The organism is Clostridium sp. 1001271st1 H5, assembly GCF_005845215.1.
Taxonomy (GTDB): Bacteria; Bacillota; Clostridia; order Lachnospirales; family Lachnospiraceae; genus Enterocloster.
On sequence record NZ_SPHO01000002.1, the window covers coordinates 1 to 57,671 of the forward strand.

Consider the following 57,671-nt stretch of genomic DNA (forward strand, 5'->3'; position numbering starts at 1 on the left):
TAACCGCAAACTGTACATACCCATTTCTTCATAATCAATATTCTCCTTTTCCTTTTTATAATGATGGTCAGGAGCCGTACAACGGATGTCCGGCATCCCGACAAGTTGTCGATATCAATAATAGTAATTGTTACTGATATCAATATAAATCATTTAGGCTGGTTTGTCAATGGTTTTATCAACTTTTTTTTGTAAACAGCTGTTGCACCGTCCGTAGAACAATACGTAGTGGCTGTCAATGATGCCTGGCGCATGTTCCTGGGCTTCCTTATTCAGGTCCTCCATGGCGCCTAATTCCATGTCGTAAACCTGGTTGCACTCGCTGCATACAAAATGGTAATGCTGACGGGTATCTCCATCAAAATGAACAGCACCGTCCCCGCAGGTCAGTTTTCGTATCTCGCCGGTGTCAGCCAGCAGATTCAGGTTACGGTAAACCGTTCCCAGACTGATATTGGGAAATTCTTCGCGGATGCTGGCGTATAGGGCGTCTGCCGTAGGATGGTCGTGGCGATTCATCAGACAGGCTTTGATGGATTCCCTCTGACGGCTATACTTTAGAGCTTTCATCGCATCTCCTTCTCTTATAAAGATAATAATAATAGTTACTGTTTATATTTTAGCAGAAGATGGATACCCTGTCAAGAGCTGAAAATACCCTGCATCCATCTTATGAGGGAGGCAGGGTATCTAATGCATACATATGGTGCAAAACGCAGGTATCAGGCATTATTTTTAGGAGCGTAGTCCAGCCGTTCCTTGGCGATGCGTATGAACTCGTGGGCGGCCCTGGACATGTAGCGGCCCTTGTGATAGCCGATGCCCAGGACGCCGTGGGCCCGGGTGTAGTTCAGGGAGTACAGGTTCAGGCGGCTCTGTTCCAGGACCGCGCTGCGGTAGGAAGGGGAGGCAGGGTCCGGGGACATGAACATTTTGGGATAAAATGTGATTCCCATGCCTTTGCCGCTGAGGGCCAGCACGGTTTCTATGTTTTCCGTTTCCAGCACGATGCGGGGACTCATCTGGGCGTCCTCAAAAATTTCATCGGCTATGGTGCGCACACGGTTTCCTTTTTTTAACAATACAAAGGGGCAGTGCTCCAGCAGGCGGATGTCCGGGGCAGCGCGGAGCTTTTCCTTTATTTCCTCCACCTGGCCCGGATATGCTTTGCCCAGCGTTTCATCCGGCACCACCATGAGAATCTCTTCATTGCAGATGGGGACTGTCTCCACATTCTCTGCTGTAAAGGGCAGCAGGTCAATCATCAGGTCGATGCTGCCATGGAGAAGGTCTGAGGCAAGCTGGCTGGAATTTCCCTCCGCCAGGTGAAGCTCAATGCCCGGAAACTGGGACTGGTAGGTGGGCAGGATTTCCGGCAGGATGACCCGGCCGCGGGTGTGGGACACTCCGATGGAAAGCTGTCCCGTGGAAAAATCCTTTATGTCGGAGATTTCCTTGTAGGTTTCGTCCCTCAGGTCCAGAAGCTCCCTGGCTCTGGTTTTTAAAGCCCTTCCCGCATAGGTAAGGGTCAGCGGAGACGTGCGGTTAAAGAGAATCACGTCAAATTCCTTTTCCAGATTGGATATATGGTTGCTCAGGGACTGCTGGGAGATGTAGAGCTTCCTGGCTGCCCGGGTAAAGTTGAGCTCTTCGGCAGCCACCAGGAAATATTCCAGGTTCAGGAAATTAATCATCACTCATTTCCTCCCGGCGCCTTCCCTTTTGCGGCTGTCCTGGGACGGTACAGGTGTCCGCACCGTTCGTCTTCCTGCTGGGCCAGAATGGCGGCTGCTTTGGGAAGGTAGCTGCACAGCAGGTCAAGAGAGGTGTTGACCACCAGTTCCTGGGGGAAGTCCACCTCCTCCAGAAGGGCGTGGGCATAGGCGTGGCTGCCTGCGTCCGCTTCGCAGTGGGCGTCGCTGTTTATGATGATGCTGGTGCGGTAGCGTCTGCAGAGCTCCAGCATTTTTATATAATTATCCCTGGCTCCCACGCGGAAGCTTAAGGGATTTAAGGAGCTGTTGTTTACCTCCAGAAGCTTATGGTGTTCCCCGGCCGCAGCCACCAGTGTGTCATAGTCAATGGGAAAACGGCTGTCGTCCGGGTGGCCGATAATCTGAATCAGGGGATTCTTAAGCGCTCCCAGATAGGCGTTGGTATTCTGGAGCGCCGTACCGCTGTCGATACAGGGCTGGTGCAGGCTGGCTATGGCGTAGTCAAGGGGCTCCAGGACGCTCTGTTCCAGGTCCACGGCGCCCTCATAATCCATAATATTCAGTTCCACGCCCATCATCAGCCTGACGCCGAAAAGGGTTCTTGGCAGAACCTTGAAATTGATGAAGTGGAAGGAGTGGCAGCTGCCGGGCATGGCAGGGGCATGGTCGGAACATCCAAACAGGGATAATCCTTTGGCTGAAGCAGCCTGCACCATCTCATAAAGGGAATTATAGGCATGGCCGCTGGCCGTTGTATGTGTGTGCAGGTCCAGTAAATCTATCATGGAATGCAGGTCCTTTCTAGGGCGTGTTAAGATATTTTAGCCGCTGAATGCATCATATCATATTTTCAGGACAGTGAAAAGGCGTAAAAAGACGATAAAAAATAAAAAAAGGTATAATTTTCGTCATAAAACTATAGAAATATTAGGTGGGTTGTTGTTATAATGGTAAGGAATATATTTTGGTAAAATGTACAGAAGGCGAGGAGAGTAATTATGAGTGAAGAACTGAACAAAGAGCTGGAGAATGAAGTGACGGAAGAGGTAAAGGAGGCTGCACCCGTGGAGACCATGGAGGATTATGCAGCTGAATTGGAGGCTTCCTACAAGACTCTGAACCAGAGACACATCCAGATTGCTGAGGAGGAGAGCGGCGATGGGGCGAAGTGGGCCCAGTTTGCTCAGATGATGGAGGACAGGACCGTTGTAAAGGTTAAGATTTCCGAGGCGGTAAAGGGCGGCGTGGTCACATCCCTGGAGGAAGTACGGGCATTTATCCCGGCATCCCAGCTGTCCACAGAGTATGTGGAGAAACTGGAAGACTGGCAGGGCAAGTATGTGGAAGCCATTATCATTACAGTTGACCCGGAGAAGAAGAGACTGGTGCTTTCCGGCCGTGAGGTGGAGAAGGAGAAAAAGGATGCGTTAAAAAAGGAGCGCATGGCCCAGTTCAAGGCAGGGGATATCGTGGAGGGCACTGTGGACAGCATCAAGCCTTACGGCGCATTCATCAAGCTGGATGACGGCGTGGACGGACTGCTTCACATTTCCCAAATCAGCACCCAGAGAATCAAGCATCCCAGCGCTGTTCTGACCGAGGGACAGACCGTGAAGGTAAAGATTCTTTCCGCACAGGACGGCAAGCTGAGCCTGAGCATGAAGGTTCTGGCAGAACAGCAGGCAGACAAAGAAGAGCATGAGACATTTGACTACAAGGAGACCGGTTCGGTATCCACAGGGTTAGGCGACCTGTTAAAGGGGCTTAAACTCTAGGCTTAAGGTAAGGAGGGATAGGAATGACCAATATCCCCAAAGCGGACGACCAGGTTGACCAATGGCGTTCAGTGATGTTTCTGTATGATTCGGCACTAAAAAAGGTCGGTACAAAGATTGAAATATTGAACAACGAGTTTGCCAACCGTTATGATTATAACCCCATTGAGCATATCAAATCCAGACTGAAGTCAGCGGAAAGCATTGTGATGAAGCTGAAAAAGGATGGGTATGAGGTCACTATTGAGAATATGATGGAGTGCCTCAGTGATATTGCGGGTATCAGGATTATATGTTCGTTTACGTCGGATATCTATCAGATAGCCGATATGATAGCGGCTCAGGGGGATGTGACCGTCCTTCATGTAAAGGACTATATCAAGAACCCAAAGCCTAACGGATACAAAAGTTATCATATGGTAGTGACTGTGCCGGTCTATCTTACGGATGGACCGGTGGAGACCAAGGTGGAGATTCAAATCCGTTCCGTTGCAATGGATTTCTGGGCCAGCCTGGAACATAAGATTGCATATAAGTTTGAAGGCAATGCCCCGGAGAACCTGCTGAAGGAACTAAAGGCCTGCGCCGACATGGTGGATATGCTGGATGCCAAGATGTTTTCACTGAACGAGGCCATCACGGCATTTGCCAGGGAGCAGAAAGAAAGGTCGGAAGAATCTTAAGTGAACCGATTGATAAAAGAGACAGACCAGGTAATTAAACTGAACCTGCGCCAGCTGGTAATTTTCGAGGTATTGCTCCGGCTGGTTGCAGGTACATTCTATATCAGGCTGGTAAACCAGCTCCTCAGGTTCTCGTTGCGCATGGCAGGATACAGCTATCTGACCATGAGTAATATGGGGGCCTTTCTTCTGCGCCCGGCAACCATTGTCTGCGCCCTGGTGGCAGCGGTGCTGGGAATGGTGTTCATGGTGGTGGAAATAGGGGGCCTTATCACAGCCTACCAGGCTGCGGCCTATTCCATGAGGGTGGATTCCGTATATATATTCAGGGGAGCGCTGGGTAAGGCCTGGGATGCATGTAAGGGCAGGAACTGGAAACTTCTGCCCCTGGCCCTGGCCGATTATGTGATGATGAACAGCTATCTGCTGCTGCGGATTCTCACTAAGATAAAGCCCCTTAATTTTGTCATGTACGAAATCCTGCACGCCCCTGCCGCCCGGCTGGGCCTGGTGGTGCTGGTGACGGCCCTGGTGCTTATCGGGATTCCCACCATGCTGGTGTTTTTTGCCTGCATGATTGAACAGAAGCAGTTTAACGACGGCTTCAGAAGAAGCATGGAGCTTCTAAAGGGACGCAGCCTCAGGGCAGTAATCCTGCTGCTGGTTGTGAATCTGGGGCTGGCAGCGGGCCTGGTACTCATGTATGTGGTCATTGTTGTGGTATCCGCTGTTATAGTCACCCTGTTTGTGGACAGCTATGCGGCCATGGCCGTGCTGGCAGCTGTGTGCGCCAGACTGGAACTGGTGGTGCTGTTCATAGGGGGGATATTGGCTCCCCTGGTGGACTTTGGAGCCCTGACCGTGGTATATTACCAGTACGGCATGAAAAATGCCCATGAGGCGCCCTGGGATTTTTCCATGCCTTATGAACTGCATTTCAAGAGAAAATGGATACTGACCATAACGGGAGCCCTGGCCGGTGCCAGCCTGTTTCTTATATTTGATATGGTTTACAACGGCACGTCCCCGGACTGGGATGTACTGGGACGGACAGAAGTCACGGCCCACCGGGGAAGCTCCCGCATGGCCCCGGAGAACACCATGGCAGCCCTTGAGGCAGCCATGGAAGAGATGGCGGATTACAGTGAGATTGACGTGCAGACCACGGCGGACGGCATTGTAGTGGTATGCCATGACCTGAACCTGAAGCGGGTGGCGGGTGTGGACCGGCGGCTGGGAACCATGACCTATGACCAGGTAAGCCGGCTGGACGTGGGTAGCCATTTCAGCCCCCGGTTTGCAGGAGAGCGTATACCAACCCTGGAAGAGGTGCTGGAAGCCTGCAAGGGCCGCATGAAGCTGAATATTGAGCTTAAGAACATTGGAAATGATTCCAGCCTCCCTGAACAGGTGGCTGCCCTGGTCCGGGAATATGGGATGGAGGACCAGTGCGTCATTACATCGGTTAAACTGGGATATCTGGAGCGGGTGAAGGAAATGGCTCCGGAGCTGAGGACAGGCTACATCCTGGCTGCTGCCTACGGAACCTATTACGACAATGAATACATTGATTTTATCAGCATCCGTTCCAGCTTTGCGGGCAGAAGGCTGGTGGAGGCTGCCCATGAAAAGGGCAAGGCGGTCCATGTGTGGACCGTGAACAGCAAGACTGAGATGGAGCAAATGAAACTATTAGGCGTGGACAATATCATCACGGATTATCCGGTGCGGGCCAGGGAAATACTCTACAGGGAGGAAACCACGGAAACCCTTATGGAATATCTGAAAATGATGCTGAGATAAAAAGGAGATAAAAGCATATGAGAGCAGTGGTACAGCGGGTAACGCAGGCCAGCGTGACCGTGGACGGAGAATTGTTGGGGAGAATCGGAAAGGGCTTTCTCATCCTTCTGGGGGTTGCGGACGGAGACACCAGGCAGATGGCCGAGAAGATGGCTGATAAGATTTGCCGCCTGCGGATATTTGAGGACGAAAATGGAAAAACTAACCTCTCATTGGAAGATGTGGAGGGAGAGCTTCTGGTGGTGAGCCAGTTTACCCTGTATGCGGACTGCCGCAAGGGTAACAGGCCCAGCTTTATCAAGGCGGGCGCTCCCCAGATGGCGGAGTCCCTGTATAAGCACTTTATGGAACGGTGCAGAACCCATGTGGATGTGGTGGAAAAGGGACGGTTTGGAGCAGACATGAAGGTGGAGCTTCTCAATGACGGGCCTTTTACCCTGATGCTTGACAGCCAGGAGCTGTTTGGCCAGTAGGCGCAGGGAGAAGGAAATGCCGGGATTGGGGGGCGGACAGGCCCTGTTGAAAGGAGATGGCAGAACATGGCAAAGATGATGGAGACAGTGCTGTACTATAATCCGGGCAGACCGGAGACAATGAAGCATGTGGCCATGATGAAGAGCGTACTGGTCCGCATGGGCGTGCGCATAAAGAATATAGGACCGGAACAGGTTCTGGAAAAGGTGGGATACCTGGCCGGGATGGAAGGCTTTGAGGCAGCGGAAACTGGGACAGCGGAAATCAAAGCCGGACCGGATGAGCTCCCGGTCATACCGGAGGAGGTCATGGTATTAAAACAGTTTTCAAGCCAGAGACTGGACATGCTGCTGGCCGGACTGCGCAGGGCCGGCGTGCCCAGGATTGCCCTTAAGGCAGTGCTGACAGAGCATAACAGCGAGTGGACCTTTTACCATCTGTACCAGGAATTAAAGGAAGAGCATGCGACCATGACAGCAGGGCGGCAGTCATGACAGACCCTGTCAGGAAACGGCAGCTGGAGGAGCTGGACCAGGTTACCCTGTGTACCAGGATTCTCTACCAGGCCAGAAGCGAGCTGTATGTGAATATGAAGTTTCTGGACGTGTCCCTCAGCAGCCTGGGCTTTGAGGCTGACTGGGGACGGGACGGCCTGGGGACGGACGGGCATCTGATTTACTACGGGCCGGATTATCTGCTGGGGCTGTACAAAAGGGGGAGGACGCTGGTGAACCGGGGTTACCTCCATATGCTGTTCCACTGCCTGTTCTGCCATATGTATACGCGAAGGGACAGGGATAAGGGATACTGGGACCTGTCCTGCGATATTGCCATGGAGTACGTCATTGACGGACTATACCAGAAATGTGTCCATGTGCCAAGGAGTGCCCTGAGGCGGGAAATGTATCTCAGGCTGGAGAAGGCCCTGGCGGAAAAAAGCAGGGCGGGAAAGAAGGGCGGCGGCGGGCGGGCTGTGACGCCGGTACTGACTGCGGAGCGGGTTTACAGGGTTCTTTTGGAGATGGAGCTTCCTGAACGCCGTCTGGATATGCTGCGAGCTGAATTTTTCGTGGACAGCCATGACCTGTGGGAACAGGAGAGCCGTCCGAAAATCGCCCGGTCCAGGCAGAACCAGTGGAATGATAACCGGGATAGGATGCAGACAGAACTGGAAACAGGCTCAAAGGACGCATCGGAGGACAACCGGAGCCTGCTGGAGGAAGTGCGGGTGGAGAACCGGGAGCGGTACGACTACAGCCGGTTCCTTCGGAAGTTTGCGGTTCTGAAGGAAGAGATGCAGGTGGACCCGGACTCCTTTGACTATGCGTTTTACACCTACGGCCTTTCCCTCTACGGCAACATGCCTCTGATTGAGCCGCTGGAGTCCAGGGAGATTTACCGGGTAGAAGATTTTGCCATTGTCATCGACACCTCCATGTCCTGCTCCGGAGAACTGGTGAAGCGGTTTCTGGAAGAGACTTACGATGTGCTGTCGGAGACTGAGAGTTATTTTAAGAAGGTCCATATACACATCATACAGTGCGATGACGCGGTGCAGTCCGATGTGCTGGTAACCAGTCAGGATGAGCTGAAGGCATATATGGATGATTTTGCGATTGCAGGAAGCGGCGGAACGGATTTCAGACCGGCATTTGAGTATGTGAACGGGCTTAAGAAAAGCCGTCAGGCAGCCTCCCTTAAGGGGCTTATTTATTTCACGGACGGCAAGGGAATCTATCCGGTGCAGGCCCCCGCCTATGACGCGGCCTTTGTGTTTATCGAAAACATGTTTTCCGATGAGTCCGTGCCGCCCTGGGCCATGAAGGTGGTGCTGGAGGAGGAACAGCTCATGGAGTACAGGCCGGGAAAACAGAACAGGGATGCATTTTAGTATCCCGCAGAGCAGGAGAACAGGACATGAATATTAAGCGGGCTAAGGAAGAGATAAAGGATACCATAGAAGCATACCTGTTAAAGGATGAGAATGGGGAGTATGTCATACCGTCCATCCGGCAGAGGCCGGTGCTGCTCATCGGTCCGCCCGGAGTGGGAAAGACACAGATTATGGAACAGATATCCAGGGAATGCCGGATTGGGCTGGTATCCTATACCATCACCCATCACACCAGACAGAGTGCGGTGGGCCTTCCCTTTATTGAAAAAAAGACCTATGGCCAAAAAGAGTATGCGGTGACGGAGTACACCATGAGCGAAATTGTGGCTTCCATCTATGACCGGATGGAAGAAACCGGACTGGAGGAAGGGATTCTCTTTATCGATGAAATCAACTGTGTATCCGAGACCCTGGCTCCCACCATGCTGCAATTCCTCCAGTGCAAGACCTTTGGAAACCATAAGATACCGGAGGGATGGATAATCGCTGCTGCGGGCAATCCCCCGGAATATAACAAGTCGGTGAGGGAATTTGATGTGGTCACCCTGGACCGGATTAAGCGGATTGACGTGGAGCCGGATTTGGGGGTGTGGAAGGAGTATGCGTACCGGGAGAACATCCACCCGGCCATTATCTCCTACCTCAGCATCAAGGGGCAGAATTTCTGCCGGATTGAGACAACGGTGGACGGAAAGCTGTTCGCCACGCCAAGGGGCTGGGAAGATTTGTCCCAGCTGATTCTGGTATATGAAAGCCTGGACAAAAGGGCTGACCGGGATGTGGTCAGCCAGTACATCCAGCATCCCCAAATCGCAAAGGATTTCGCAAATTACCTGGAGCTGTATTATAAATACCAGAATGAGTATCAGGTGGATGAGATTTTACAGGGCACCATACGACAGGAGCTGTGTGACCGGGTGGCCAGAGCGCCCTTTGATGAACGCCTCAGTGTTGCGGGCCTGCTTTTATCTAAACTGACGCAAGGGTTTAAGAAGCTGTGGGAGAAGAATGAAACCATGGAACTTCTGATGGAGCAGCTTAAGAGATACCGCCAGGAGATGATGGGCGGGACAGGGAAGTCTGCAGATGGCGCAGCGCCTGACGGAATTCTTGGGTGTCTGGCCCGGGAACTGGAAAGGGAGCGCCTCCGCAGGAAGAAAAGCGGGCTCGCAGGAAGGCGGGAGGACCGCCTGTGCCTGGGCGTGCGTATCACGCTGGAGGAATATGCCCGGCAGATGAGAATGGAATCCGTGGAGAACAGGGAGCAGGCCTGGGAATGGGTGCGCAAAAAATTTATGGAGCAGAGCGACGGCTATGAGACAATGAAGGAGGACTGCGGCAGCTGCCTGGAACACGCCTTTGACTTTATGGAGGCGGCCTTTGGAAATGGCCAGGAAATGGTTATATTTGTCACGGAACTGAATACCAGCGAGGCGTGTGTGCGGTTCCTGGATGAATATGAGTGCGAACGCTATTACCAGTATAATAAGGATTTGCTCTTTGACGAACAGGAACAGGCCATAAGAGAAAGATTGATGTAACTGAACATGCAAATAAGCCCCAAATATACAGAAGCGTGCCTGCAGCTTCACTCCCCGTCCATGCAGTATGGCGGGGAGTGAGCTTCAGACACGCGTTTTGTTTTATCTTATTTGCAGCAGATGATTAAGCATTAATACTGAACTGTTTTTACCTCATTAAACACATCCCTGTCCAGGTCCCCCAGCTTGCTGGATACAAGCATGCCTACCATGACATCGACATCAACATTCATAAGCGTTCTGAACATTCCGGAGAACCAGTCAATGCCAATGAGGATAGCAATACTTTCCAGCGGCAGTCCCAGGGAGGATGCAAGGAAGGTATATACGATGACGGAACCGCCCGGCACAACGATGGTCCCCATGCACATCAGACATGACAGCAGAATTGCCATTCCCATCTGATAGGTGGTCAGCTGGATACCGGTGGACTGCGCCATGAAGAAGATAGCAGCCACATAACACAGCGCTGCGCCGCAGCTGTTCATGGACATGGTAATGGGTCCGGTAAAATCAGCGACTTTACGGCTTACGCCGAACTTTACAACCGCATCCTCCATCTTGGTTGGAAGGCAGATTGCGCCGGAGGTGGTTGTCACGGCCATCATGGACATTTTAGCGAATTTCTTAGGCATCTTAGCCGGATTTACCTTGCAGAGCGCGGCTGTCAGCGGGCCATAAATAAGGAACTGGATTGCGTCGCCTATGAGCAGTACTCCCAGGAACTTAATCATGGGAATGATGACCTTAAAACCAGTGGAGCCAGCCACATTTGCCAGCAGGCAGAAGATTCCGATTGGCGCGACATGCATGACTGCCTTAATGATATTGGTGATAATGGTATTAAAACCAGTTACCCACTCAACCATGTTCCGGTTGCCGCTCTGGCGTGTATAGGTACCCATGCCTGTGCCGAAGAACAATGCGAAAACGATGCATGGAACCATGGCGCTGTCAGCCATGGAGCCAATGATATTTGTGGATACAAAGCCTAACAGTGTGTCCTGAAGAGAGGCTGTTTCCGCTGTTGCATTGGCAATGGCCTCAGCGTTGGCAATCTCAATACCAAGGCCGGGCTTAATGACTGTGGACAGTACAACGCCCAGTCCCGCGGATAATATGGTGAAAAAGATAATCCACTTAAAGGTGTGAAATCCCATCTTTCCCACATCCTGCCCGTCGCCGCTTCCGACTGCGCCTGCAACCGCGGTCATTACCAGAAGTACGACCGACATCTGGATAAGCCGGATGAAAATATCGCCGATAAATTTTAAATTTGAAGCCCATGGCCCAATCAAAGACCCGAAGACAATACCGCCTGCCGTGGCAATCAGTATCTGTGTTGTTAGAGATAATCCTTTTTTCTTCCCCTCCATTGTTTTCCCCTTTTCTTTTACTAACATTTCGTTTCACGTTCCCATGTCTTGTATGCTTGTATTTTAATTCACAATGCCTTCTGAAACAATGACGGCAAATTGGGAAGATTTTTTGGTTTTTTTATCTAAAGTGTATAATGCGGAGGGGGAAATAACTGGAACGGCGTTGTGTTATAGGCCAATAAAATTGGCGGCCATACAAAAACTATCTGACAAAATAACAAATCACTGCCCAGGCGCTCTTTCCCGCCGCCAGGTTCCTGCAATTAACAGGACCGTGTAATATAAGACGGTAAAGAGGGGAAAGATAAACCCAACACATAATTACTGCATGATTGGAGGAACTGTTTTGGCAGATAAAGGGCAGAAAAAAGGCGTTGTTTTAAACGCTCTGGATACCGTGGAGCGGGTGGGGAACAGGCTGCCTGACCCGGCAGTGATATTCCTGATACTGACAGGGCTTGTAATCCTTTTGTCCGCCCTGTGCGGATTCCTGGGATTGTCCGTCACATACGATTTTCTGGACCGCACAAACGGAGAGATTACAGAGAAGACAGTGGAGGCGGTGAGCCTTCTGGCACCGGACAGCATCCGGTATATGGTCACCGCGGTGGTGTCTAACTTTACAGGCTTTTTTGCACTGGGAACTGTTTTTACCATCATGATTGGGGTGGGGGTGGCAGACGGTACCGGGTTTATGTCCGCCCTGCTGCGCAGGGTAGCTGCCTCCACGCCAAAACCCCTTGCTACTGCGGTGGTTGTGTTTCTGGGTATCATGTCCAACATTGCTTCATCCACCGGGTATGTGGTCCTGGTCCCCCTGGGGGCAGTGCTTTTTATGGCCTTTGGCCGCCATCCCGCGGCCGGGCTGGCGGCGGCATTTGCAGGCGTGTCAGGCGGATGGAGCGCCAATCTTCTGATTGGCACCAATGACCCCATGTTTGCAGGAATGTCCACCCAGGCAGCCCGCATGATTGACCCCGTGTATACAGTACTTCCTGTCTGCAACTGGTATTTCATGGTGGCATCCACAGTCCTAATCACGGTTCTGGGTACCCTTGTGACGGACAGGCTGGTGGAGCCACGGCTGGGTCCATGGGTGCCTGAAGAGACAGGAAACGTGGAAGATATCGGGGAAAATGAGAAGAGAGGCATGGCCTGGGCCGGCATCACGGCCCTGGTGTATGGGGTTTTCATAGCTGTCCTGGCGGTGCCGTCCGGCGGACTGCTTAGGGACCCCGTAAACCATTCCTTCCTCAACTCCCCCTTTATGGACAGCATTATTTTTTTCATGATGCTCCTGTTCCTGCTTCCCGGTCTGGCATACGGCATTGGAGCCGGCACCGTGAAGAACAGCAGGGATGCGGTGGCCCTTATGAATCATTCCATAAGCGGCCTGGCCGGTTTCATGGTGCTGATTTTCTTTGCGTCGCAGTTTACAGCCTGCTTTAATTATTCCAACCTGGGTACCATTATTTCCGTCAAAGGGGCTGGCTTCCTCCAGTCAGTGGGATTTACAGGACTTCCCCTGGTAATCTGCTTCATTGTGCTGACAGCAGGCATCAATATCTTTATAGCAGTGGATTCAGCTAAATGGGCCATTATGGCGCCTGTCTTTGTCCCCATGTTCATGCGCCTGGGTCTTTCGCCGGAGCTGACCCAGGCCGCATACCGGATAGGGGATTCCAGCACCAATATCATTGCGCCCCTGATGCCCTTTTTCGTGCTGACAGTTGCATTTTTCCAAAAATACGATAAGGAGGCAGGCATCGGAAGCGTCATTTCCACCATGCTGCCCTATTCAGGGGCCTTTCTCCTGGGATGGATTGCGATGTTTTCTGTCTGGTATATGTCCGGACTGCCTCTGGGGCCGGGCTCACCCTTGTTTTACGGGCTGTAGTTTTACGGAAATTGCCGGATTTGTGGAAAGCGGACGGGGAGGCCATTTGATTGCCCCATATTTTTGGGTAAATTACAGATTGACGGGAAATGGCGGTTGGAGTAGGCTTTTTTAAGAAAGCATCCCGCGGATTATTCAGGAAAAAAAGCGGGACACAAAGGATGGTATGCTGCTGATGGAACAAAATGAAGCCGGAGCCCGGATGTTCTCCAACCAAGATTTAAAACGGCTGATACTGCCCCTTATTGTGGAGCAGATACTGGCTGTATCCGTAGGAATGGTGGATACCATGATGGTATCCAGCGCAGGGGAGGCCGCTACCTCCGGAGTATCCCTGGTGGACATGGTCAACACCCTGTTTATCAATATATTTGCAGCTGTGGCAACCGGCGGCGCCGTGGTATCCTCCCAGTATCTGGGGCAGAGGCGGAGGGACAGGGCCTGTCAGTCAGCAAATCAGCTGATTTTAATAACCGGAACCTTATCTCTTATCATCATGGGACTCTGCATTTTGCTGCGCAGGGGCGTGCTGGTGCTGCTCTACGGCGGGGTGGCGGAGGATGTGATGGCCAATGCGCTGGTTTATCTGACCATATCCGCATTGTCTTACCCCTTCCTGGCTGTTTATAATTCCTGTGCAGCCCTGTTCCGGTCCATGGGGAATTCCAAGATATCCATGCAGGCGTCCATTATTATGAACATTATCAATGTTATTGGGGATTCCCTGTTCATTTTTGTGTTCCATTGGGGCGTGGCAGGCGCTGCTGCTGCTTCCCTGATTTCCCGTATGACTGCCTGCTTCATCCTTCTGGTGCGGCTGGGCAGCCAGAATCTGGATATCTTTATCGGAGGAAAATGGAAATTTAATTTCAGGATGGTAAAGCAGATACTGGGCATAGGCATACCCAATGGGATTGAGAACAGCATCTTCCAGCTGGGCAGGGTTCTGGTGGTGGGAATCATTGCCATGTTCGGCACCACCCAGATAGCTGCCAACGCCATTGCCAATAACCTGGACGGAATGGGCGTGCTGCCGGGCCAGGCCATGAATCTGGCCATGATTACGGTGGTGGGACGCTGTGTGGGAGCAGGCGATTTTGACCAGGCCGGATACTATGCAAAGAAAATGATGAAAATTACATATATCGTCAACGGGCTTTGCTGTATAGCCGTTATATTGACTATGCCGCTTTCTCTCAGCCTATATGGACTGTCCAGAGAAGCATTGGAGCTGGGAGCCGTGCTGGTGCTGATTCATGACGGCTGCGCCGTATTTTTATGGCCCTCCTCCTTCTGCCTGGCCAATGTGCTGAGGGCGGCCAGCGATGTGAAGTTTCCCATGTGCGTGTCCATCCTGTCCATGGTTATATTCCGTATCGGGTTCAGCTATGTGCTGGCAGTGGGGCTCGGCATGGGGGCTGTGGGCGTGTGGTGGGCCATGATTGCGGACTGGACGGTCCGTTCCGCCCTGTTTGGGCGGAGGTTTGCCAGCGGTAAATGGAAGACCTTTTACCATGCAGTGTAACTAAAAGAATGCAGGGATGCGTTGTCCGGCGGGCAGCGCCCGGCTGGTTCATGATAACCGGCGGGTGCTGCCTGTTTCTGTATATAAATGGAAAACCGGATAAAATAACTATACGGGAATTGCGGTTTATGTTACTATTAAACATATTAGAAGGGATGGGAGATGACCGATATGAAAATAACTTATATCCATCACAGCAGTTTTATGGCGGAGCTTGACCATGCCGTACTTCTGTTTGACTATTTTGAGGGCAGTATTCCGGAGACGGACAGGGAAAAGCCGCTGTTTGTGTTTGCCAGCCACCGGCATGGGGACCATTTTTCCCGTTCCATATTTGATTTGGAGGAAAGCCGCGGGAACGTGACCTATGTGCTGTCTGACGATATCTGGACCAGGCAGGTGCCGGAGGACCTCCTGGGCAGGACCGTATTCCTGGGACCGGGGGAGGAAGTGAGCCTGAAGGACAAAGCCGGACATCCGGTGGACATCCAGGCGTTTAAGTCCACGGATGAAGGGGTTGCGTTTCTGGTCAGCCTGGAGGGCAGGACCCTTTACCACGCAGGGGATTTAAACAACTGGGTATGGGAGGGGGAACCGGAGGCCGACAATATCAGGATGAGCCAGCGGTTCCACCGGGAAATGGACCGGCTGGCCGGCCGCCATATTGATGTGGCCTTTATGCTTATTGACCCCAGGCAGGAAAAGGATTTCTTTCTGGGGATGGATGACTTCATGAGAATGGTGGGGGCGGACGTGGTGTTTCCCATGCATTTCTGGGAGGATTATCAGGCGGCGGCCAGGTTCAGGGCCCTGCCCTGCGCCGGGGCTTACAAGGACAGGATACGTGAGATACACAGGCGGGGAGAGGAATTCCTGGTGTAGCAGGCAGTACCCGTAAATGATTGGAATAAAGAGAGGGAAAGATTATGATTTTGATTCGCGCAGGACGGGTTATGGGACCCGCAGAAGGGCTGGATATAAAGGCGGATGTGGTTTTGGACGGAGACAGGATAGCAGGGATATTTCCGGCTGACCAGGGCGGGGCAGCCAAAGCAGCGGGTTTTGGCCCCGGGGAACGGGATTACGAGCAGGTGATTGAGGCGGAGGGCCTGGTGGTGGCGCCTGGCCTGGTGGATGTCCATGTGCATTTCCGGGATCCCGGTCCCACGTACAAGGAGGACATCCATACCGGGGCAAGGGCGGCTGCAAAGGGCGGTTTTACCACGGTGGTGTGCATGGCCAACACCAATCCCATTGTGGACAACAGGGAGACGCTGCGCTATGTGCTGGAAGAGGGGAAGAAGACAGGCATCCATGTGTTAAGCTGCGCCGCTGTGTCAAAGGGATTTGCAGGCAGGGAGCTGACCGATATGGAAGGGCTTCTGGCAGCCGGGGCAGCGGGATTTACGGACGACGGAATTCCCCTGATGGAGGGAACCTTTGTCAGAGCCGCTATGGAGGAGGCGGCCAGATTGGATACGGTTCTCAGTTTCCATGAGGAGGACAAGCATTTCATCAGGGAAAACGGAATCAACCACGGACGGATTTCCGAAGAGCTGGGTATCTACGGCTCACCGGCCCTGGCAGAGGACTCCCTGGTGGCCAGGGACTGTATGATTGCCCTGGATACAGGCGCCACCGTGGACATCCAGCACATCAGCTCAGGACATTCCGTGGAGATGGTACGCCTGGCCAAGAAGCTGGGGGCAAAGGTGTGGGCCGAGGTGACGCCCCACCATTTCTCCCTGACAGAGGAAGCCGTGTTAAAGTACGGAACCCTGGCTAAGATGAACCCGCCTTTAAGAACAGAGGCAGACAGGCAGATGCTGATTGAGGGGCTTAAGGACGGGACCATAGACATGATTGCAACGGACCATGCGCCCCACAGCAGGGAGGAGAAGGAACGGCCTCTGACACAGGCGCCCAGCGGCATACTGGGACTGGAGACTGCCCTGGCACTGGGCATTACCAATCTGGTGAAGGCGGGCCATCTCACGCTGATGGAACTCATGGAAAAGATGAGCCTGAATCCGGCCAGGCTGTATAAGCTGGACTGCGGGCGTATGGAGGCAGGTGCACCGGCGGATTTGGTGCTCTTTGATGAGGACAGGCAGTGGACCGTGGAAGGGTTTGAGTCCAAGTCGTCCAACAGTCCCTTCCTGGGCAGGACATTGACAGGCAGGGTAATATATACGGTTTGCGGAGGAAATGTGGTTTATGGAGAGCAGGGAACGGAAGTTTGATGTGATTCTTCTGGACGTGGACGGCACGCTGCTGGATTTCGGCATGTCGGAGAAGCAGGGCATGAAGGTGGTGCTTGAGCAGTATGGGTTTGAGCCTTCGGAGGAACGGCTTCAATTATACCATGAAATCAATGAAGGATTCTGGTCTGCCTTTGAACGGGGGGAAGTGACCAAGGAGGATTTGGTATGGCAGCGTTTTGAGGCGTTTTTCGGCCGTCTGGGCAGGAGGGTGGACGGCCGTGAGGCGGAGAAGCTGTACCGGAGCCAGCTGGACGGGTCGGCCTTCTTGATTGACGGGGCCCTGGACCTGTGCGCTTACCTGAGAGACAGATATGATTTATATGTGGTCACCAATGGCACGTCATCCACCCAGTATAAACGGCTGTCCGCCTCGGGGCTGGACGGTTTCATGAAGGATATTTTTGTGTCTGAGGATGCGGGAAGCCAGAAACCCCGGAAGGAATATTTTGATTACTGTTTTTCCAGGATACCCAATGCAAATCCCCGGCGTATGCTGCTCATAGGTGATTCCCCTGCATCGGATATCAGGGGAGGAATGGCAGCTGGTACCTATACGTGCTGGTATAACCCCGGCGGGCAGATGCTGCCTGAGGGCATAAAGGCGGATTATGAGGTGAGGAGCCTGGAGGAGCTTAAGAAGTTTCTGTAAGCCCCGGTCCTGCCCTGATTTTCAGGGAGGGGGACGGCGGGGTGAAGATTTGTCAGTTTTGCCATATAAAATGTCCTTTACACAGGCGCTTTAGTGTGCTAATATGATAGCGTGTCAAAAGACCGTAAGGAGCCGCTGGACAGAAACAGCGGAATAAGAGGAGGACGTTTATTATGAAAAAGAGACTATTTAGCCTGGCCCTTGCATCGGTGATGGTATTATCCCTGGCAGGATGCGGCGGCTCAAAGGGAGCAGCCACAGAGACAAAGGCAGAGACAACTGAGGCAGCGGCAGACACCGCCAAGGCTGAGGGCGCATCTGAAGAGACAGAGAGCGAGGCCGCGTCAGAGGCAGCGGCAGAGAGTGCCGGAGGAACATTGATAGTAGGATTTGACCAGGATTTCCCGCCTATGGGATTCATGGGAGATGACGGTGAATATACAGGATTTGACCTGGAGCTGGCCCAGGAAGTGGCAAAGCGTCTGGGACTGGAGTACAAGGCGCAGCCCATTGCATGGGATTCCAAGGATATGGAGCTGGAGGCAGGCAACATCGACTGTATCTGGAACGGATTTACCATGACAGGGCGTGAGGACGCCTATACATGGTCTGAGCCGTACATGGCCAATACCCAGGTATTTGTTGTGGCTAAGGATTCCGGGATTGCCGGCCAGGCAGACCTGGCAGGCAAGATTGTGGAGTGCCAGGTAGACTCCTCCGCAGAGGCAGCGTTAAAGGAAGCGCCTGACCTGACAGCTACCTTCAAGCAGCTGCTTACCACGGCTGACTATAACTCAGCTTTCATGGATTTGGAACAGGGTGCAGTGGATGCCATTGCCATGGACGTAATTGTGGCCGGATATCAGATCCAGCAGAGAAATGCAGACTTCATTATTCTGGAGGACAGCCTGTCCGCAGAGGAGTACGGCGTTGGATTTAAGAAGGGCAATACGGAGCTCCGGGACAAGGTGCAGGCTGCCCTGGAGGAGATGGCTGCCGACGGCACGCTTAAGTCCGTATCTGAGAAATGGTTTGGCGAGGACGTTACCACGATTGGTAAGTAACAGACGCGTTGTTTGAATTGTTAGCATAAAAGCCGCTGTCCGGACCGGCTGGTCTGCAGCGGCTTTATACGGCATAAATGTTAAAGGCAGGTACGAAGTTATGGGTAAGATGACAATTGAACAGATGTTGATTCAGTTGGCAGGAGGTATGGGAACCAGTATCCAGATATTCCTGGTGACGCTTATATTTTCCCTTCCGCTGGGCCTTTTGGTGGCCTTTGGACGTATGTCCGGGAACCGGGTGCTTCAGGCCATTGTCAAGGTGTACATATCCATCATGAGAGGCACACCCCTGATGCTGCAGCTCATGGTGGTGTATTTCGGACCCTATTACCTGTTCCGCATCAAGGTGGGCAGCGGCTACCGCCTGTGGGCCACCTTCATCGGATTCGTAATCAACTATGCTGCCTATTTCGCTGAAATCTACAGAAGCGGCATCCAGTCCATGCCTGTGGGCCAGTATGAGGCGGCCCGGATTCTGGGCTACAGCCGGTTCCAGACCTTTTTCAAAATCATACTTCCCCAGGTCATCAAACGGATTCTTCCGTCCGTGACCAACGAGGTTATCACCCTGGTCAAGGATACCTCCCTGGCCTTTACGCTCAGCGTGGCGGAGATGTTCTCCATAGCCAAGGCCCTGGCAGCGTCCCAGACCAACATGATTCCCTTTGTGGCGGCAGGGCTGTTCTATTACATTTTTAACCTGGTCGTTGCGGTCGGCATGGAGTGGGCTGAGAAGAAGATGGATTATTACCGTTAGAGTGTGTCTGAAAACAGGAGGATTGTGGATTATGAAGCTGCTGGAATTAAATCATGTGGAAAAGTCCTTCGACGGGCTGGGAGTCATAAAGGATATATCCCTCCGTGTGGAGGAGGGGGAAATCGTGTCTGTCATCGGACCCTCCGGTTCAGGCAAATCCACCCTGCTGCGGTGCGCCACCATGCTGGAAACCATGGACAGCGGGGAAGTTGTGTACCTGGGCAAGCGGGCCGCCTGGACAGAAGGCGGGAAGGCTGTGTATGCCTCAAAGAAGGATTTGAAGGAAATCCAGAGCCAGTACGGCCTGGTATTCCAGAATTTTAACTTGTTTCCCCATTACTCTGTCATGAAGAACATCACGGACGCCCCCATCCATGTGCAGAAAAGGGACAGGGATGAGGTGTATGAGGAAGCCAGGGCCCTGCTTAAGAAAATGGGCCTGGAGGACAAGGAGAACGCATACCCCTGCCAGCTGTCCGGCGGCCAGTGCCAGCGCGTGGCCATTGCCAGGGCATTGGCCCTGAATCCCAAGATACTGTTCTTTGACGAACCTACCTCAGCCCTGGACCCGGAACTGACCGGGGAGGTGCTTAAGGTTATCAAATCCCTGGCGGACCTGGATATCGCCATGGTGATTGTCACCCATGAGATGGCCTTTGCAAGGGATATATCAGACCGGGTGGTGTTTATGGCAGACGGCGTCATTGTGGAGGAGGGTACGCCGGAGCAGGTATTTGCGTCGGATAACGAGAGGACCCAGAGCTTTCTGGGGCGGTATGGAGCTTTGCTGAATTAATGCAGCAAAGCACCGGGGAGACAGGTATGCGGATGACGGTCATATAAAAGGCTGCAGGATGAACGGGATGCCCATAAACATGAGGCGGACATTCCTTTCATCCTGCGGCCTTTTGTCATGAAGCCTGTTTAAAAAGAATCATATTTTGCTATTTGGTCCACTTTATGATATGCTGGAAAAACAGGTACGGAGCAGGTTAACGTTGGCAAAAACTTGGACAAAAGATAAGGGGATGACGCACATGTCCTTTACGATTAAAGATGCGCTGGAGCTGGACTGCCTCAGGGACTGTAAGCTGGTTGCAGGCGCCGGGGGAACCGGCAATCCCATAACATGCATAGACACCATGGAAATACCGGACATAACCCTGTGGCTGAAGAAGAATGAACTGCTGATTACCACGGGATACTCCATAAAAAGTGATAAGAAGTTTTTATCGCACCTCATCACCAGCCTTCATAAGGCCCAGGCAGCGGGAATCATGATTAAGACCAGGTTCATCGGCTCGCTCCCGGACGAGTGCCTGGTGCTGGCGGAGCAGCTTAAAGTCCCGCTGATTGAGATACCGGACGCAAAGCCTTTTATCGAGCTGATTAACGCCCTGATGCGGGTGATTGTGGACGAGCAGAACATGCTTTTGGATTACAGGAACGAAATCTACAAAAAATTCACGGATTTGGAGCTTAACGGCGGAGGCCTGGACCGGGTGGGAAAGGTTCTGTACAGCCTTCTGGAAAAGCCCATTACCCTGTTTGACGATAGCATGAATAAGAAGCTGGAATTCCCCTCCGGGGGCTATTTCAGCAGTACCCTGGGGGAGGATGTGTGGGACCAGCTGATGAAGGCCGTGGGCAAGATGCCCTACAACCAGGAGGAACTGTGCATACGGTTTGATGACCATGTGGTTGAGATACGCAAGATATATTTAAAAAGCAGGCCCTGCGGCTACATTTTCGCTGAAATAGAGACAGACCAGCTGGAGGACAGGGACAGGATTGTCCTGGACCAGGCGGTTACTGCATTTGCCCTGGAGTTTTCCAAGCTGGAGGTGATTTACCAGCACCAGAACATGATGGGGACCAGTTTTTTCCTGGACATTATCATGGGCAACATCAAGAGCGAGGAGGAGGCTGTGCTGCGCTCCGATTATCTGAACTGGCCCAAGCTGCCTGTATTCATCGTGGTGCTGGATATTTATAACTTTGAAAAGTATGTCCAGAAAAAGACGGAGGAGGATGTGATTCAGGTCAAGCAGAGGACCTGCCATCTCATACAGAAAACCTTCTGGTATTACAATGTGGAGTGTCTGGTGATACCCAAAAGCGACAGCTTTTCCTGCATTATCCCGTCCAAGTGCCGGAGCCAGGTCCCGCCGATACTGGACCAGATACAGACATGGGGCATACAGGCCATGGGATTCCGTCTGACAGCCGGTATATCCAAGAACACAGACCATTATCTGGGACTTAAAAATGCTTATGAGGATGCCCGCGATGCCATCAGGATAGGGGAAATCCTGGACAAGCCGGTGGTTTTTATTAAGGATGTAAACTTTGAGCACGCGTTGATTCGGGGGGCAAACCAGGAATATATACGGGGATACATTGAGGAAACCGTGGGAAAGCTCCAGGCCTATGACCGGGAGAACCAGACAGAGCTTCTGAAGACCCTGAGTGAGCTGGTGCACAATATGGGAATCAGGACACAGACAGCGGATGCCCTGTTCCTGCACCGCAATACCCTGGCATACAGAATCAAGAAAATAGAGACAATCACAGGATACGACCTGTCCCGCAGGGATAAGCTGCTGGAGCTGGGAATCGCCCTGCGGATGGCTCCGTTTTTTAAACCATAGGTCACGGACCGGCAGACAGCAGATTGCCAGTTGTGCTAGTTGCACAACTGGCAATTTGTGCTTTCATACGTGGTGCACATAGATATGATTTTATAAAAATTTTATAATTATAGACAGAAAATATACAGCACTTTGCGAAGAAGTAGAGTCCGAATGATATGGAGGGGCAGAATTATCTGATTTTGCACGGGCTCTTTTTTAATACAATAAGGAGGAATCAATATGGCAGAAGAAATCATCCGATTTGAGCATGTGTCCTACACTTACCCGGGAGCGGATATACCTGCGGTGAAGGACGTCTCATTCAGCATTGAGGAAGGGGAAATCGTTCTTATAACAGGACCTTCCGGAGCAGGAAAGACCACATTGTGCTCCATGCTCAACCGGATAATACCGGAATCCTACGGCGGCGGCATTGAAGGAAAGATTTACATAAAGGGAGCCGACATATCCAAGTACACCATCGGACAGATGGCATTCATATCCGGGATGCTGTTCCAGGACCCAAGCGGCCAGCTGACCTGCGCAACGGTGGAGGACGAGATAGCCTTTGGGCCTGAGAACAAGGGACTTCCCGTGGATACCATCAATGCCCTGGTGGACAAGTATGCCGGATACGTGGGTATGGAAAAGCTGATGCGCAGGCCGCCCCAGGCATTGTCCGGCGGACAGCAGCAGTCAGTGGCCTATGCCTCCGTCCTTGCTATGGAGCCTGAAATCTATGTGCTGGACGAACCCACCTCCAATCTGGACCCCCTGGGAAGCGACCTGGTGTTCCGGCTGATGGAGAGGGTGGCGGGGGATATGAACAAAACAGCCATTATCGTGGAGCATAAGCTGGAGAAAATCATCGGCCTGGTGGACCGGATTATTGTAATGGACAAAGGAGGGATTGCCTTTAACGGAAAGCCGGTGGAGGTGCTGCACCACTATCAGGAGTTAAAGGAAATCGGGGTGGTGGCCCCCCAGATGAACCAAATCATCAATTTGCTGTCGGACCATGGCATGGCGGAGCTGTTTCCCACTACCTGCTTTGAAGAAGCGGTCAGGGAGTTAAAGGCAGCGCTCCCCTCTCAGCTGCCGCTGGAGAAGATGAAGGAGACAGCCGCCCGTTTTACCAATCCTCCGTCCTATGACAAGCCCATCATTGAAATCAGGGACCTGCATTTCGGATATACCCCAGAGGTGGAAGTGCTTCACGGGGTCAGCCTGGATGTGTATGAGGGGGAGTTTCTTTCCATTGTGGGCCAGAACGGTTCCGGAAAGACCACCATTGTAAAGCATTTTAACGGGCTCCATAAACCTACCTCCGGCACGGTCCGGGTAAAGGGGGTGGCTACCTCGGACAGTACGGTGGCAAAGCTCTCCCAGAGCGTGGGCTACTGCTTCCAGAACCCGGACCACCAGATTTTCTCATCCGTGGTAAAGGATGAGCTGTGTTACGGCCCAAAGAACTTAAGGTGGCCCCAGCAGGAAATAGAAGAGTCGGTCAGCGAGGTGGGACGTTTCCTGAAAATAGAGGATTTGTTTGACCAGAACCCCTATAACCTGAGCAAGGGACAGCGCCAGCAGATTGCAGTGGCCGCCATTCTTGCCATGAAGCCCGATGTGCTGGTGGTGGATGAGCCAACCACGGGACAGGACCCGCGTCAGAGCCATGAAATGATGGATATGGTAAAATGGCTGAACACGGAACTGCACAAGACCATTGTGGTTATCACCCATGACATGAGCATTGCGGCGGAGTACTCGGACCGTATTGTGGTGATGCACAGCGGGCAGGTTATTGCCCAGGGAATCCCCAGGGAGGTGTTTGCCCGGGAGGAGCTTCTGAATTCTTCCAACCTGGAATCCCCGCAGATTACTCGGCTTTTGCAGCAGGCCGGAATCAAGGAGCCGGTGGTTATTGATGTACAGGAAGCCTTTGAGCTTCTGTCTCTGATTACATTTAAGGAGGGAAATGCATGAAGGTCAATTCCATAGAACAATCATTTTTATATTCACTGGACCCGCGTACCAAGATGCTGATGCTTCTGATGCTGATTCTTATGGGTGTCATGATAATGGACCCCTTCCTCACCGTTGTTATGATGCTGCTGATTTATCTCCTGTACCGGGGCTCAGGCGTGTCCGCGAATCAGGTGTGGAGGACCACAAAGCCTCTGATTCTGGCCTTTGTGCTGTTCTTCCTGCTGAATTTCCCCTTTGCAACGCCTTTAGAGGGGGAACGGGTATTTTTCTACCTTCTGCCCATGAATAAGATACCCGTGACCATGACCGGCATTCTTACCGGCCTGGGAAACGGACTCAGGTTCATTATGTTTATCTGGATTTCAGACCTTATAACCCAGGCAACGCCCACCAGCGATATTGTCCTGGCATTGAATAAGGGCCATGTGCCGCCGGAGGCATCCATTGCCATCGGAATCGCATTTTCCTATATCCCGGTGTTAAAGAAGGAGTTCTCCACGGTCATTGAGGCCCAGAAATCCAGGGGGGCCAGCTTTGAGAGCAAGAACCTGTTTGTCAAGGTTAAGGCATATATACCGGTCATAGTTCCGGGCCTGTTTATTTCCATCATGAAGGGGCGGGACATTGCCAGGGCCATTGAGGCCAGGGGATTTACCTATGACCCGGTGGAGCGCACATACCGTCATGAAATTAAGTGGAGAAACAGGGACTATGTGGTCATCGCCGGGCTGGTTGCAGTATTCGGCGTTATCGCTTACTTCAATGTGGGAAAGGGGTGGTTTAACACTAGATTTATCTATGACCTGTTGTTTAACCGATAAATGAAGGAAGAGAGGTAATGAGTATGGACAAAAAGACGAAGCTGGGTTTGCTGGGGTTGGTTGCACTATTTGTATTCTTCATTCTGTTCCGCGTATTTTACCAGAAGGGGGCCAAGCTGCTGGACGGGCTGTATCCCTGGAACTGGGTGGCGCTGGTTGTGATATTGGTGCTGCTGGGGATTTTTGCTTACAAACTTACAAAGAAGAAATAAGGAAAGACAGGAGGATGGTAATATGGCGGAAGAAAAAAGACTGGACGTAAAAGAGAGAAAACCGTTCCTGACATCAAATCAGATTGGCATTGCCGCGGCATTCGGAGGCGCAGCATTTGCCTTCCGTGCCCTGGGCATTTCGGTACCCCTGGTGCCGCCGCTTGTCATGGACCCAGGCGCGCTGATGCCCTGCCTGGCCGGTATGGCAGGCGGACCGGTGGTGGGAGCCATTGTGGGCATTGCAAGGGGAATTCCATCAGGCACACCCATTGTGGATATCTGGGCCCAGCCCATAAAAGGTATTTACTGGGCCTTTATCTGGAAGTTTGTGATTCTTAAAATAGAGGACCCTAAAAAACGCTGGCTGGTGTTTGGCATTCTGACCTTCCTGCTTCAGTTCTTTGTTGAGCAGCCCATGTTCACAGCGGGAAATGCGTATCTGCTGAAGCTGTACCCATTCTATCCCACATGGCCATTTACCCTGGCCTGGTATGCAGTGCTGTATTCCGTATTCCAGTTTGTAATCTTTGCAGCCCTGATTAAGGCATTTCCCGGATTGTTCGGATGGAAGACAGGAAAGAAGACGAAATAGGGAGAAGGGAGCACAGAACCATGGATAACAAGAGGCTAAAGGAACTGGTGGAGGAGAGGAAAGAGGAGCTGCTGGATTTATGCTGCCGCATGATTCAGATTCCCAGCGTGAACCCGCCGGGAGAGGTGGAGGAAATCGTACGCTTTATCTGCGATTATCTTGAAAAGCATGGAATTTCCTGGGAAATCATCCGTCCCACGCCGGATACGCCCAATATTGTGGCAAAGATGGGTAATCCGGAAGGAAGGGTGCTGGTCCTGAACGGGCACTGCGACGTAGTGCCTCCGGGAAATCCGGACAAGTGGGATTTTGACCCGTTCTGCGGTGAGATACGGGACGGGAAGATACTGGGACGGGGTACATCTGATATGAAGACAGGTCTTGGGGGGCTGCTCTTTGTCATGGGAATCCTGTCGGACGAAAAGGTTGACCTGGGCGGACAGATTGTACTGACCGTTGTTCCGGATGAGGAGGTCAGCGGGGCCTGGGGCAGCAAGTGGCTGGTGGAGAGCGGAACCGTAAAAGGGGATGCCTGCCTGATTGCAGAGCCCACCGGGTATTTTAACTGTGAAATCGGCCAGAAGGGTAGCTGCTGGATTAAGCTGTCCGTAAGCGGGACCCCGGCCCATGGAAGTCTTTCACCCTTTGTGGGCGACAATGCCATCGTAAAGCTGATGCGGGTCCTGGAGCGTATGGAAAAAATCAGGGATATTGTTCCCAGGTACGATGAGGAGACAGCAAGGGTCATGGAGGAATCCAGGGCAATGGCGGAGCGGCTGCTGGAGGCAAAGGGGGCGCGCCATGTGCTGAACCATTGTACGGTCAATATCGGAAAAATAAACGGCGGCACAAAGGTCAACATGGTCCCGGACCATGCTGAGGCGGAGGTGGATATCCGGATTCCTCTGGGCGTCACCACCGCCATGGTGGAGGATGCGGTGGACCTGATTATCCGGGAAGCGGGCGCAGATGGCGTGACCTATGATTTCGGATGGAAGTCCGAACCCAACAGTACGCCCCAGAATGCACAAATCGTGGAGGCGGTTGCCAGGAACGTGGAGGACGTGTGGAAGGAACCGCTGAACAGGACCTACCAGTGGGCCAGCAGCGACGCCAGATTTTTCCGCTACGCCGGAATCCCCACGCTGCAGTACGGACCTGCCAACCTGGAGGGGGTCCATGCCTACAATGAGACAGTGGACGTACAGGATGTGGTCAATGCGGCCAAGGTGTATATCGGGGCCATTACGGATTATCTGGGACAGGAGTGATGGATATGAATCAGACATTCCGGGTGGGAGTCATCCGCGTCATTACTCTCCCGGACCAGGCCCAGGCGGAAATCCACGGCAGGCTGATGGAGCAGTATGTACCGGCGCTTAAAACCTTTACGGTCTGCATCCCGGACCAGCCAGAGGGAATACACAGCCTGGAATTAAAGGTGCAGGCAGTGCCGAAAATCATAAAAGCAGCCAGGGCGTTTGAGGATGCGGACGCCGTTGTAGTCAGCTGTGCCGACGACCCGGCTGTGGAGGAACTGAGAGAGGAACTGGATATTCCGGTCATCGGGGCAGGCAGCTCCGTGGCAGCCATGGCCGGACGGTACGGGGCGCATCCGGGCATACTGGGTATCACGGACTATGCGCCGGAGCCGTATGCCAGAATATTTGGAGACAGGCTGATTAACCTGGGAACGCCGGAGGGAGTGAACGGCACCCTTGATTTGATGACGGATAAGGGGAGGGAGAGTGTAATCAGGAAGGCGCTGGAGTTAAGGGCTGCGGGCGCCTCCTCCATCGCCCTTTCCTGCACAGGAATGAGCACCATCGGTATTTCGGACCTGCTCATGAGAAAATGCGGGATTCCTGTTATTGACCCGGTGCTGGCAGAAAGCGTCTGCACATATTTTGAGTGCCTGAGGACGAAAAAATAGAGAGAGGGCTTACAAGGATGTTAATGCGACCAATTTTAGAATTATACGATATACTGGACAGCAGCTTTGTTTCCGGAAAGGCCATAAAGACATACTTTGAACAGTTTGGCGCCAATCAGGTGGAAGTGCGCACCATGTCCCAGCAGGGACATGCCACTGATTTCGTGAAAATCAGGATTCCGGGACGGTATGGAAAGACTTCGGGCGGCGCAGCCCCCACTCTGGGAATACTGGGGCGCCTGGGCGGACTGGGCGCCAGGCCGGATGCCACTGGTTTTGTCTCCGATGGGGACGGGGCCCTGGCAGTGCTGGCGGTTGCGTCCAAACTGTTTACCATGAAACGCAACGGGGATGAGCTGGATGGGGATGTGATTGTGGCCACCCACATCTGCCCGTCCGCTCCCACCATGCCCCATGAGCCGGTGCCCTTCATGGGCTCCCCGGTGGACATGGCTGTGATGAATGAGGCGGAGGTGGACGGGGATATGGATGCCATCCTTTCCGTGGACACTACCAAGGGAAACAGAATCATCAACCACAGGGGGTTTGCCATATCACCCACGGTAAAGGAAGGGTACATCCTGCGCATCAGCGACGATTTGCTGGATATCATGCAGATGACCACAGGGGAACTGCCCTATACCTTCCCCATTACCATACAGGATATCACGCCGTATGGGAATTCACTGTACCACCTGAACAGCGTGCTGCAGCCGTCCACGGCAACCAGGGCCCCGGTGGTGGGGGTTGCAATTACCAGTGAGAGCATGGTGCCGGGCTGTGCCACAGGGGCCACCCATCTGAATGATGTGGAGGAGGCAGCCAGGTTTGCACTGGAGACAGCAAAGGCATTTGGCAAGGGTAAATGCCGTTTCTACGATGAGGATGAGTACCGGATGCTGATTGAAAAATACGGCTCCATGGCCCATATCCAGACAATGGGGCGGTGACGGCGGTGGGGAAAATCGGGTTTATTACCATCGGTCAGTCGCCGCGCACGGATGTGGTGCCTGAGATAAGAGAGATACTGGGCCGGGATGTCCAAATTCTGGAGGCAGGCGCCCTGGATGGGCTGGACCGGGCGGAGATAGAGGCCCTGGGCCCGGAACAGGGCTGTGAAAACGTACTGGTGTCAAGGCTGAGGGACGGTTCATGGGTTACCATGGATGAGAAAAAGCTGCTGCCGCTTTTGGAGGAGAGAATCAGCCGGCTGGAGGAGCAGGGAGCGGGACTTGCGGTACTGCTGTGTACCGGTCCCTTTCCACGGCTGGGGTCGGGAGGGATTCCGGTCATTTACCCTTTCCGGCTGATGGAGACTGTGTTTCCCTGCTTTTCAGTCCGGGGCAGGGTGGGAATCGTGACGCCGGATGAGAAGCAGAAGGAACTGTGCATGGGGAAGTGGTCCCCTGTCATGAAGCATGTGGCAGTGACCGTGTGCAACCCATACGACAGGGACTGCAGCCTGGAGCAGGCAGCCATGGACATGAGAAACGCCGACCCTGATTTCATTGTGCTGGACTGCATTGGCTATAACAAAGAAATGAAACAGAAAATGGAGCAGCTCACCGGAAAGCCGGTTATCCTGCCCAGAGGTTTTCTGGCAGGCGTTATCAGGGAGTGGTGCGGCTGATTTACAGCCTGGCTGGTCAGCAGCGCAGTGATTTGCAGGAATACCATAGTGATGTTTTAAAATAAGCATTTGTCCTTGGGCAGATGCTTATTTTTGCGGATTCAGCCCATACTTATAGAAAAAAGGAAGGGACTGCCATGGAACTGTCACCTAAGGCCGGACGCCTGCTCCGACTGCTGTATCTGCGGCATATGCCGGGTATCCTGGGCATGGAGATTGGGGCGCGTTTAAAATTAAGGGAATCTTTATTGAAATTAACAGGATATGATGGTAAGCTTCATAGGTAATCTGATATAAGATGGGAGGAATTGCAATATGAAGAGACATTCATTGATTATAGCGGCGGCTGCACTGGCAGCGGCCATGGTACTGGGAACCGGCTGCGCCAGGAAACCGGCGGTGGAGACATCGGAGACAGCCGCCAGCCAGGCTTCGGCTGGGGAAACCGCCAAGGCGCCGGAGACAACGGCCCAGGTCCTGGAAACCACGGAGCAGGCGGCTGAGGCAAAGGAAGTATACCATATGCTTCAGGGAACCGTCACAAAGGTGACGGAGGACGGCTCTGTGTTCACCCTTCAGGCGGACGACGGCAGAGATTATGATATCAGGCAGTCAGATATCCGGGATGTGGAAGTGGAGATTGAGGAGGATGTACAGATTGCCGTTGCGTATATAGGAGAGCCTCTGGGCAGGCTGGAGGATGTGACCCTGGTGGTGGCCCTTCCGGAGCAGGAGGAATGGAGCATCCTTACGGAGAAAGGCACGACCACGGCCAACGCCATGAGCAGCTTTACCATGAAGACAGACGACGGCCAGGAGTTAAGCTTTTTAAAGGATAACTGCCCCATAGAGGACGGGGCCCTGGCAGGCGACAGCGGGGATAAGGTAACCGTGACCTATGTGAATTCCCAGGGAGTGAACTACCCGGTGGAGATTAAAGGTACAAAATAGAAGGACTGAGGCCACAATTTTGTGAAAAACCCTTGCAAAATAAGTATTTTCCCTGTACAATCTGATATTGAGTAAACAGCGTGAGAGGGGCCGTATATGACCCCTCTTTTACTAGGGTGTGTTTGAAAATGGTTTTCCGTCAGATGGCGGCAGCGGATTTTCAAACAGGCCCTTGAGTATAATAACAGAACAGATTAAGAGAAAGGTAACGAACATGATTAGTACAAGCAACATATCCCTTCGCGTGGGCAAGAAGGCATTGTTTGAGGATGTGAATATCAAATTCACCGAGGGCAACTGCTATGGACTTATCGGTGCGAACGGCGCCGGAAAGTCCACATTCCTTAAAATCCTGTCAGGCCAGCTGGAGCCTACCAGCGGCGATGTCATCATCACCCCCGGACAGAGGCTGTCCTTCCTGCAGCAGGACCACTTTAAGTATGACCAGTACACGGTTCTGGATACGGTTATCATGGGCAACAAGAGGCTGTATGAGATAATGAAGGAAAAGGAAGCCATCTACATGAAGGAGGACTTCACGGACGAGGACGGCATCAAGGCCGCTGAGTTAGAGGGTGAATTCGCCAACATGAACGGATGGGAGGCAGAGTCGGATGCTGAAAGCCTGTTAAACGGACTTGGCATTGAGCCGGACCTGCACTATGTGCAGATGGCCTCGCTTCTGGGCGCCCAGAAGGTAAAGGTGCTGCTGGCCCAGGCCCTGTTCGGCAACCCGGACATCCTGCTTCTGGATGAGCCTACCAACCACCTGGATTTGGACGCCATTGCGTGGCTGGAGGAGTTTTTGATTAACTTTGAGAACACGGTTATCGTGGTATCCCATGACCGTTATTTCCTGAATAAGGTCTGCACCCAGATAGCGGACATTGACTATGGCAAAATCCAGCTGTATGCAGGAAACTATGACTTCTGGGTGGAGTCCAGCCAGCTGATTGTCAAGCAGATGAAGGAAGCCAACCGCAAGAAGGAAGAGAAGATTAAGGAACTGCAGGAATTCATCCAGCGCTTCTCCGCCAATGCTTCCAAGTCCAAGCAGGCTACTTCCCGTAAGCGCGCCCTGGAGAAGATTGAACTGGACGACATCCGTCCTTCCAGCCGTAAGTATCCATACATTGATTTCCGTCCTTTCCGCGAGATTGGCAACGAGGTCCTTACCGTGGAGCACTTAAGCAAGACCATTGACGGCGAGAAGATACTGGACGATATCTCCTTCATCCTGGGCCGCGAGGACAAGGTGGCCCTGGTGGGACCAAATGAGCGGGCCAAGACCGTGCTCTTTAAGATTCTGTCCGGCGAGATGGAGCCGGATGAGGGAAGCTATAAGTGGGGGCTTACCACCTCCCAGGCCTACTTCCCCAAGGACAACAGCGCCGAGTTTGACAACGATGATACCATCGTGGAGTGGCTGACCCAGTATTCGCCTGAGAAGGACGTAACCTATGTCCGCGGCTTCCTGGGACGTATGCTGTTTGCCGGGGAGGACGGCGTGAAGAAGGTGAAGGTCCTTTCCGGAGGCGAGAAGGTGCGCTGTATGCTGTCCAAGATGATGATATCAGGGGCCAATGTGCTGATGCTGGATGAGCCGACGGACCATCTGGACATGGAGTCCATTGACGCGCTGAACCGCGGTATGATTAAGTTCCCGGGCGTAATGATTTTCTCCTCCCGTGACCACCAGATTGTGCAGACCACTGCAAACCGCATCATGGAAATCATCAACGGCAAGCTGGTAGATAAGATTACCACCTACGATGAGTACCTTGAAAGTGATGAGATGGCTCGTAAGAGATTTACCTTCACATTGACTGAAAGTGAAGAGGCAGACGATTAATATAGTGGCAGTGACAGGGCGGCAGGATGGATGAATCCTGCCCCTTTTCAGTAGAGGCTGGGATTCCGAAAGGGGATGAACCGTTGAGAAAAGCATATATCCAGGCACTGGCAGCCTGTCTGGCCCTGGCCCTGTCAGGGTGCGCGGCAGGGAACAACCGGCTGGAGCAGGCAGGGGGCGCTGCCGCAGACCGTCCGGCACAGCAGGCCGGACAGGCCGGAGACAAGGCCGGACAGACAGGAGATAAGTCCGGGCAGACAGGAGATAATGCCGGACAGGAGGATACAGAGTCCGTGCCGGGGGAGGGAGAGGACAGCCCTTATAAGGCAGGAAAGCTGGGAGATGACTACATTCTTCCCCATGGAGCGGAACACGCGTACACGGCCGGGGAACTGGCCGGGCTGACTGCGGAGGAACTGAGGATAGCCAGGAATGAGATTTATGCAAGGCATGGAAGATGGTTTAAGAGCGAGGACCTGAACCGGTATTTCCGGAAGAAATCCTGGTACGAACCATCGGTGGAGCCGGATGCCTTTGACAGCAGTGTGCTGAACCGGAATGAGCGGGACAATCTTAAAATCATTAAGCAGCTGGAGGAAGGACGGAGTGTCTGCACTGCGCCCAGAATCGGGGTGGAGGATTTCCCGGTGATAGACGGCTCCACGGCTGCCCTGCCCCTTATGCATGCCCTGTACCGCATGACCACGGGAGCCACGGCCATGGAGGCGGAGGCAGCGGTGAACCACCATAAGACCACAGGTGCGTGGCTGTCCCTGATTCAGGGGGATGGGGGGGGGTGGTACGGAAAAGCCGACCTGGTGATTGCCTATGAACCGGGGGAGCAGGTGGAAAAGGCAATGCAGGAGTCCGGCAGGGAAATCCTTATGAAGCCAATCGGCAGGGACGCCCTGGTATTCCTGGCCAACCGTTCCAATCCGGTTAAGTCCCTTACCGGCAGACAGATAGCGGACATCTATTCCGGCGCCATCCGCAACTGGAAGGATGTGGGCGGCAGGAACAGAGCCATTCAGGCATTCCAGAGGACCGGGGATTCCGGCAGCCAGAACCTGATGGAGAAGCTGGTCATGAAGGGAACCGCCATGGCAGACGCGCCAAAGGAGCTGGTGTCCGGGGATATGGGGGAGCTGATTGAGAAAGTATCGGCCTATGACGGAACCGGGGACGCCCTGGGATATTCGGTGTACTACTATGCCAGGAATATGTACCGGAAACCGGAGCTGGCCTTTATGGCAGTGGACGGCGTGATGCCGGACAGCGATACCATCCGGGACAAAAGCTATCCCTTTGTCAACGATTTTTACGCTGCTGTCCGGGCTGATGAGCCAAAGGATTCAAAGGCATACCAGCTCTTTGAGTGGCTTACCACTGAGGATGGACAGTCCCTGATTAACGGCCTGGGGTATGTGGGCGTTGGAAAAGGGGAAAAGGAACTGCCAGGGGAGCTGACTGGTTTGGATGAGGCATTTGAGGGCTCTGTGCCACTTCCTGAGGGCTATGTGATTCTGGCCTCCGGGCCTGCCCTTTACGGTGAGGCGGGAATCGGCGTGTTCGACTCCAGCATGCGCCTGCTTCAGTTTATCAGCCATGTGGAGGGCAGCAGCGTGTCTCCTTACCTGGAGTGCAGCAGGGAAACAGTCATCCCGGCCATGGATACCCTGACAGGGAAATACGGGCATTATTCCATTGCAGAGAACCGGTGGGTGGACTGGTCCGGGGATGACACATGGGAGAAAGCATACCGGCTGGAGGAGTCCTTTAGGGAGGACCACCAGGACCTTCTTCAGATGTACGGCATAACCGGGGAGGATGTGGAAACCAGATATTACTCAGACAGCGGGCTTCCGGTTATCCTGATGAGGCAGGGAAATCTGGAACACTACTATGACGTATATGGAAACCATCTGCTGGATTACGACACAGAGGGAAAGACAGAGGATGAGCTGCCCTACCGCTATGTGGTCCAGGTGGGAGGCGGCACAGCATACATCTGCATCACGGACCAGGATTCGTACCGGTCCCGGTACATCATCTGCCGGGACGGGAAACCGGTGAAGGAGCTTGTCTCCAATGAAAAGGGAGATGTGAGCACCATTGGACAGTATTTTTACACAAGATGGAACGGCCCTTACTGTTATTTTTACAATTACAAGGACGAGGCATGTGCCAAATTCCTGAACGGATATTATGGAATGGATTGAGAGGAGAAAAGACATGGAAAAAATCACCAGTTTTACCATTGACCACAATAAGCTGCAGCCAGGGGTCTATGTATCCAGGAAAGACCAGGTGGAAGGCGCGGTTGTGACCACCTTTGACCTGCGGATGACCTCGCCCAACCAGGAGCCGGTGATGAATACGGCGGAAATGCATACCATCGAGCATCTGGGGGCAACCTTTTTAAGGAATCACGGGACCTTTGGGAAAAAATGCATCTATTTCGGACCCATGGGATGCAGGACCGGGTTCTATCTGCTGCTGGCAGGGGACTATGAGTCAGGGGATATCCTGCCCCTGATGGTGGAAATGTATGAGTTCATCCGTGATTTTGACGGTGAGGTGCCGGGGGCATCCCCAAAGGACTGCGGCAATTATCTGGATATGAATCTGGGTATGGCCAGATTCCTGGCCAAAAAGTACCTGGATGTGCTGTACCATGTGGACGAATTCCCGGAATCCAGGCTGGTATATCCGGAGTAAGCAGTCATTGAAATATAAGACAGGGACGTACCGGAAAAGTCATAACCGGAGCATGTTCCGGAGAGGAGCCATAAAAAATGACAAAGTTGATTTCGTGGAATGTGAACGGCCTCAGGGCCTGTGTGGGTAAGGGCTTCCTGGATTTTTTCAGGGAAGCGGACGCAGATGTATTCTGTATACAGGAAAGCAAGCTTCAGGAGGGCCAGATTGACCTGGACCTGCCCGGCTATCACCAGTACTGGAACTATGCCAGAAAAAAGGGATATTCCGGCACAGCCATGTTTACAAAGGAAGAACCCCTGTCCGTGTCCTATGGCATCGGCATGGAGGAACACGACACAGAGGGCCGGGTGATTACGGCAGAGTTTCCTGCGTATTATGTGGTCACCTGCTATACCCCTAATTCCCAGGACGGTCTGGCAAGACTGGATTACAGGATGAAATGGGAGGATGATTTCAGGACATACCTTAAAAAACTGGAGGAGAGCAAGCCCGTGATATTCTGCGGGGACCTGAATGTGGCCCACAGGGAGATTGACCTTAAGAATCCTAAGACAAACAGGAAAAATGCAGGTTTCACCGATGAGGAGAGGGGAAAGTTCACAGACCTTCTGGCAGCCGGCTTTGTGGATACCTTCCGCTATTTCTATCCGGATTTGGAGGGAATATACTCCTGGTGGTCCTACCGTTTCAGCGCCAGGGCCAAGAATGCCGGGTGGCGTATTGACTATTTTTGTGTATCAGAAAGCCTTAAGGACAGGCTGGTAAGCGCATCCATCCACAGTACGGTCATGGGTTCAGACCATTGTCCGGTGGAGCTGGTGATTGAATAAGAGGAAAAGACGATGAATCTGGTTACCATTGAACATTTGACAAAATCATATACGGAGAGGCTGCTGTTTGACGACACCTCCTTCTCCATCAACGAAGGGGAGAAGATTGGACTGATTGGCGTCAACGGCACAGGCAAGTCCACGCTCCTTAAGATTGTGGCTGGTCTGGAAGAGCCGGATAGCGGAAGCGTGGTAAGGGGGCGCAGCCTCTACATACGCTATCTGTCCCAGATTCCGGAATTTGCAGAGGGAGATACGGTGCTGGAAAGCGTTATGCGGGAAAATGCAGACGGGTCCCATTACAGTTCCCCTGACGAAATGCAGGCCACGGCCAGGAGCATGCTTAACAAGCTGGGTATCATGGACCACGATGCCCTGACCTCCACCCTGTCGGGGGGCCAGAGAAAAAGGGTGGCTCTGGCCAGTGTGCTTATGAGTACGGCTGACCTGCTGATTCTGGACGAGCCGACCAACCATCTGGACAGCGGCATGGCTGACTGGCTGGAGGAATATCTGAAATCCTTCCGGGGCGCCCTGCTGATGATTACCCATGACCGGTACTTTCTGGACAGCGTGGTGGGCCGCATTGTGGAGCTGGATAAGGGAAAGCTTTACAGCTATCAGGCAAATTATAAGGGCTTCCTGTCCCTGAAAGCGGAACGCCTGGAAATGGCTGAGGCAACAGAGCGCAAACGCCAGACCATCCTGCGCAATGAGATTGCCTGGATGCAGCGGGGGGCCAGGGCCCGTTCCACCAAACAGAAGGCTCATATACAGCGCTATGAGGAGCTGCGGGACCAGAAGGGACCGGAGTATGACCGCAACGTGGAGCTGGAATCCATAGCCAGCCGTTTGGGCAGGACCACGGTGGAGGTGAAGGACCTTTGCAAGGCATACGCAGACAAGGTGCTGATGAAGGATTTCACCTATATCTTCCTGAAAAATGACCGTGTGGGCATCATTGGACCCAACGGAAGCGGGAAGTCCACCCTGATGAAAATGCTGGCAGGCTGGGTGGAGCCGGATTCGGGCACCATCCAGATTGGACAGACCGTGAAGATGGGTTATTTTTCCCAGGAAAACGAGGCCATGGATGAAAGTCTTAAGGTCATTGATTATATTAAGAATGCTGCGGAGTATATAAAGACAAAGGACGGCAGCATCAGCGCCAGCCAGATGCTGGAGCGGTTCCTGTTCCCGTCCGGTATGCAGTATACCACCATAGGCCGCCTGTCAGGCGGGGAGAGGCGCAGGCTCTACCTGCTGCGCATCCTCATGGAAGCGCCTAATGTGATTTTGCTGGACGAGCCCACCAATGACCTGGACATACAGACACTGACCATACTGGAGGACTATCTGGATACATTTCCGGGCATTGTCATAGCCGTGTCCCATGACCGGTATTTTCTGGACCGCGTGGTGAACCGTATCTTTGCCTTTGAGGGTCAGGGAAAGGTGAGCCAGTACGAGGGAGGGTTCACGGATTACCAGATTGCCTGGGCCGCCAGACATCCCCAGGAGGCGGGAAGCCAGAATGGCGGAAAAGGCGCTGACAGTGATAAAAGCGGGGACAGCCTGTCTGTAAACCGGAATAACTGGAAACAGGCGGCAGGCGCTGAAAAGAAGCGCAAGCTTTCCTTCAAGGAACAGCGTGAATGGGAGACCATTGAGACGGATATTGCAGACCTGGAGCAGTCCATAGAGGATTTGGAACAGGAGATTGGAAAATCCGCCACCAACTATACCAGGCTGAATGAGCTGATGGAGGAAAAGTCCGCCAGGGAAGCACAGCTGGAGGAAAAGATGGAGCGCTGGATGTATCTCAATGAGCTGGTGGAGCAGATAGAGGCCCAGAAGTAGGTCCGGGAACTGGTTATCAGAGAAATTGTATTTTTCTGAAACCAGTTCTTTTTGTTTGGAATAGGATGACGATTGCTGGCAAAAAGTGTTGATTTATTGACAAAGTATCCAACTAACTATATACTTTTCTTATCATATTTAAATTTGTATTTAGAGATTTATTGTCTTAGGAAAGGCGGTAACAGAGATGAAGAAGGGATTCCAGATAGACAGGAATGATGGAAGAATATATGCGATGGGAGTGACTGCTGTCTCTGGAGGGGTGCATTTTTCCTTCTCCTCTAAGGGAGAGGCCTGTGCCGTTATTTTATATAGGAAAGGGGCGAAAAGCCCCAGGGAAAGAATCGCTTTTCCGGAACATTCCAGGACCGGCGATGTGTGGAGCATGACTGTGCTGGGAGATTTTTCCGGCCTGGAATATGTGTACGAGGCGGACGGACAGCTGGTGCCGGACCCCTACGGAAGGCAGTTTACCGGGATGGAGCGCTGGGGAAGCCTGGAACGCCTGGATAAACCGGTGCGCACGCCTCTGGATGCAGAGGGGGGAGCGTATGACTGGGAGGACGACGTCCTTCCATGCATTCCCTATGACCAGTGTGTGATTTACCACATCCATCCCAGGGGATTTACCAAACATGTCTCCTCCGGTGTGGAAGGGGCCAGCCGCGGAACCTTTAAGGGAGTGGCGGACAAGATTCCTTATCTGAAGGACCTGGGAATCACTACCCTGGAGATGATGCCTCCGGTGGAGTTTGAGGAGCTGATTATACCGGAGCGTGTGGACGGAAGCCCCTTTGCAGCTGAAAAGCCGGACGGCAGGCTCAATTACTGGGGATATACCGGCGGATATTATTTTGCGCCTAAATGCTCCTACAGCAGCGGACCGGTGAGACAGCCTGACCGGGAGTTCAAGGATATGGTTAAGGCCCTGCACAGGGCTGGACTGGAACTAATCCTGGAGCTTTTCTTCGATGGAAAGGAAGCACCATCCTATGTGCTGGATGTGGTCCGCTTCTGGGCACAGGAATACCATGTGGACGGCATCCGTCTGGTGGGGTATGCGCCGGTTAAGCTTCTGGGGGAGGACCCCTATCTCAGCAGGCTTAAACTGTTCGCCCCTGGCTGGGACGGTGTGGAGCCTGGGCGGGCAAAGCATCTGGCAGAGTATAACGACGGCTTTATGATGGATATGCGCAGCCTGTTAAAGGGGGATGAGGACCAGCTTAACCGGCTGGCGTACCACATCCGGCGGAATCCGGAGCAGGTGGGCGTCATCAATTACATGGCCAATACAAATGGCTTTACCATGATGGACATGGTATCCTATGACACAAAGCACAATGAGGCCAACGGTGAGGATAACCGGGACGGGACAGACTATAACCAGTCCTGGAACTGCGGCGTGGAAGGCCCCTGCAGGAAGAAACGGATTATGCAGATGCGCAGGAAACAGATACGCAATGCCCTGCTCATGCTGTTTTTAAGCCAGGGAACTCCCCTTCTCATGATGGGGGATGAGTTTGGCCGTACCAAAAAGGGAAATAACAACTCCTACTGCCAGGACAACGATATATCATGGCTTAACTGGACGCTGTTAAAGTCCAACAGCAGTATCCATGAATTTGTAAAGCACGTGATTCAGTTCAGAAAGGAGCACTCCGTGTTCCACATGGACAAGGAGCCGGCCCTGATGGATTACCGTTCCGTGGGACTGCCGGACGTGTCCTACCACGGCCTTAAGACCTGGTGCCCCATGTTTGACCGCTTCTGCCGCCAGCTGGGCATCCTATACTGCGGGAAATACGGCAGGAAGCCGGACGGAAGGGAGGACGACTACTTCTACGTGGCCTTTAACATGCACTGGGAGCCCCATGAGTTCGCCCTGCCCAATCTGCCGAAGGACTATAAATGGCACACGGCCTTTAATACGGACGAGGACCAGGTGAACGGCATGTATGACCGGGGCAGCGAACCTGTTCTGGAGAACCAGAAGTCCATGATGATTATGGCAAGGACCATTGTGGTGCTGATGGGAAAGGCGGTTCCGGCTGGGAAGAAGCCCTCCAGGGCAAGGACAGCAGGAAAAGCAGCCGGAAAGGAAGAAGAGGCAGATGATACTGACAGAGGAAATGATACAGTATATAGAGAACCACAGACAGGAGGCATACAACCTGCTTCTGGAGCTGGCCAGGATACCGGCGCCCTCCAACCATGAGGAAAGGCGGGCGGAATTCTGTTTGGACTGGCTTAAGGCCCAGGGCGCCAGGGGCGTATATGTGGACCGGGCCCTCAATGTGGTATACCCGGCGGATGTAAGGCAGGATGGTCCGGTGGAGGTATTCATGGCCCATATGGATGTGGTATTTCCCGATGAAACGGAACTTCCCCTCAGGGTGGAGGACGGACGCATCTGCTGCCCCGGCGCGGGGGACGACACAGCATGTCTGGTATGCCTTCTGCTGGCAGGAAAATATATAGCAGAACATGTGGATACCCCTGGCTGGAGGGAAATCCGAGGCGGGGATGCCCCTGGACTTCTGCTGGTGTGCAATGCAGGGGAGGAGGGGCTGGGAAACCTGAAGGGAGTGCGGAATATCTGCCGTGACTACGGGGACCGGATGGAGAGCTTCTGCACCTTTGACAGCACCCTTTCCAGCATCGTGGACAGGGCGGTGGGGTCCAGGCGGTTCCGGATAAGGGTACGCACCCGGGGCGGCCATTCCTACAATGACTTTGGAAATGAGAATGCCATTGCCGGCCTGGCATCCCTGGTGGTAAAGCTGTATGGTATCCGGCTGCCGGAGGGCGGGAAGACCACCTATAATGCAGGCACGATATCCGGAGGGACCTCGGTCAACACCATTGCCCAGGAGGCTGAGATGCTGTATGAGTTCCGTTCCGACCGGAAAGAGAACCTGGAATATATGGAACAGCGGTTCCAGGAGGCAGTGGACCAGGCAAAGGCAGAGGGATTGGATGTGTCCGTTGAGGTTATGGGGGTCAGACCCTGCGAGGGGGAGGTTGACAGGGAACGGAAACAGGCCCTGACAGACCGGGCCCACAGAGTGGTGGCGGAGATAACCGGACAGGAGCCGGAGCACAGCGCCGGTTCCACGGACTGCAACATTCCTCTGTCCATGGGAATTCCCAGTGTCTGCGTGGGGAGCTTCCGTGGCGCAGGCGCCCATACCAGGGAGGAATATGTGGAGATAGATTCCCTGGAAGAAGGCTATAAAGTGGCGTTCGGTATGATGTTCGGCAAAAGGGACTGATTACGGTGACTGCCTGCGAAGCTTTCTCACCCGGCCGGGTACCGGCGGGTCATAATGATTCTTTTCGATTCATAGATTTAGAGTGGGTACTCTTATGGAGTGCTCCCGGAACCAGCGTGTGTATGCGCTTCCGGGAGCATTTTTATATCTGTTCATGCAGCGGCGGACAGTTCCATAAAGTACATGAATCCGGGAAGAGGGGAGAGACAGATGGCAGATTGGTTTGAACAGCCGGAGGCAGATGTGCTGGCCGGACTGGACTCCGGCAGGCAGGGAATAGACAGCGGGGAAGCGGAGCAGCGTCTTAAGGAATATGGTGAGAATGTATTGGAGGAGACCGGGCGGCTCCAGTGGTGGCAGGTATTCCTTGCGCAGTTTAAGGACCTGCTGGTCATCATTCTCATTGGAGCGGCAGCCGTGTCCATGCTTACAGGGGACCCGGAGAGCGCCATGGTTATATTTGCAGTTCTGCTGCTAAATGCAGTGCTGGGAACTGTCCAGCATCAGAAGGCGGAAAAATCCCTGGACAGCTTAAAACGCCTTTCCTCGCCTGAAGCCAGGGTGCTGCGGGACGGGCGCAGCATGACCATACCGTCTGCCCTGGTAGTGCCGGGGGATATCCTGCTTCTGGAGACGGGGGATATGGTGGCTGCAGACGGGCGGCTGCTGGAAGTGTACGGGCTGACCGTCAATGAAAGCTCCCTTACAGGGGAGTCCCTGGGAGTGGAGAAGCACACCGGGGCAGTGAGGGCAAAGGATGGGGCCGTGGCACTGGCCGACAGGACCAACATGGTATTTTCCGGCTCCCTGGTGACCTCAGGCCGTGCCGTGGCAGTGGTGACAGCCACTGGTATGAACACGGAAATCGGAAAGATAGCTGTCCTGATGAACGACACCAAGGAACAAAAGACCCCCCTTCAGGTGAGCCTGGACCGGTTTTCCGGTCACCTGGCCATTGCCATCATTGCCATATGCGGCCTGGTGTTTCTGCTCAGCCTGTACCGCAGGGAGCCGGTGCTGGATGCTCTGATGTTTGCAGTGGCCCTGGCAGTGGCGGCCATACCCGAGGCATTGAGTTCCATTGTCACCATTGTCCAGGCCATGGGCACCCAGAAGATGGCCAAGGAGCAGGCCATCATAAAAGACCTGAAGGCAGTGGAGAGTCTGGGATGTGTTTCTGTTATCTGTTCCGATAAGACGGGGACCCTGACCCAGAACCGCATGGATGTGGAGCATGTGTACGTCAACCATACGGAGCAGCCGCCGGACTGGCTGGAACATGCAGGGGGACGGAGCGATGTCAGGCTCCTTCTCATGGGGGCTGTCTTAAATAACAATGCGTCCGGCCAGGACGGGGACCCCATGGAGACTGCGCTCTTTAACATGGCCAGGGAGGCGGGGCTTATCCCGGAGCAGGTACGGCTCCAAAGCCCGAGAAAAGGAGAAATTCCCTTTGACTCCCGCCGCAAGCTCATGACCACTGTAAACGAGATAGAGGGATGCGATGTTGTCTTTGTCAAGGGCGCCGTGGATGTGCTGCTTAAAAAATGCACCCGCCTGGCCAATCCGGCCGCCATGGAAACCAGCCGGAAGGCCGGGACAGCCGGATTGGCCGGGGAAGCCGGATTGAACGGGGCAGCCGTACCAAGCCGTACCTTATCCTCGTCAGACCGCCAGAGAATACTGGACCAGAACAGCCGCTGGTCTGCCAGAGGGCTCAGGGTACTGGCCTTTGCATGCCGCCCTTTGAATGATGAGGGAAAGGAGCGGGGCAATTCCGGCTTTGCAGGGACAAAGGCGGGAAACAGCCAGGACCGTTCATCCCTGTCAGGCAGGCTGGAGGATAACCTGGTGTTTCTGGGCCTGACCGCCATGATGGACCCGCCCAGGCCGGAGTCACGCCAGGCAGTGGCCAGCGCCAGGCAGGCAGGCATCCGTCCTGTGATGATTACAGGGGACCACAAGGTAACTGCCATGTCCATAGCGGAGCGAATCGGCATCTTTACGCCCGGAAACATGGCGGTGACAGGGGCGGAGCTGGACCGCATGGAAGAGGAGGATTTAAACCGGAGCCTGGAGCATATCTCGGTCTATGCCAGGGTGTCGCCGGAGCACAAGATACGCATTGTAAAGGCATGGCAGAACCGGGGGCACATCGTGGCCATGACAGGGGACGGCGTCAATGACGCCCCGGCCCTTAAGAAGGCCGACATCGGCGTGGCTATGGGAATCACGGGAACTGAGGTATCCAAGGACGCGGCATCCATGATACTGGCGGACGACAACTTTGCCACCATTATAAAGGCAGTGTCCAACGGCAGGAATGTATACAGGAACATAAAGAATTCCATCCAGTTCCTCTTGTCCGGAAACATGGCCGGAATACTCTGCGTACTATATACATCCCTGCTGTCCCTGCCGCTGCCCTTTAAACCGGTGCACCTGCTGTTCATCAACCTTATAACGGATTCCCTTCCGGCCATTGCCATAGGTATGGAGCCGCCGGAGGAGGGACTGTTAAAGGAGCCGCCCAGAAACCCAAAAGAGGGTATCCTCACCGCTTCCTTTATACGGGATATCCTGGTCCAGGGAGCCCTGATTGCAGCAGCCACCATGTGGGCCTATACCACCGGGCTTCATGAGGGCGGCGCCGGAAGGGCCTGCACCATGGCATTTTCCACCCTTACCCTGGCCCGCCTGTTCCACGGATTCAACTGCCGCAGCAGCCATTCCATCATACGCCTGGGTCTGGGAAGCAACCTGTACAGTGTTATGGCGTTTCAGCTGGGAGTGGTCCTGCTGGCTGCCGTGCTTTTTGTGCCGGGCCTGCAAATTATGTTCGCGGCCGCCGATTTAAGCCTGAGCCAGCTCACCACCCTGGCAGCGGCAGCCTTTCTGCCCACCCTGGTAATCCAGATACATAAGATTCTCCGGGAGTCCATTTACTAGACAGTACGTCTCCTGTCAGGGGAAGGGCGATTTCTGAAATAATGGCAAAATCGTAGAAAAATTCGGAAAAATGTGGTAGAGTAAACATGAGATACACGTAATGGTATGAGCAGGAGGGCATTATGAGACTAGTTACATATGAAATCGAACACAAATCCGGACTTGGAGTCATCAGCAGGGACGGAAGCTGGGTCTATCCCCTTGCTTCCCTGGATATGGATTATAAGACCATGCAGGAGCTGATAGAGAACATCAGTGATTCGGAGAAGCAGCTGCTGGAGTATGCGTCCGGCCAGGACCCATATAAAATCAGGGGAGCTGCCCCGATTGGGGAGGTAAGGCTTTTGGCGCCCATTCCCCATCCTCGGCAGGATGTTATCTGCCTGGGAATCAATTACATGGCTCATGCAGAGGAGTCAGCCAGATTTAAGAAGGAAGCATTTAACGGGGAAAGACCCTATGCCATCTATTTTTCCAAGCGGGTGAACCGGGCCACGGACCCCGGCGCAGGCATTCCCAGCCACAGGGATATTGTGGCGGATTTGGATTACGAGGCAGAGCTGGCAGTTATCATCGGCCGTGAGGCATCCCATGTCAGGGAGGAAGATGTAAAGGACTATATATTCGGATATACCATTATCAATGATGTAAGCGCCAGGACCCTGCAGACACGGCATAAGCAGTGGTATTTCGGCAAGGGGCTGGACGGCTTTCTGCCCATGGGCCCATGCATTGCGACCGTGGATGAATTGTCTTATCCGCCCAAGGTGCAGGTACAGTCCAGGGTGAACGGTGAGCTTCGCCAGGACAGCAATACGGAACTGCTCATATTTGATATCAGCCACATTGTAAGCGAACTGTCCCAGGGCATGACACTGCAGCCCGGAACCATCATTGCCACAGGTACTCCGGCAGGTGTGGGCATGGGCTTTGACCCGCCCAAATTCCTGGCTCCCGGGGATGTGGTGGAGTGCACCATAGAAGGGATAGGAACCATTGCGAACAAAGTGACGGACTGAAAGGAGACAGATGAAAATGGATTATTTACCAATGACCATACGAAAACAGAAGAACATTGCCCTTATTGCCCACGACCAGAAAAAGCGGGAACTGATACAGTGGTGCGGGGAGCATAAGGATATACTGTCCAGGCATTTCCTGTGCGGCACCGGCACAACGGCCCGCATGATTACGGATGCCACCAACCTGCCTGTGAAGGGGTACAACAGCGGTCCCCTGGGCGGCGACCAGCAGATAGGGGCCAAGATTGTGGAGGGGAAGATTGATTTTGTGATTTTCTTTTCCGACCCGCTGACGGCACAGCCCCACGACCCGGACGTTAAGGCTTTGTTGAGAATCGCCCAGGTCTACGACATTCCCATTGCGAACAACAAGGCCAGCGCGGATTTCATGATCACTTCTCCCCTTATGGATGAAGAATACGAGCATGATGTGGTTAATTTCAGACAGAATATTGCTGACAGGGCAAACACCCTTTAGGAGTCGGACATACGGCAGCCGTGCTGATATCAGACCGAAGAATGAATAAACTTACAAGGGGGCAATAATATGGAACAGAAATTATATGATTTGATGGATTGGGCAGGGATTGAAGAACTGGTATATTCTGAGTCATCCAATCCCCATGCCATGCTGGGACCCCATCTGACAGAGGAGGGACTTCTGATTCAGGCGCTGATACCCACTGCAGCTGAAATCAGTGTAAAGATTTCCACAACCGGGAAGAAGTTTCCCATGGAGCTGGCAGATGAGGCTGGTTTTTTTGCAGCGCTGATACCACGCAAGAGCATAACACCCTACACCCTGGTGGTTACGTATGACAACGGGGTGACGGAGGAACTCTATGACCCCTATTCATTTGCTCCCCAGTACCGGGAAGAGGATTTAAAGAAGTTTGCAGCGGGCATCCACTACACAATTTACGAGAAGATGGGGGCCCATCCCATGACCATCGACGGTGTATCCGGCGTATACTTTTCCGTGTGGGCGCCATGCGCCATGCGTGTCAGCGTGGTGGGGGATTTCAACCTGTGGGATGGAAGGCGCCATCAGATGCGCCGTCTGGGAGAAGGGGACGGCAGTGTGTTTGAGCTGTTTATTCCCGGTCTGTATGAGGGTGAAATCTATAAGTACGAGATAAAGACAAAGGCAGGGGAGCCCATGCTGAAGGCAGACCCCTATGCCAATTATGCGGAGCTGCGTCCCAACAATGCATCTATTGTGTGGGATATCGGTAAATACAAATGGAACGACAGGTCATGGATGGCTCAGAGGGCAAAGACAGATACAAAGGACAAGCCCATGAACATATACGAGGTTCATCTGGGTTCCTGGCTCCGCAGGGAAACCGCCAGGGATGAAACCGGACAGGACCTGACGGGTTCGGAATTCTATAATTACCGCGAGCTGGCGGCAAGGCTGGCGGAATACGTAAAGGACATGGGATATACCCATGTGGAGCTTATGCCTGTGATGGAGCATCCCCTGGATGAATCCTGGGGCTATCAGGTCACCGGATATTACGCCCCTACCAGCCGCTATGGCGCTCCTGAGGATTTCATGTATTTTATGGATTATATGCATGGTCAGGGAATCGGCGTTATACTGGACTGGGTACCGGCCCATTTTCCCAGGGATGCATATGGCATGGCCGCATTTGACGGCACCTGCGTCTATGAGCACATGGACCCCAGAAAGGGTTCCCATCCCCATTGGGGTACTCTGATTTACAATTACGGACGTCCCGGCGTGACCAATTTCCTGATTGCCAACGCACTGTTCTGGGCGGACAAGTACCATGCAGACGGAATCAGGATGGACGCAGTTGCGTCCATGCTCTATCTGGACTATGGGAAGAATGACGGCGAATGGGTTCCCAACCTCTATGGGGGCAATGAGAACCTGGAGGCAATGGAATTCCTGAAGCATCTTAATTCCGTGTTTAAGGGCCGCAAGGACGGCGTGGTCATCATTGCGGAGGAGTCCACGGCGTGGCCCATGATTACAGGCGACCCCAAAGAGGGGGGCCTGGGCTTTGACTATAAGTGGAACATGGGCTGGATGAATGACTTTACCAACTACATGAGATGCGACCCATTTTTCAGGAAGAATAACTACGGGGAGCTGACGTTCTCCATGCTGTACGCCTACAGCGAGGATTTTGTGCTGGTGTTCTCACATGATGAGGTGGTACACGGCAAGGGTTCCATGATTGGAAAAATGCCGGGCGGAACCCTGGAAAAGAAGGCGGAGAACCTGAGGGCCGCATATGCCTTCATGATGGGCCATCCAGGAAAGAAGCTGCTGTTCATGGGCCAGGAATACGCCCAGGTGAACGAGTGGAATGAGGGCGCCTCCCTGCAGTGGGAGCTGCTGGAAGAACCTGTCCACAAGAATATGCAGAATTATGTAAAGGTGCTTAATAAGCTGTATTGTGAGCACCCGGCCCTGTATGAGATGGATTATGACCCGGATGGCTTTGAGTGGATTAACTGCAGCTATCAAAATGAGAGTATGATTATATTCCTGCGCAGGAGCAGGAAGAATGAGGAGACCCTTCTCTTCATCTGTAATTTTGATAATATAGAGCATGAGAAATTCCGCGTGGGAGTACCCTTCCACGGCAAGTATAAGGAGATATTCAATACCGATGCCAGGGATTTTGGCGGGGAAGGCAGGATAAACGGACGGGTTAAGACATCTAAGAAGCTGGAATGGGATGAGAAGGATGATTCCATTGAAGTCTATATACCGCCTATGAGCGTCAGCATTTATACATGCACGCAGGTGGAAGATACGGTGAAACCGGACCCGAAGAAGCCGCCGGTAAAAAAGGCGGCGGAGAAAAAGCCTGGGGTTAAAAAGACTGCTGACAAGAAGGCCGGGGTGAAGAAGAGCGCCGGTAAAAGGGAACAGGCAGAAACGGAAGCAGTTGTGACGGAAGCAGTTGTGGCTGAAACAGTTGTGGCCGGTACAGCTGCTGCCGGAACAGATAAGGCCGGTACGGCTGAGGCCGGGGCGGCGGTTAATGAGGCAGGTGCCGGGACTCAGGAAACAGGGAGCACTGCAGCTGCAAAAGAAGGCCAGAAACGGATTGCCACATCCAAGGCGGTCCAGAAACAGATAAGTACGTCCAAGGAAGAGCAGAAGCAGATAAGCACGACCAAGGAAGAGCAGAAGCAGATAGGCACGACCAAGGAAGAGCAGAAGCAGATAGGTACGTCCAAGGAAGCGCAGAAGCAGATAGGCACGTCCAAGGAAGCGCAGAAGCAGATAGGCACGTCCAGGACGAAGCAGGAGCAGATAGGCACGTCTAAGAAGAAGCAGGAGCAGATAGGCACGGCCAAGGAAGAGCAGGAGCAGATAGGCACGTCCAAGAAGCAGCAGAAGCAGATAGGCACGGCTAAGGAAGAGCAGAAACAGATAGGCACGTCCAGGACGAAGCAGAAGCAGATAAGCACATCCAAGTCAACACCGAAGCGGGCAGCCTCTGCAACGAAAGACCAGGGAGGGGAGCGGAAGAAGCCCTCCGCAGCCAGGAAGAAACAGGGCCGGACAGCACCGGGGAAAGAGGCTGCAAAGCCGGATGGCACCGAAACAGAATAGGCAATTGGGAATAAATGGAGCGCAAGGCCGGGGGCTTTGCGCTCCCTGTTATTATATGGTATAATGTCGAAAGACATTGGCCGGACCCTGTGTATCCCCGGAGGGATGGGCGGCAAGGGCATATGATACGGTTACAAAGGGTACAAGCCGTATAAACAGTCTGAAAAAAGCAGATTTCAGATGCATTTTGGTGCGATTGGGGTGGGGTATGTTTTCTTATATTAAAAATCAGTGGCTTTCAATCTCATTGAAAAAGAAACTGGGTGCATTTTCCGTTATTGTCATTCTGGTAATGGGTCTGTCCATTGCTTTTAATATGCTGGTCATGAATTTTTCCCTGGACAGTTTTAACGTGATACTCAATGACAATTCCCTCTGCTATGATGTACAGGAGTCCATGGAGCAGGAAGCGGATGCCTTTGAACTCTATGTAAGGGAGCGGACCTGGGAGAATGCAAAACAATACAGGCTGGCATGCTTTAAGTCAGAGAACAGCATAGAGGCCCTTCCCTTTGACTATGATGTCATTGGACCGGAGCGGTATGCCAGAACGTGGAATATTAAGAATGGATATGAGAGCTACCAGTCCTTCCGGGACCAGGTACTTCACATGGACCAGTCGGATGACGGATTCGTGGAGCAGCTGTACCGGGTATATGGAATGCAGAACTATCTGCAGACCTATGCCAGAAGGCTGATGCAGTCCACCCTGAAGGAGGGGAAGCGCAGTTACCAGGAAAAGGTGCCTCTTCTCTATGACCTTCCCTATATGATAATGGCCTGTTCTGTACTGATGATTATTACAGTCATCTGCCTGACCAGGATTTTGTCCAAAACCCTGATTGTTCCTATGGTAAAGCTGGCCCACAGCTCCAGGGAAATTGCCAGAAATGATTTCGGAGGCGAGGACCTGGTGGTGGATAACCGGGATGAGATGGGAGAGCTGGTCCATGCATTTAATAAAATGAAACATGCCACAGAGGGGTATATCAATACCCTGAAGGAGAAAAATGAGATGGCGGAGCGTCTTCACAAGGAGGAGGTGGAGCGTATTGAGATGGAAAAGCGTCTGGATGCGGCCCGCCTGGAGCTGCTTAAGAGCCAGATTAATCCCCATTTCCTGTTTAATACCCTGAATATGATTTCCTGCATGGCCAAACTGGAGGAAGCCCAGACCACGGAGCGGATGATATCTAGCCTGGGGAATCTTTTCCGCTATAACCTTAAGACTTCAGAGCAGATTGTGCCTCTGGACCAGGAGCTTAAGGTGGTGCAGGACTATATGTACATACAGCAGATGCGCTTTGGCAGCCGTATCAGCCATGACTTCCGGCTGGAGGTGGACGGCAGCGAAACCATGATTCCGGCCTTTACCCTTCAGCCCCTTGTGGAAAATGCAATCATACACGGTATAGCCAGGAAGGAGGAAGGGGGAAGGATATTTTTAAGAATCTGGAAACAGGAGGATAAGATAGTCATTTCCCTGGCAGACACTGGTGTGGGTATGGATGACGGGACCCTGGAGCGGCTTATGGATGCCCTTAAGGGACACCGGACTGCCAGGGTGGGCATTGGGCTGGGAAATATTTACCAGAGAATTAAATCCATGTACGAGGATGGGGATTTAAAAATCTACAGCAAGGCGGGCAAAGGGACTGTGGTACAGATTATCCTGCCTGCTGAGCAGGAAAAGGACTATCGGAAGATATAAGGGGGGAATCAATGTTACGTTTACTGATTGCAGATGATGAGATGATTGAGAGGCAGGTTCTGTACAAGACGCTGCAGAAGAACCTGGGGGACAGGTGCCGTATATTCCAGGCAGCTAACGGCAGGGAAGCCCTTAAAATCTATGAGGAGGAAAAGATACAGATTGCCATCCTGGATATTGAGATGCCCGGTATAAATGGAATAGAGGCTGCCCAGCAGATTCGGCAGACGGACAAGGACTGCTGCATCATATTCCTGACAGCCTTTGACGAGTTCTCCTATGCAAAAAAGGCTATTACGGTTAGAGCTCTGGATTATCTTCTGAAGCCTTACGACGAGGAGGAACTGATGCTGGTGGTGGAGGAGGCCATGCATATTGCAGGGGAGCACCGTCAGGATGAAAGGGTTGAAACGGAAGCTGAGATTCCTGGGCCTGGGGACACAGAGGAGCCGGAGGACGGGGGACACGCCCGTCTTTCAAAGGTTACCTCCTTAATCAGCCAGTACATACATGAGAATTATATGTTTGATATTTCCATGCAGGATGCTGCAAGAGCCATGAATTATTCAGAAGCATATTTCTGCAAGCTGTTCAAGCAGTGCTTTGACCAGAATTTTACCTCCTACCTGACACAGTACCGTATAAAGGAAGCCAAGAAGATGCTGGGACAGCCAACCGTCAATGTAAAGGAAATCGGAAGGGCAGTGGGATACGGTGACTCCAATTACTTTGCAAAGGTGTTCAAGCGCATAACGGGCCAGAGTCCCACGGAATACAGATTGTCTGTTTTCCAAAAGGGATAAAGATTGTATAAAGATAAAATATGTAATATTTGCATAAATGGAAGAGCGAAACAGGTTAAAATCCTACTATGATTCACAAAAATTTACTATATTCAGAAACGTGAAATACTCTTATAATAAAGTCAGTGTTAAAGAAACATAAAAAAAAATATGCGAAAGCATAAAAAAAGTATTAAGAGGAGGAATGTTTCATGAAAAAAAGATGGATTAGTACTGCATTGTGTGCAGCAATGGTAGCTGGTTCCCTGGCAGGCTGTGGATTAAAGAGTCCTGATACAGCAGCCACAACAGCAGCTCCCGCAGCAACAGAGGCGCCTACAGAGGCAGCAAAGGCAGAGGGAGATACCACTGAGGAGGCTAAGACCGAAGCAGCAGCTGATACCAGCGACATGCCGGAGGTTACTCTGGTTATGGCAGAGGTTAACCCGCTGGATACCATTGTTGGACAGACTGATTCCAAGTTCAAGGAGACAGTTGAGGAAATGTCCGGCGGCAAGATTAAGATTGACCTGCAGGCCAGCGGTGTACTTGGTTCAGAGAACGATGTTCTGGATACCATGCTGGGCGGCGGCGGAACCATTGATATTTCCCGTATTTCCGCATTTGCCCTGACAAGCTACGGCGCTGAAAAGTCCGTGCTTCTGTCTATCCCTTATACATTTGCAAACCGTGACCATTTCTGGAAGTTTGCTGACAGCGAGCTGGCTCCTGAATTCCTCATGGAACCCCACGACAACGGACTGGGCGTAAGAGGTCTGTACTACGGCGAGGAAGGTTTCCGTCACTTCTTCACAGTCAAGGAAGTTAAGGGCTTAGAGGACTTAAAGGGCATGAAGCTGCGTGTGTCCAATGACCCGATTATGAACGGCATGGTGGAAGGCCTTGGCGCAAGCCCAACGGTTGTTTCCTTCAACGAGCTGTACTCCGCACTTCAGACCGGTGTTGTGGATGGTGCTGAGCAGCCAATTGCTAACTACAAGTCCAATGCATTCCAGGAGGTTGCTCCAAACCTGATTCTGGACGGCCATACACTGGGCGCAATCCAGGTCATCATCACAGATGAAGCCTGGGATAAGCTGACAGAAGAGCAGCAGAACATCCTGGTAGAAGCCGGCAAGGTTGCATCCCAGTTTAACAGAACCATCTCTGAGGAAGCTGAGAATAAGGTGCTTGATGAACTGAAGGCCGATGGCATTAACGTGGTTGAGGTTCCTGATATCCAGCCATGGCAGGATGCTTGTAAGGACATCATTGAGTCTTCTACAAAGGACCAGGCTGAACTGTATCAGCAGATTCTTGACATGAACAAATAATAAGCGGCAATCAGACAGGCACAGGGCAAATGAATCAACTCTGTGCCTGTAGTTTTTGAAAGGGGAATCAATATGCCAGCAATATTTCAAAAGATTGACAAAATCAAGCCTGCATATGATATGACATACAGGGTCGTGCTGCTGCTTTGCAAGCTGCTTCTTGTGGTGGATATCCTTATAACAAGCATGGCTGTGGCGGGAAGATATATATCGTTTATTCCGGACCCCGCGTGGAGCGAAGAGGTAGTCCTGACCTGTATGTCCTATATGGCAGTGCTTTCGGCCGCCCTTGCCATCAGACGGGGCGCCCATATACGCATGACCGCATTTGACAGGTATCTGCCCTCCAATCTGGTAAAAAGTCTGGACATCATCGCTGACCTGGCCGTGCTTGCACTGGCAGTCATCATGATTACGGTTGGCTGGAAGTATGCCACGGGAATCGGCTCTAAGGGTACATATGTAAGCATGCCCAAGGTTTCCAGGTTCTGGATGTATTTCCCGGTGCCTCTGGCCGGAGTGGCTATGCTGGTTTTTGAAGTAGAGGCCTTATATAATCATGTAAAGAGTTTCTTTGTAAAGGAGGGGATGGAGTAATGGATGCAAATAGCATGGCAATTCTGGTTTTGCTGGGGAGTTTCTTCCTGATGGTATTTTTACGTTTCCCCATCGCCTATGCGGTGGCGCTTTCATCTGTGTTTTGTCTTCTGTTTCAGGGACACAATCTGACCACCATCTGCCAGCAGATGGTAAAGGGCATCAGTTCCTTCAGCCTGATGGCGGTTCCGTTCTTCATCACCATGGGATGCCTGATGGGTTCCGGCGGTATTTCTGAAAAGCTGATTGCACTGGCCAATGCGTGTGTTGGCTGGATGCGGGGCGGCATGGCAATGGTTAATATCGTTGCATCCTATTTCTTCGGCGGTATTTCCGGTTCCGCATCCGCGGATACGGCTTCCCTTGGTTCCATTCTGATTCCCATGATGGTTGACCAGGGATATGACGACGATTTCTCAACAGCAGTAACCATCACCTCATCCTGTGAGGGACTTCTGGTGCCTCCCAGCCACAACATGGTAATCTATGCCACCACAGCAGGCGGTATCTCCGTGGGAAGCCTTTTCCTGGCAGGATATATTCCGGGAGCGCTGCTGGCTGTAACGCTGATGATAGGTTCCTATATCATTTCCGTTAAGCGCAATTACCCCAAGGGCGACAAGTTCAGCATCATCAATCTGATTAAGCAGCTGAGCGTTTCCTTCTGGGCGCTGGCAGCCGTACTGATAGTTGTGTTCGGCGTTGTAGGCGGCGTGTTTACAGCCACAGAGTCTGCAGCCGTTGCTGTTATCTACAGCCTGATAGTCAGCGTGTTCATTTACAAGGGACTGGACTGGAAGGGAGTATGGAGAGTATTGGGAGACAGCGTGGACACCCTGTCCATCGTCATGATTCTGATTGCCACATCCAATATTTTCGGATTCTGTCTGACCCAGCTGCATGTGCCTGTTCTGGCTGCCAGCGCAATTACAGGCATGACCAATAACCCCATTCTTCTGGCCCTGCTGCTGAACCTGATTCTTCTGGTGCTGGGATGTATCATGGATATGGCGCCAATCATTCTGATTGCAACGCCCATTCTGCTTCCCATTGCAACATCCATTGGTCTGGACCCGATTCAGTTTGGTATCATGGTAGTGCTCAACTGCGGTATCGGACTTCTGACACCTCCTGTTGGAGCTGTTCTGTTCATTGGCTCTGCGGTTTCCAAGGTGCCCATGGAACGGGTGGTCAAGGCTACACTGCCATTCTACCTGTGTATGATTATAACCCTGTTGCTGATTACCTTTATTCCGGCTGTCAGCTTGTGGCTGCCATCCGTACTGGCTCATTGATGAATGGATACGGGAAAATGGTTTATCATGTATAATGAAATTTCAGAGTGGCGGCCCTGTCGCCACTCTGTTAGGATTCAGAACATCCGTACAAGGAGCATATGAATGAGATACAGATACACATACAGGACAACGGCGTGGGATTTATGGCAGCTTTCCATGTATTATATTTACGGTTCCATGGCAGGACTTTGCAATATCATATTTACAGCGGCTGTTTTTGTTCTGGGATTCTCCAAATGGGACCAGGCCCATGGATTCGTGAGGTGCCTCATTGTGCTGGGATGCTGTCTTTTTACAATCATCCAGCCGCTGATAATATACGCCAAGGCAAAAAAACAGGCGGCGGGCATCACACGGGATACCCAGGTTTCCATTGGTGACAGCGGGCTTTACATCCAGGTGGGAGATGACACATCAGAATTGCAGTGGAAGTCGGTCAAACGTATATCCAGGAAGCCCACCATGATTATTATATTCTGTGACACCACCCATGGATTTGTTTTTACAAACCGTGTGCTTGGAAATGAGAAAGAAGATTTTTACCGCTATGTGGTTTCTAAGATGGAAGTCAGGACAGGAACCAAGTAAAGGTGTAAACAAAGGCCCGCCTTGACCGGGCCCGGCAACTGGGGTATGATATATCCGAAGGGAGGGACGGCTGCTTGAGAAAAAATGTAATTTACCTGATGGCCTGTGCGGCTGTCATGATTCTGGCTGCATCCTGTGCAGGCAACAGTAAGGAAGGTACGGGGCAGAAGACGGTTCCGGAGTTCGTCCTGACATATGCTGAGAATCAGGCCGAGGATTATCCCACCACCCAGGGAGCGTATAAATTTGCGGAGCTGGTATATGAGAGGACCGGCGGCAGGGTTGAGATACAGGTCAATGCCGGCGGCATTCTTGGAGATGAAAAGACGGTCATTGAACAGCTGCAGTTCGGCGGGGTGGATTTTGCCAGGGTATCCCTGTCCCCTCTGGCTGGGTTTGTTCCCAAGCTGAATGTGCTTCAGATGCCCTACCTGTATACGGGGCGGGAACACATGTGGAAGGTTCTGGAAGGGCCTATTGGCATGGATTTCATGAATTCCTTCGGCGGTTCCAGTCTGGTGCCGCTGTCCTGGTATGATGCCGGCGCCCGCAGCTTTTACAGTACGTCCAGGCCTATTGAGTCCCTGGACGATATGAAGGGACTTAAAATCAGGGTCCAGGAATCTGCTCTGATGATGGATACCATTGAGGCTCTGGGAGCAACGCCGGTACCCATGGCCTTTGGGGAGGTTTATTCAGGACTGCAGACAGGCGAGATAGACGGTGCCGAGAATAACTGGCCTTCTTATGAATCCACACGGCATTATGAGGTGGCCAAATATTTTACCCTGGATGAGCACACCAGGGTTCCGGAGCTTCAGCTGGCAGCCCAGTCCACCTGGGATAAGCTGCCAGAGGATTACAGGAGCATCATTCGCAGCTGTGCCCAGGAATCAGCCCTGTATGAGCGTAAACTGTGGGCTGAGCGTGAGAAAACCTCGGAAGAAAGGGTCAGGAAAGCGGGGTGCGTGGTGACGGAGCTGGATGCCCGGGAAAAAGAACGGTTCCAGGAAGCCGCTGCTCCTATGTATGAAAAGTACTGTTCTGAATATGTGGATATCATTGATGATATTATGGATGCAGGAAGACAGTGACAGGATTTGGATTCAATTATTATAACCGTGTAATCGGATATGTATGAATAATAAGACCATGGTTCCAATCAAGGGAGCCATGGCCTTTGGTTTTAATACGGATATTTATATAAATATTCAGAAACGTTTCAGCCCAGGGGGACAATGGTGATGTTATCATCCGAGCCGGCGTCCGGTGACGGGGCCTGGGAGGCCTGGGTAGGAGATGGTGTCTGCTGTCCGGGAGAAGACGGGGCGGCAGAAGTTGGAGCGGCAGTTGTGGCTGCAGTGGTTTCAGCGGCCTTGGTGGTTTCAGCGGCCTTGGTGGTTTCCTTGGCTTTCGTGGTTTCCTTGGCCTTAGTGGTTTCCTTGGCCTTAGTGGTTTCCTTGGCTTTGGTGGATTCCTTGGCCTTGGTGGATTCCTTGGCTTTGGTGGATTCCTTGGCCTTGGTGGTTTCCTTGGCTTTCGTGGTTTCCTTGGCTTTGGTGGATTCCTTAGCCTTAGTGGTTTCCTTAGCCGTGCCGGAGCCGCTGGAACTGCTGCCGTTGGTGCCGTTGGTGCCGTCCGAGGGGAATTCTGTGTCCCGGCTGCTCAGGTCTACCCCTTCCTTTATGGTGGTGTAGGAGCCCTTTATGGTATTGCCCGCGTAATCCTCAACATATACCACAAGGGTTTTTGTGTCCATGGGGAAGGTGATTTCTCCGGTTTCTTTATTGATGTGGGTGGGTTTGACTGTTTTTTCATCCTCATCCGTAGCATAGACTGCGTCAAAGTTAATACCTGACTGGCTGTCTTCTGCCGTTATGGTAAGGATGCCATTTTCCATCACATATTCTTCCTGGATTGAGGGGGCCATATCGTCCAGGGCCGCAATGGTGTCGGACAGCCTGGCAGCCATTCCGTTCCAGCCCTTTACATATATCTGGAGGGTTCCGTTGTTGGTCAGGGTAGCGGTGTAAACCCCCTTTTCCTTTTCCAGCTCAAGAGGCTGGGATTCCATGGTGACACTCATCTCACGTACAGGGAGAAGGGAGCGTATGCGGATGGATATATCCACAGTGCGGTAATCCTTGGTATCAGATGCATCATACTCTATCTTGGGTGTGGAGGTGGCCAGAATGAATATGACCAGATTGAGCAATAGGAAGGGAAGTATGTAGAATACCAGGGTATGCAGTTTTCGGTTGTCGTTCCATGAACGCTTATTATAGGTGTTGCGTTTGCTGCTCCTGCCGCGGTTGCCGCCGTAAGAACCGGAAGAGCGTTCGCTGCGGGGAGCCGAATATGATGAATGACGGTCCATTAATTATCCTCCTTAAGTAATACGGAAAAAATACTTCTATAGCATATCAGAAATTTTCTTTTCTTACAAGTTTAACTTGGAAAATGGCAAAGATTCCACAATACCCTTCAAAATGCCGGACGAATATGTTATGATAGGTATGATTCCTGACATCAAAGGGAGAGGTACATAAGGAATATAAATTGTGCTATCACAGAAGGAGTAAAACCTATGATTGGAGAAGCAGCTGCATTTGCAGATAAAGCCCACAAGGGAGCTTTCAGAAAGGGCACGATGATTCCGTATATCACGCATCCAATGGAGACGGCAGTGATTGTGTCCGCTTTTACGGATGATGAGGAAATCATTGCGGCGGCCCTGCTCCATGATGTCATGGAAGATGCAGGAGTTACCAGGGAAGAACTTGAGGAGGCATTTGGTCCCAGGGTGGCAGAGCTGGTAGTGGATGAGAGCGAGGATAAAAGCCGCAGCTGGCAGGAGCGCAAGACCCGTACGGTCATGCATCTCTGTACGGCTTCCAGGGAGATTAAGATACTGGCGCTGGGGGACAAGCTCAGCAATATGCGCTGTACAGCCAGGGATTATCTGGTGGTGGGCGATGCCATATGGCAGCGGTTCAACGAGAAAGATAAAAAGAAGCATGCCCGGTATTACTGGGGGATAGCCCATGCTTTGAAGGATTTGGAGGAC

Annotated in this window: 50 protein-coding genes (1 of these 50 running past the window's edge); 45 read left to right on the top strand and 5 right to left on the bottom strand. The window is 52.6% G+C overall.

Annotated elements, in window-relative coordinates; translation table 11 throughout:
* Nucleotides 1–153 precede the first annotated feature (153 nt).
* From FGS84_RS03250 to FGS84_RS03260, 3 genes are all read right to left on the bottom strand, one after another.
* Nucleotides 154–570, bottom strand: a complete 417-nt coding sequence (locus FGS84_RS03250; protein ID WP_138306250.1) for a transcriptional repressor — start codon at nt 568–570, stop codon at nt 154–156.
* Nucleotides 571–722: 152 nt separating this feature from the next.
* A complete protein-coding gene (locus FGS84_RS03255) occupies nt 723–1,694 on the bottom strand; it encodes a LysR family transcriptional regulator (protein WP_138306582.1) in 972 nt (323 codons plus the stop codon).
* Nucleotides 1,694–2,500 carry a phosphatase gene (locus FGS84_RS03260; RefSeq protein WP_138306251.1) on the bottom strand — a complete coding sequence of 269 codons (807 nt, stop codon included), beginning with the start codon at nt 2,498–2,500 and terminating at the stop codon, nt 1,694–1,696. Before FGS84_RS03260 ends, FGS84_RS03255 begins: the two co-directional genes overlap by 1 nt.
* Nucleotides 2,501–2,713: 213 nt before the next feature.
* Here FGS84_RS03260 and FGS84_RS03265 point away from each other — a divergent pair, with 213 nt between their 5' ends.
* The 7 genes from FGS84_RS03265 (at nt 2,714) to FGS84_RS03295 (ending at nt 9,885) form a co-directional block, all read left to right on the top strand.
* A complete protein-coding gene (locus tag FGS84_RS03265) occupies nt 2,714–3,490 on the top strand; it encodes a S1 RNA-binding domain-containing protein (protein WP_138306252.1) in 777 nt (258 codons plus the stop codon).
* 23 nt (nt 3,491–3,513) lie between these two features.
* The gene (locus FGS84_RS03270; protein WP_138306253.1) at nt 3,514–4,173 is read left to right on the top strand and encodes a GTP pyrophosphokinase family protein; all 660 of its coding nucleotides are present in this window, start codon (nt 3,514–3,516) and stop codon (nt 4,171–4,173) included.
* Nucleotides 4,174–5,976, top strand: coding sequence for a glycerophosphodiester phosphodiesterase (locus FGS84_RS03275; RefSeq protein WP_138306254.1), 1,803 nt, complete (start codon nt 4,174–4,176; stop codon nt 5,974–5,976).
* A gap of 17 nt (nt 5,977–5,993) precedes the next feature.
* Nucleotides 5,994–6,449, top strand: a complete 456-nt coding sequence (dtd, locus tag FGS84_RS03280; protein ID WP_138306255.1) for a D-aminoacyl-tRNA deacylase — start codon at nt 5,994–5,996, stop codon at nt 6,447–6,449.
* Between the two features lie 66 nt (nt 6,450–6,515).
* Nucleotides 6,516–6,944, top strand: a complete 429-nt coding sequence (locus tag FGS84_RS03285; RefSeq protein WP_138306256.1) for a DUF3783 domain-containing protein — start codon at nt 6,516–6,518, stop codon at nt 6,942–6,944.
* Nucleotides 6,941–8,341, top strand: a complete 1,401-nt coding sequence (locus FGS84_RS03290; RefSeq protein WP_138306257.1) for a VWA-like domain-containing protein — start codon at nt 6,941–6,943, stop codon at nt 8,339–8,341. The genes FGS84_RS03285 and FGS84_RS03290 overlap by 4 nt, the downstream gene beginning before the upstream one ends.
* Before the next feature lie 26 nt (nt 8,342–8,367).
* Nucleotides 8,368–9,885 carry an AAA family ATPase gene (locus tag FGS84_RS03295; RefSeq protein ID WP_138306258.1) on the top strand — a complete coding sequence of 506 codons (1,518 nt, stop codon included), beginning with the start codon at nt 8,368–8,370 and terminating at the stop codon, nt 9,883–9,885.
* Nucleotides 9,886–10,016: 131 nt separating this feature from the next.
* Here the strand turns inward: FGS84_RS03295 and FGS84_RS03300 are convergent, their stop codons facing one another.
* The gene (locus FGS84_RS03300) at nt 10,017–11,261 is read right to left on the bottom strand and encodes a dicarboxylate/amino acid:cation symporter (protein ID WP_138306259.1); all 1,245 of its coding nucleotides are present in this window, start codon (nt 11,259–11,261) and stop codon (nt 10,017–10,019) included.
* Nucleotides 11,262–11,610: 349 nt separating this feature from the next.
* Between FGS84_RS03300 and FGS84_RS03305 the strand changes: the two genes are divergently transcribed.
* The 37 genes from FGS84_RS03305 to FGS84_RS03480 all read left to right on the top strand — a co-directional run bounded on the left by FGS84_RS03305 (nt 11,611) and on the right by FGS84_RS03480 (nt 55,698).
* On the top strand, nt 11,611–13,161 hold the full coding sequence (locus tag FGS84_RS03305; protein WP_347563777.1) for an AbgT family transporter: 1,551 nt from the start codon (nt 11,611–11,613) through the stop codon (nt 13,159–13,161).
* A gap of 175 nt (nt 13,162–13,336) precedes the next feature.
* Entirely contained in the window at nt 13,337–14,686 is a 1,350-nt protein-coding gene (locus FGS84_RS03310; RefSeq protein ID WP_347563778.1) for an MATE family efflux transporter, read from the top strand.
* A gap of 171 nt (nt 14,687–14,857) precedes the next feature.
* Nucleotides 14,858–15,568 carry an MBL fold metallo-hydrolase gene (locus FGS84_RS03315; RefSeq protein WP_138306261.1) on the top strand — a complete coding sequence of 237 codons (711 nt, stop codon included), beginning with the start codon at nt 14,858–14,860 and terminating at the stop codon, nt 15,566–15,568.
* 44 nt (nt 15,569–15,612) lie between these two features.
* Nucleotides 15,613–16,929, top strand: a complete 1,317-nt coding sequence (locus tag FGS84_RS03320; protein ID WP_138306262.1) for a dihydroorotase — start codon at nt 15,613–15,615, stop codon at nt 16,927–16,929.
* Nucleotides 16,904–17,599, top strand: a complete 696-nt coding sequence (locus tag FGS84_RS03325; RefSeq protein WP_138306263.1) for a YjjG family noncanonical pyrimidine nucleotidase — start codon at nt 16,904–16,906, stop codon at nt 17,597–17,599. The genes FGS84_RS03320 and FGS84_RS03325 overlap by 26 nt, the downstream gene beginning before the upstream one ends.
* A gap of 173 nt (nt 17,600–17,772) precedes the next feature.
* Entirely contained in the window at nt 17,773–18,663 is an 891-nt protein-coding gene (locus FGS84_RS03330; protein WP_138306264.1) for an amino acid ABC transporter substrate-binding protein, read from the top strand.
* A gap of 109 nt (nt 18,664–18,772) precedes the next feature.
* Complete coding sequence (locus tag FGS84_RS03335) at nt 18,773–19,423, top strand: amino acid ABC transporter permease (RefSeq protein WP_347563788.1); 651 nt, start codon at nt 18,773–18,775, stop codon at nt 19,421–19,423.
* Nucleotides 19,424–19,454: 31 nt separating this feature from the next.
* Nucleotides 19,455–20,219 (top strand): amino acid ABC transporter ATP-binding protein, encoded by a 765-nt coding sequence (locus tag FGS84_RS03340; protein WP_138306266.1) that lies wholly within the window; start codon nt 19,455–19,457, stop codon nt 20,217–20,219.
* 202 nt (nt 20,220–20,421) lie between these two features.
* The gene (locus tag FGS84_RS03345; RefSeq protein ID WP_171042531.1) at nt 20,422–22,074 is read left to right on the top strand and encodes a PucR family transcriptional regulator; all 1,653 of its coding nucleotides are present in this window, start codon (nt 20,422–20,424) and stop codon (nt 22,072–22,074) included.
* A gap of 222 nt (nt 22,075–22,296) precedes the next feature.
* Entirely contained in the window at nt 22,297–24,042 is a 1,746-nt protein-coding gene (locus tag FGS84_RS03350) for an energy-coupling factor transporter ATPase (protein WP_138306268.1), read from the top strand.
* Entirely contained in the window at nt 24,039–24,866 is an 828-nt protein-coding gene (locus FGS84_RS03355) for an energy-coupling factor transporter transmembrane component T (protein WP_138306269.1), read from the top strand. Before FGS84_RS03350 ends, FGS84_RS03355 begins: the two co-directional genes overlap by 4 nt.
* Nucleotides 24,867–24,883: 17 nt before the next feature.
* A complete protein-coding gene (locus FGS84_RS03360) occupies nt 24,884–25,078 on the top strand; it encodes a hypothetical protein (RefSeq protein ID WP_138306270.1) in 195 nt (64 codons plus the stop codon).
* 22 nt (nt 25,079–25,100) lie between these two features.
* Nucleotides 25,101–25,670, top strand: a complete 570-nt coding sequence (locus tag FGS84_RS03365) for a hypothetical protein (protein ID WP_138306271.1) — start codon at nt 25,101–25,103, stop codon at nt 25,668–25,670.
* 20 nt (nt 25,671–25,690) lie between these two features.
* On the top strand, nt 25,691–26,941 hold the full coding sequence (locus FGS84_RS03370) for an ArgE/DapE family deacylase (protein ID WP_171042532.1): 1,251 nt from the start codon (nt 25,691–25,693) through the stop codon (nt 26,939–26,941).
* A gap of 5 nt (nt 26,942–26,946) precedes the next feature.
* Nucleotides 26,947–27,603 carry an aspartate/glutamate racemase family protein gene (locus FGS84_RS03375; RefSeq protein ID WP_138306273.1) on the top strand — a complete coding sequence of 219 codons (657 nt, stop codon included), beginning with the start codon at nt 26,947–26,949 and terminating at the stop codon, nt 27,601–27,603.
* A gap of 17 nt (nt 27,604–27,620) precedes the next feature.
* Nucleotides 27,621–28,553, top strand: coding sequence for a DUF1177 domain-containing protein (locus tag FGS84_RS03380; protein WP_138306274.1), 933 nt, complete (start codon nt 27,621–27,623; stop codon nt 28,551–28,553).
* Nucleotides 28,554–28,558: 5 nt separating this feature from the next.
* Nucleotides 28,559–29,233: an AroM family protein gene (locus FGS84_RS03385; RefSeq protein WP_171042533.1), complete on the top strand. Its 675-nt coding sequence runs from the start codon at nt 28,559–28,561 to the stop codon at nt 29,231–29,233.
* A 137-nt stretch (nt 29,234–29,370) separates the two neighbouring features.
* The gene (locus FGS84_RS30710) at nt 29,371–29,520 is read left to right on the top strand and encodes a hypothetical protein (protein WP_171042534.1); all 150 of its coding nucleotides are present in this window, start codon (nt 29,371–29,373) and stop codon (nt 29,518–29,520) included.
* Between the two features lie 28 nt (nt 29,521–29,548).
* A complete protein-coding gene (locus tag FGS84_RS03390) occupies nt 29,549–30,184 on the top strand; it encodes a hypothetical protein (protein WP_138306276.1) in 636 nt (211 codons plus the stop codon).
* A gap of 214 nt (nt 30,185–30,398) precedes the next feature.
* Complete coding sequence (locus FGS84_RS03395) at nt 30,399–32,036, top strand: ATP-binding cassette domain-containing protein (protein ID WP_138306277.1); 1,638 nt, start codon at nt 30,399–30,401, stop codon at nt 32,034–32,036.
* Nucleotides 32,037–32,119: 83 nt separating this feature from the next.
* Nucleotides 32,120–34,255 (top strand): YARHG domain-containing protein, encoded by a 2,136-nt coding sequence (locus tag FGS84_RS03400; protein WP_243129844.1) that lies wholly within the window; start codon nt 32,120–32,122, stop codon nt 34,253–34,255.
* Nucleotides 34,256–34,268: 13 nt separating this feature from the next.
* Nucleotides 34,269–34,754, top strand: coding sequence for an S-ribosylhomocysteine lyase (locus FGS84_RS03405; RefSeq protein WP_138306279.1), 486 nt, complete (start codon nt 34,269–34,271; stop codon nt 34,752–34,754).
* A 77-nt stretch (nt 34,755–34,831) separates the two neighbouring features.
* Complete coding sequence (locus tag FGS84_RS03410; RefSeq protein ID WP_138306280.1) at nt 34,832–35,587, top strand: exodeoxyribonuclease III; 756 nt, start codon at nt 34,832–34,834, stop codon at nt 35,585–35,587.
* A 12-nt stretch (nt 35,588–35,599) separates the two neighbouring features.
* Entirely contained in the window at nt 35,600–37,447 is a 1,848-nt protein-coding gene (locus FGS84_RS03415) for an ABC-F family ATP-binding cassette domain-containing protein (protein WP_138306281.1), read from the top strand.
* Nucleotides 37,448–37,634: 187 nt separating this feature from the next.
* A complete protein-coding gene (locus FGS84_RS03420) occupies nt 37,635–39,662 on the top strand; it encodes an alpha-amylase (protein WP_138306282.1) in 2,028 nt (675 codons plus the stop codon).
* The gene (locus tag FGS84_RS03425) at nt 39,559–40,719 is read left to right on the top strand and encodes a M20/M25/M40 family metallo-hydrolase (protein ID WP_347563779.1); all 1,161 of its coding nucleotides are present in this window, start codon (nt 39,559–39,561) and stop codon (nt 40,717–40,719) included. Before FGS84_RS03420 ends, FGS84_RS03425 begins: the two co-directional genes overlap by 104 nt.
* 210 nt (nt 40,720–40,929) lie before the next feature.
* Nucleotides 40,930–43,668: a cation-translocating P-type ATPase gene (locus FGS84_RS03430; protein WP_138306283.1), complete on the top strand. Its 2,739-nt coding sequence runs from the start codon at nt 40,930–40,932 to the stop codon at nt 43,666–43,668.
* Nucleotides 43,669–43,790: 122 nt separating this feature from the next.
* Entirely contained in the window at nt 43,791–44,687 is an 897-nt protein-coding gene (locus FGS84_RS03435) for a fumarylacetoacetate hydrolase family protein (protein WP_138306284.1), read from the top strand.
* A 16-nt stretch (nt 44,688–44,703) separates the two neighbouring features.
* On the top strand, nt 44,704–45,168 hold the full coding sequence (locus FGS84_RS03440) for a methylglyoxal synthase (protein ID WP_138306285.1): 465 nt from the start codon (nt 44,704–44,706) through the stop codon (nt 45,166–45,168).
* A 69-nt stretch (nt 45,169–45,237) separates the two neighbouring features.
* A complete protein-coding gene (gene glgB, locus FGS84_RS03445) occupies nt 45,238–48,294 on the top strand; it encodes a 1,4-alpha-glucan branching protein GlgB (RefSeq protein ID WP_138306286.1) in 3,057 nt (1,018 codons plus the stop codon).
* A 247-nt stretch (nt 48,295–48,541) separates the two neighbouring features.
* Nucleotides 48,542–50,005, top strand: a complete 1,464-nt coding sequence (locus FGS84_RS03450) for a sensor histidine kinase (RefSeq protein WP_347563780.1) — start codon at nt 48,542–48,544, stop codon at nt 50,003–50,005.
* Nucleotides 50,006–50,016: 11 nt separating this feature from the next.
* A complete protein-coding gene (locus FGS84_RS03455; protein WP_138306288.1) occupies nt 50,017–50,808 on the top strand; it encodes a response regulator in 792 nt (263 codons plus the stop codon).
* Between the two features lie 191 nt (nt 50,809–50,999).
* On the top strand, nt 51,000–52,121 hold the full coding sequence (locus FGS84_RS03460; protein WP_138306289.1) for a TRAP transporter substrate-binding protein: 1,122 nt from the start codon (nt 51,000–51,002) through the stop codon (nt 52,119–52,121).
* A 72-nt stretch (nt 52,122–52,193) separates the two neighbouring features.
* Nucleotides 52,194–52,718: a TRAP transporter small permease gene (locus tag FGS84_RS03465; protein ID WP_138306290.1), complete on the top strand. Its 525-nt coding sequence runs from the start codon at nt 52,194–52,196 to the stop codon at nt 52,716–52,718.
* Entirely contained in the window at nt 52,718–54,013 is a 1,296-nt protein-coding gene (locus tag FGS84_RS03470) for a TRAP transporter large permease (protein WP_138306291.1), read from the top strand. The genes FGS84_RS03465 and FGS84_RS03470 overlap by 1 nt, the downstream gene beginning before the upstream one ends.
* 105 nt (nt 54,014–54,118) lie before the next feature.
* Nucleotides 54,119–54,604, top strand: coding sequence for a YcxB family protein (locus FGS84_RS03475; protein ID WP_138306292.1), 486 nt, complete (start codon nt 54,119–54,121; stop codon nt 54,602–54,604).
* Nucleotides 54,605–54,678: 74 nt separating this feature from the next.
* Nucleotides 54,679–55,698, top strand: coding sequence for a TRAP transporter substrate-binding protein (locus tag FGS84_RS03480; protein ID WP_138306293.1), 1,020 nt, complete (start codon nt 54,679–54,681; stop codon nt 55,696–55,698).
* A 128-nt stretch (nt 55,699–55,826) separates the two neighbouring features.
* Here the strand turns inward: FGS84_RS03480 and FGS84_RS03485 are convergent, their stop codons facing one another.
* Nucleotides 55,827–56,981, bottom strand: coding sequence for a hypothetical protein (locus FGS84_RS03485; RefSeq protein WP_138306294.1), 1,155 nt, complete (start codon nt 56,979–56,981; stop codon nt 55,827–55,829).
* A 210-nt stretch (nt 56,982–57,191) separates the two neighbouring features.
* On the opposite strand from FGS84_RS03485, the gene FGS84_RS03490 reads away from it, so the two are divergent.
* Nucleotides 57,192–57,671, top strand: the 5' portion of a protein-coding gene (locus FGS84_RS03490) for an HD domain-containing protein (protein ID WP_138306295.1). It continues 99 nt past the right edge of the window; the window shows 480 of its 579 coding nt (coding positions 1–480); the start codon lies at nt 57,192–57,194; its stop codon lies off the right edge, out of view.

Excerpts from the sequence above, each read along its gene's own strand:
- FGS84_RS03250 (WP_138306250.1), bottom strand. The coding sequence starts at position 570 with ATGAAAGCTCTAAAGTATAGCCGTCAGAGGGAATCCATCAAAGCCTGT.
- FGS84_RS03255 (WP_138306582.1), bottom strand. The coding sequence starts at position 1,694 with ATGATTAATTTCCTGAACCTGGAATATTTCCTGGTGGCTGCCGAAGAG.
- FGS84_RS03260 (WP_138306251.1), bottom strand. The coding sequence starts at position 2,500 with ATGATAGATTTACTGGACCTGCACACACATACAACGGCCAGCGGCCAT.
- FGS84_RS03265 (WP_138306252.1), top strand. The coding sequence starts at position 2,714 with ATGAGTGAAGAACTGAACAAAGAGCTGGAGAATGAAGTGACGGAAGAG.
- FGS84_RS03270 (WP_138306253.1), top strand. The coding sequence starts at position 3,514 with ATGACCAATATCCCCAAAGCGGACGACCAGGTTGACCAATGGCGTTCA.
- dtd (WP_138306255.1), top strand. The coding sequence starts at position 5,994 with ATGAGAGCAGTGGTACAGCGGGTAACGCAGGCCAGCGTGACCGTGGAC.
- FGS84_RS03285 (WP_138306256.1), top strand. The coding sequence starts at position 6,516 with ATGGCAAAGATGATGGAGACAGTGCTGTACTATAATCCGGGCAGACCG.
- FGS84_RS03290 (WP_138306257.1), top strand. The coding sequence starts at position 6,941 with ATGACAGACCCTGTCAGGAAACGGCAGCTGGAGGAGCTGGACCAGGTT.
- FGS84_RS03295 (WP_138306258.1), top strand. The coding sequence starts at position 8,368 with ATGAATATTAAGCGGGCTAAGGAAGAGATAAAGGATACCATAGAAGCA.
- FGS84_RS03300 (WP_138306259.1), bottom strand. The coding sequence starts at position 11,261 with ATGGAGGGGAAGAAAAAAGGATTATCTCTAACAACACAGATACTGATT.
- FGS84_RS03310 (WP_347563778.1), top strand. The coding sequence starts at position 13,337 with ATGGAACAAAATGAAGCCGGAGCCCGGATGTTCTCCAACCAAGATTTA.
- FGS84_RS03315 (WP_138306261.1), top strand. The coding sequence starts at position 14,858 with ATGAAAATAACTTATATCCATCACAGCAGTTTTATGGCGGAGCTTGAC.
- FGS84_RS03320 (WP_138306262.1), top strand. The coding sequence starts at position 15,613 with ATGATTTTGATTCGCGCAGGACGGGTTATGGGACCCGCAGAAGGGCTG.
- FGS84_RS03325 (WP_138306263.1), top strand. The coding sequence starts at position 16,904 with ATGGAGAGCAGGGAACGGAAGTTTGATGTGATTCTTCTGGACGTGGAC.
- FGS84_RS03330 (WP_138306264.1), top strand. The coding sequence starts at position 17,773 with ATGAAAAAGAGACTATTTAGCCTGGCCCTTGCATCGGTGATGGTATTA.
- FGS84_RS03335 (WP_347563788.1), top strand. The coding sequence starts at position 18,773 with ATGACAATTGAACAGATGTTGATTCAGTTGGCAGGAGGTATGGGAACC.
- FGS84_RS03340 (WP_138306266.1), top strand. The coding sequence starts at position 19,455 with ATGAAGCTGCTGGAATTAAATCATGTGGAAAAGTCCTTCGACGGGCTG.
- FGS84_RS03350 (WP_138306268.1), top strand. The coding sequence starts at position 22,297 with ATGGCAGAAGAAATCATCCGATTTGAGCATGTGTCCTACACTTACCCG.
- FGS84_RS03355 (WP_138306269.1), top strand. The coding sequence starts at position 24,039 with ATGAAGGTCAATTCCATAGAACAATCATTTTTATATTCACTGGACCCG.
- FGS84_RS03360 (WP_138306270.1), top strand. The coding sequence starts at position 24,884 with ATGAGTATGGACAAAAAGACGAAGCTGGGTTTGCTGGGGTTGGTTGCA.
- FGS84_RS03365 (WP_138306271.1), top strand. The coding sequence starts at position 25,101 with ATGGCGGAAGAAAAAAGACTGGACGTAAAAGAGAGAAAACCGTTCCTG.
- FGS84_RS03370 (WP_171042532.1), top strand. The coding sequence starts at position 25,691 with ATGGATAACAAGAGGCTAAAGGAACTGGTGGAGGAGAGGAAAGAGGAG.
- FGS84_RS03375 (WP_138306273.1), top strand. The coding sequence starts at position 26,947 with ATGAATCAGACATTCCGGGTGGGAGTCATCCGCGTCATTACTCTCCCG.
- FGS84_RS03380 (WP_138306274.1), top strand. The coding sequence starts at position 27,621 with ATGTTAATGCGACCAATTTTAGAATTATACGATATACTGGACAGCAGC.
- FGS84_RS30710 (WP_171042534.1), top strand. The coding sequence starts at position 29,371 with ATGGAACTGTCACCTAAGGCCGGACGCCTGCTCCGACTGCTGTATCTG.
- FGS84_RS03390 (WP_138306276.1), top strand. The coding sequence starts at position 29,549 with ATGAAGAGACATTCATTGATTATAGCGGCGGCTGCACTGGCAGCGGCC.
- FGS84_RS03395 (WP_138306277.1), top strand. The coding sequence starts at position 30,399 with ATGATTAGTACAAGCAACATATCCCTTCGCGTGGGCAAGAAGGCATTG.
- FGS84_RS03405 (WP_138306279.1), top strand. The coding sequence starts at position 34,269 with ATGGAAAAAATCACCAGTTTTACCATTGACCACAATAAGCTGCAGCCA.
- FGS84_RS03410 (WP_138306280.1), top strand. The coding sequence starts at position 34,832 with ATGACAAAGTTGATTTCGTGGAATGTGAACGGCCTCAGGGCCTGTGTG.
- FGS84_RS03415 (WP_138306281.1), top strand. The coding sequence starts at position 35,600 with ATGAATCTGGTTACCATTGAACATTTGACAAAATCATATACGGAGAGG.
- FGS84_RS03420 (WP_138306282.1), top strand. The coding sequence starts at position 37,635 with ATGAAGAAGGGATTCCAGATAGACAGGAATGATGGAAGAATATATGCG.
- FGS84_RS03425 (WP_347563779.1), top strand. The coding sequence starts at position 39,559 with ATGATACTGACAGAGGAAATGATACAGTATATAGAGAACCACAGACAG.
- FGS84_RS03430 (WP_138306283.1), top strand. The coding sequence starts at position 40,930 with ATGGCAGATTGGTTTGAACAGCCGGAGGCAGATGTGCTGGCCGGACTG.
- FGS84_RS03435 (WP_138306284.1), top strand. The coding sequence starts at position 43,791 with ATGAGACTAGTTACATATGAAATCGAACACAAATCCGGACTTGGAGTC.
- FGS84_RS03440 (WP_138306285.1), top strand. The coding sequence starts at position 44,704 with ATGGATTATTTACCAATGACCATACGAAAACAGAAGAACATTGCCCTT.
- glgB (WP_138306286.1), top strand. The coding sequence starts at position 45,238 with ATGGAACAGAAATTATATGATTTGATGGATTGGGCAGGGATTGAAGAA.
- FGS84_RS03455 (WP_138306288.1), top strand. The coding sequence starts at position 50,017 with ATGTTACGTTTACTGATTGCAGATGATGAGATGATTGAGAGGCAGGTT.
- FGS84_RS03460 (WP_138306289.1), top strand. The coding sequence starts at position 51,000 with ATGAAAAAAAGATGGATTAGTACTGCATTGTGTGCAGCAATGGTAGCT.
- FGS84_RS03465 (WP_138306290.1), top strand. The coding sequence starts at position 52,194 with ATGCCAGCAATATTTCAAAAGATTGACAAAATCAAGCCTGCATATGAT.
- FGS84_RS03470 (WP_138306291.1), top strand. The coding sequence starts at position 52,718 with ATGGATGCAAATAGCATGGCAATTCTGGTTTTGCTGGGGAGTTTCTTC.
- FGS84_RS03475 (WP_138306292.1), top strand. The coding sequence starts at position 54,119 with ATGAGATACAGATACACATACAGGACAACGGCGTGGGATTTATGGCAG.
- FGS84_RS03485 (WP_138306294.1), bottom strand. The coding sequence starts at position 56,981 with ATGGACCGTCATTCATCATATTCGGCTCCCCGCAGCGAACGCTCTTCC.